This window comes from Xenorhabdus szentirmaii DSM 16338 (assembly GCF_002632585.1).
GTDB classification, from domain to species: Bacteria; Pseudomonadota; Gammaproteobacteria; order Enterobacterales; family Enterobacteriaceae; genus Xenorhabdus; species Xenorhabdus szentirmaii.
In genome coordinates this window covers 992,568-1,050,238 of sequence record NZ_NIBV01000001.1, presented here as the reverse complement: position 1 = coordinate 1,050,238, position 57,671 = coordinate 992,568, and the positions used below count along the sequence as shown (strand labels likewise).

Genomic DNA, 57,671 nt, shown 5'->3' with positions numbered 1-57,671 from the left:
ACGAATAATGAGGGTCGTATCCTTGAAGAACGGATCAAGCATTGCGGTACTTGAGTCTGGCATTAATACCATGTCGGATTCATTGATACCTTTCCAGCCACCAATCGATGAACCGTCAAACATTTTTCCATCTTCGAAGAAATCTTCATCAATTTGATGGGCTGGGATGGTGATGTGTTGTTCTTTACCTTTGGTATCAGTAAAACGTAAGTCAATAAACTTCACCTGATGTTCTTCAATCATGGACAAAACATGTTCAACGGACATACTGATTTCTCCTGGTTCACGTCAGTTCAATAACACGGGTAAAAAAATTAGCTGTTTTATCTGTGGGCGACTGCATCATCTCTGTACGGTCAATTTTTACAAATTACTATTTTTTACAAATTACTATTGTTTTTACAAATTACTATTGCGGAGAGAAATGCTAAAAGCGTGCCAACTTTTTAAAAACCTTTAATATCAGTGTGTGGCGCTTTAATGTACAGAAAAAAAACATGGCAATGGCACAATTCTCATTTTAATTGCACTAATTTAGTGAATTTCGGCAAAATCACACGCACCAATATAGTGCATAAAAATGGGAAATCCGTTGCCTGATGTTTTATCAAAAAATGAAATAATGATAAATTAATCCAGTCCTTTCTCTATCAATTCTCTATCCGTGGATATTTTTAAATAAAAAACGTTATATTTTGACGAATTTTAAAAAAGTCACATAACCCGATAAACTTTTTTATTAATAATGAAGAGATAAAAAAACAATCGCAATTACTTTATTTCATACCCCATGAAAAACAGGTATGAAATAACCTTGAATTGCATCATGATAAATATTCTGTTCTCGCATACAATACTTTTCACGCATGACAAGGCGGAGATAAGGAATGGAACAGAATAGAAGCCAGAGGAATATTATTTTCATTAGTATATTGGCCACCCTGTTTTTAATTTTCATTTCTCAGTATGTGATTGGTAAAAGAGAAATAAAACTTGGCGTTGCCATCATACCCATAATGCCGATGTTATTTGCAGTTATTATCGGAATAACGATTTCATCAGAATTTACCCGCAATAAACTAAAAATTTGGGGGAAAATATTCACTCAAAAAGAAGAAGATTTCTGTGGGAAAATGGTCGGAATTAGCCTATTGGTTTTGGGAACACAATATGCAGGCATGATAGTCCCCAATATCAACATGATCTTGAGCATCGGTATTCCCTTGTTTATACAAGAGATAGGTAACTTATTACCCATCTTTATTGCCATTCCTCTGGCAATAAAGTTTGGCTTTGGCCGTCGTGCCATCGGAGCAGGATCATCGATTAGTCGCGAACCGTCCATTGCCGTCATTCAAGGAAAATTTGGAACAGGCTCGCAGGAATATATCGGCGTACTCGCAATTTATTTATGCGGTTCTGTTATCGGTACAGTGTGGTTCAGTATTCTCGGCAGCGTCGCTCCGTTAACCGGGTTACATCCAATGGCTCTGGCAGCAGGCTCTGGTGTCGGCTCAGGCTCTATGATGAGCGCGGCATCCGGGGCATTGATCCACGGCCTGGATGAAGCAATGACACAGAAAGTTCTGAGTATTGCAGCGGCTTCGAATTTATTATCGTCCGCCCTCGGTGCATTATCGCTCAGCTATCTCGGCCTTCCTCTTTCAGAAAAGATTTACAGTATCTTCAATAAGAATGAAGAGGAAGCCAGATGAAAAATATCATCATTGATATGCAGCTGGTTTTTGTAGCAATCCTACTTGCTATGTTTACCCAGACGCTAACATCAGGGATCATGATTTACCATATGTGGGATAGCTTTATCGCCATGTCCCTCGTCGTATTTCTCGCGCTTGTGACAAAGCATTATTTGCCTTCATCACTCCCCACATTCGCTTACGCTACAATTATTGGCATTGCCATTTGCCTGCCAGACACTACGATAAGAACGTTTTTTCTTCATGCCATTGGTAAAGTTTCATTTTTGTCCTGCTGCGTCCCTTTATTGGCATTTGCTGGGTTATCTGTCGGTGGTCAGCTAAAAGAACTGAAAAAAATGTCTTGGAAAGTTATTGTCATTTTCATGATAGTTTCTACCTGTTGCTTCTTCGGTGCTTCTATTGTTGCTCAACTTGGATTCAGTATAAAAGGAGTAATCTAGTGAAAAAAAATCGACTTAATGTCAATGAAAAACTCTTTGAACTTAGCGAGTTCAGTAAAAAAACACGGCAAGATTTACATCAAATTCCTGAATTATCAGGACAAGAGTTTAAGACATCCCAATACTGCCGTAACCTCATGATGGGCTTTGGCTACATCATTCGCAATTATGAAGGCTATACCGGTTTTATTGCTGATTTAATCATTGATCCAAGTAAGCCTCTGATTGCATTCCGTGCTGATATGGATGCCCTCGCCATGCCGGATATGACCAACAATAAGCATACATCAATTCATGGAGGATGCGCCCATAACTGTGGTCATGATACTCATATGGCCATTGCCCTAACAACTGCCAACTATTTGTCACAACACAGGGATGAAATGAGCGCCAACGTACGTTTTATCTTTCAAATGGCCGAAGAAGACATGCGTGTTCCCGGAGCAGATAAAATGGTTGAGCTGGGTTGTATGGAAGGTGTGAATGAAGTCTATGCCTTACATAATAACGGGGCACAGGAAACCGGCAGCATCAGCATTAATACAGGCGTGATGAGTTCATGGGGATCAACATGGACGTTGGATGTATACGGCATTTCCGCGCATGGCTCAACGCCTCAAAAAGGGTTGGATGCAATCCGTGAGGCTTGCCGCATCATTGACTATATGGATTATGTCATTGTCAAAAAAACAGATCCCTTCAGCCCTGCCGTATTCAGTTGCGGCATGATCCAAGGTGGTACCATCCCCAACGCCGTTGCCGACCATGTTCAGGCTCGGGGAACGATCCGGGCCATGGATAAAGAAACAGATCAAATTCTGAAAAATAGTTTTCAGGAAATTATTGCCCGCAGTGAAGCCGGAGGGTTCAAAACCACAATTGTCTATAGCAGCTATCCCGCCGTGGACAATCATCCTTATGCCTATCAACGTATTCTGGCAGCAGCGGCTCAGTTCCTTCCTGCCGAAAATATCGAATCAAATAGCTCCCCCATGACAGGAAGTGAAGATTTCAGCTACATGATAAACGCGACCAAAGAGGGTGTTGGTGCAATGTTTTTCCTTGGCAGTGGCAATAAAACCAAAGGGATCGATAACTACCTACATTCGAATCCTTATTATATCGACGACGACTGCCTGTTGGTTGGGGCACAAATATTCATCAATCTGGTGACACATTAATCATGATTTGTGTCCAGTCAGTAACATATTGACTGGGCACGATATTATCTTTGAGTCTCACCATCTGCATCAAAGCATTGGTAGATTATCCAGTACAGCCTGACTGCAATCGACCTCTTGCCATTGCTCACAACGCTGAATTGTATTTTTATCTAAATGGGGGGCATATAGCAGAATAAAGTCGTACATATAATTTTTCATATGTGCGCGCTGATTCAGGCAAATATACGTGAAACTTGGCGGGATCAAAGAATCGAGATGAATAATGGAGAGATCTGTTAGATCACGATCATCCAACGCCGCCGTTGCGATCACCCCAACACCAACCCCCAATCGCACATAATGTTTGATGATCTCCGCATCCGTCGCAGTTAATACCACTTTCGGTATAATCCCACTTTGGTAAAAAACCCGATTCAATGCTGAGTGTTCTCTAAAACCAAATACATAAGTAATCAAAGGATAACGGGCCAGATCTTCAATAGACATGCACTCAATATCCTCCAAAGGATGATTTTTTGGCACAATCACACTGTAAGTCCAGCGATAACAAGGCAAGGTCAGTAAATCGGCATAAAAATGCATAAACTCCGTTCCTATCGCAAAATCCACCTCACCGTGCTTGACCATATCCGCTATTTGTGTGGGTTCTCCCTGATGAAAATGTATCGAAACATTCGGATATATCACCCTGAACTTATCCACCACATCAGGCAGTTTATAGCGGATCTGAGTATATGTTGTCGCGATATGTAAATTAACTGCCTGTTCTTCCTTAGTCACCACATCTTTAATCTTCTCGATCTGGCCGACGACATTGCTGGCTATTTGGTATATCTGCTTACCAATCGGACTTAACGCCAATAATGTGTTATTTTTTCTAATAAATAAGGATACATTTAATTCTTCTTCCAAGAACTTAATCTGCTTACTGATTGTAGGTTGAGAGGTATATAATTTCTCCGCCGTGTTAGTAATATTAAAATTGTTTTTCACTATCTCAACAAAACTTCTCAATTGATTGATATTCATGGTTAACCATATCCTGAAATTAGTTTTTATAGTAAAATAAAAAAGTAATTCTCCATATTTTTTAATTATTTATTTCTCACAAACCAGTGGAAAAAAGTCCGCTTTCATATTTACCGAAAAATAAACCATTTAAAAACAATATAAATGTGGAGAAAGGCACAGTAACAACACTTCAAGATTAATAAACCACAGATAATCAGTTTGATTTTAAATTTAAACAGATATTGCGAGCTGCATTGAATTTTAAAAAAATAGCAAACACTTTTTCTTTAATAATTTTTTATGAAAAAATTAATGAACTCATGATTCATGATAACAATCACACCAATGAAAGCCGTTCTCTTTTATGGTGATTTTTTGTTGAAAAATGATATTGTAAAGATTATAGTCGACATGAATAAAAATACATTTAACCTTTGGAACATAAAAATAATGAAATGAATATTAAAAAAAATTTTAAAACATTATTAATTTCCACCATAATATTTCCCACACTCTCTTTTGCAAACAATCATAAAATAGAAATAACTCAAATAATCGGGTTAAGACTCTCCGACAGCAATGACCGATACATCATGGAAGAATGCAAACGCTGGAAGTTAACTGAAGAAGAAATAGATAATATATTTAAAATGAGCAATGAATACGAATACAACCCCTATCACTCTTTTATGCAATCACCCTGTGACATTAAAGGAAAAGCCAAGCTCCATCATGAAATATGGGATTTCTCCATCACTGGAGGAGGGATCATTACATTGACCCACCAAAACAAAGAAATCTACCTCGGCTGTGACATCCTGGTGTGTGAGCCTTTTTTTATCTTGCCGACCTTTAATGCCATGGAACCATAATTCAAATCTATTACTTTATTTATAAATTAAAAACATCGTAACTAATAAGTATTATGAATATAAATGTTTTTTTGATTTCAATCAGGTGACCATAAAATGTGATCTAAAACTCAAACAAAAGATATTTTCATATTAAAAAGTGTGAAATCTGACTAGGATGAATCTGCTATTACTTCAGTCTATTCATTATCTCATTACGAGAATAATCATTCTGTTAATTGCACTGTTAATTTAAAAATCTTGTTATTTATAACTCCTGCCATACCAAGGAGAAAAAGGCATGAAGAAAAAACAAATAAATCAAAAGGATATTGATAAATTAATTACCCTGATTGGTGGGAAAGAAAATATCGCTTCCGTCAGTCATTGCATTACCCGCCTCAGATTCGTTCTCAATACACCAGAAAATGCTGATGCCAAAGCAATTGAAGAATTACCCATGGTGAAAGGATGCTTCACTAATGCAGGGCAATTTCAGGTCGTTATTGGGACGAATGTGGATGTTTATTACAAAGCCCTGCTTGAAACCACTGGAAAAGAATCCGTTAATAAAGAAGAAGTTAAACAAGCTGCTCGCCAAAATATGAAATGGTATGAAAATGCAATTTCACATTTTGCCGAGATCTTTTTCCCACTATTGCCTGCCCTTATCAGTGGGGGTTTAATCCTCGGTTTTCGTAACCTGATTGGAGACATTCCTTTCAGTGATGGTAAATCACTCGCACAACTTCACCCTGTCTGGCAAAGCATCTATGATTTTCTCTGGCTAATCGGTGAAGCGATATTCTTCTACCTTCCTGTTGGGATCTGTTGGTCTGCCGTGAAAAAAATGGGAGGAACGCCAATTCTGGGAATTATTCTGGGAATTACGCTGGTTTCTCCACAATTAATGAATGCTTACCTGCTCGGGCAGCAAACCCCTGACGTCTGGAATTTCGGTTGGTTTATTATTGAGAAGGTCGGCTATCAGGCACAAGTCATTCCTTCTTTATTAGCGGGCCTGACTCTGGGGTGGATTGAAACCCGCCTGAAAAAGTGGGTGCCGGATTACCTCTATCTTGTGATTGTTCCTGTCGTCTCTCTGCTTCTGGCCGTCTTCCTTGCCCATGCCCTGATAGGCCCTGCCGGGCGCGCTATCGGCGACGGTGTAGCCTGGGTTGTCAAGGGATTGATGACAGGTAGTTTTGCTCCTATCGGAGCCGCTCTATTCGGCTTCTTCTACGCTCCGTTGGTCATTACAGGAGTACACCAGACAACGCTGGCCATCGATCTGCAAATGATCCAGAGTACCGGAGGAACGCCAATCTGGCCTATTATTGCGCTTTCCAACATCGCTCAAGGTTCAGCCGTTGCTGGAATTATCTGGGCAAGTAAAAAACAGAAAGAACGTGAAGTTTCTATTCCTGCCGCAATTTCTGCTTATTTGGGGGTTACTGAACCCGCGATGTATGGTATCAACCTGAAATACCGCTACCCAATGTTCTGCGCAATGATTGGCGCGGGTCTGGCGGGCCTGGTTTGTGGTTTCAACCATGTCACTGCGAATGGTATCGGTGTTGGCGGCATCCCGGGCATTCTTTCCATAAAACCGCAGTTCTGGGTGGTTTATCTCATCGCTATGCTGATCGCTATTATTGTTCCATTCTTGCTGACCATTCTGGCATATCGCCGAAATGAGCGTAAGGCAACCTTGGTCAATGAGATAGCGCATTAATTCAGCTGGCATACAATCAAACGGATAGCAGGTACAGGCAGAGTTATGACCGAACAAAAACCATGGTGGATGGATAGTGTCATCTACCAAATTTATCCAAAGAGTTTTCAGGACAGCACCGGAACAGGAACAGGGGATATCAACGGGATCACCCTGCGGCTGGATTATTTACAGCAGCTTGGTATAGATGCCATTTGGATCACCCCGATTTATCCCTCCCCACAAGTTGATAATGGCTACGATGTTGCTGATTACTGCGCCATTAATCCTGATTATGGCTCAATGGAGGACTTTGATAATTTAGTGCAGAATGCCCATCGCCGGGGCATTCGCATCATTTTAGATATGGTTTTCAACCACACATCAACGAAACATCCATGGTTTCAGGCTGCACAGGATCTTCACAGCCCCTATCGCCAATTTTATATCTGGAAAGACGGCTCTGAAGGCACCCTGCCCAATAACTGGAAATCTAAATTTGGCGGCAATGCATGGCAATGGCATGCAGAAAGCCAACAGTATTATCTCCACTTATTTGCAGCAGAACAGGCCGATTTGAATTGGGAGCATGAGCCTGTTCGGGCCGAGCTGAAAAAAATCTGCGAATTCTGGGCCGATCGTGGTGTTGATGGCTTACGGTTGGATGTTGTGAACCTTGTTTCAAAACAACAGGATTATCCTGATGATGATCACGGTGACGGCCGCAGATTTTATACCGATGGCCCTCGTATCCATGAGTTCCTGCAAGAGATGAGCCGTGATGTTTTCCAGCCTAAAAAACTGATGACAGTTGGTGAAATGTCCTCAACGAGCCTTGAGCACTGCCAACGCTACAGTGCCTTGAATGGGCAGGCATTATCCATGACGTTTAATTTCCACCACCTGAAAGTTGACTATCCGAATGGTGAGAAATGGACTCGGGCAAAACCAGATTATGTTGAGCTGAAAAAGATTTTCTCAACGTGGCAACAGGGAATGCATCAAAAAGCATGGAACGCACTCTTTTGGTGTAATCATGATCAACCCCGTATTGTTTCACGATTTGGGGATGAACATCAGCACCACAAAACATCCGCCAAAATGCTGGCTATGGTGCTGCACGGCATGCAGGGGACACCGTATATTTACCAGGGTGAAGAACTGGGTATGACAAATCCGCATTTTGCACGAATCGAAGATTACCGGGATATCGAAAGCCTGAATATGTACCAAGAACATATTGAAAAAGGCCTGTCCCCAGAAGAAATACTGGCAATATTGGCGCAAAAATCCCGTGACAATAGCCGAACGCCCATGCAATGGGATGATTCAGCAAACGCCGGTTTTACCACAGGTACACCATGGATTAATCCTTGCAGCAATTACGCAGAGATCAACGCAAAAACTGCATTGCAGGATAAGGATTCGATCTTCTATTTCTACCACGATTTGATTAGATTGAGAAAACAGCATTTTATCCTGACATACGGTGACTATGTGGATCTGCTCCCTGAACATCCTTCATTATGGTGTTATCTGCGTCGTTGGCAGGATCAGACATTGTTGGTTATCGCTAATCTCAGTGATGAGATTCAATCATGGTCACCGGCACCTTCATTGGCAAATAAAGAATGGCAGGTATTAATCAGTAATTATCCATTTTCCATCAAGCAAGATTATGAAATTAGGCCTTATGAAGCCACATACTTAATTTCCACATCATAATGCTATTGGCTATACAGAAATTTTTAAAAAAAATGATGTTTTTAAAATCATTATATTTTTAAAAAAGTGACATATGAAATAAACACGTATCCCTTTTTAAAAGGGGATACGTGTTTCTTAAAAAGACATTAATACATTAACCAAAAATAAAAACATTAGCATTAATAAAAACATTCCCCCGCTGTAAAAACACACCTTGAAGCAAATTTGACATTTGATAACTTCTGCTATACTTAATTTATAACTAAAAATATATAGTTACTTTTTTTCTTTTACAGGGGGATATCATTATGTCACGGTGGCAAAAGAACATTGTGCTAATGAACAGCACACTTTATGACTGGAAAAAAATCAGCGAACATTTGCCGGCAACAAGGATCACATACCCAGAACAATCAAAATTGATAAGATCAAGAAGTCTATTTCAATTAATTCTCATTCATTATTCAGAACAGGACATCATAAATGATTATTTTGAAATAAAATATCAAATCATGGATTCGAAAAATAGTACTTTCATCATTCGTGGCAAAATTGAGGGAGTCAAAGAACCCGATTTAGAAATTTATCTGGACAATTTAGAAACAGAAAGCCAAACAAAAAATTCTGTCGTAATACTTCCTTTAAGGCAAAAATACAAATACTTATTATTTTTCATTGGGGAAGAAGATCATTATATAGGGCCTAGTATAAAAACTGAATCTTGGATGCAAGATTACCGAAATATATTGGGAAATCATTCAATAGGTGAAATTTGCATTCCCGGCTCCCACGATGCCGGAATGAGCAGCGTTACATGGAAAACCTTGTTGGCTGGCGAATGTAATACATTAACTCAAACAAATAATATCTTAGGTCAGTTAAAATTAGGCATTCGGTATTTTGATATCAGGCCTGTTATTCAAGATAATAAATTTTACACTGGACACTATGCAAAAATAGCTTTTATATGGGAAGGTTCTAATGGAGAATCACTTGATTCTATCATTGATGGTATTAATGAGTTTACAAAAAATAATAATGAAGTGATCATAATAAGGCTCGACCACTCTTTAACTTTAGATGTATGTTTCTTTTGTACATACCGTAAATTTAACCAAAATGAATGGTTCAAATTATTCGATAAATTGTCCAAAGTCAATCATTTGTACCATCATGACAGTTCAGATGACATTACAAAATTAACCGTTAATACACTAACCAATAACGGAACTCGCCCAGCTGTTTTATTTCTTGTTGAAAACAAAAAAACTTCTATTGATCTGGGAAAATATAAAAATGAAGGATTCTTTTATATTAGCGATATAAATATGTTCGATAATTATTCAAAAACAAATGATTTATCCGAAATGGCGGATGATCAAATAAAGAAAATGAAGAAATATTCTCCTTCACAATATTTTTTATTATCCTGGACATTAACTCAAGACGGTGTGCAGGCATCGACATGTGGCGTAATTGATTCCTACAGCATTAAGAATTTAGCAGATCATGCAAATAATGATTTAGCACAAAACCTATATCCTTATATTACAAAAACAATATATCCTAATATCATTCATATTGATAATGTGAAAGATGACATAGTAGCAACCATTTCCCTCGCCATCAATTGGACCGTTTTCTCTTACAAGTAAAAATAGAAAATTTGCATTATCTTTATGGCCAATATACCCAATGAATTTCAAGTTGCATTGTAGCGGCAAGGGAATGCCCTCCGGGAACATAGATAACTGTCTATTTATAAAAGGATAAATGAACACAGCCAACAAAGGGACAGTTTAATAAACGAAAAGGATATATACTTTCATACAATGGCACGCTCCCGAGATCTATGTCATACTTTTTTAACCTCAAGCAAGGAGTATGCCGTTATGTTTTATTCAAAATACTTAATTTATTTTGGTGCAAGCTGTTTACTCTTATCTTCCCTCGCTCAAGCACAAACATCATCTGAACAATTATCCTCAAGCCAGAAAAAATATCTGGAAAAACAAATTAGTGAACAAGTGACAGATAAGTCTGCCCTGAAAGATATAGCAAGTTGGCCTGATAGCAAAAAAGTCGCAGAATTTATTTGTCGCCCTTTTGCTTTGCCTGCCATTAAGAAATATCACAGAAATGCCGATAAGGTTTTTCTTGGTGAGGTATTACCTGATGATATAGAGCTGATATCTTCTTCCGAATTGATGGGGATAGGGACATATCGGACAGGCATTGACTGGCACGATATTCAATTTACCTGCAAATTGGATGCGACAGGTAAAGCACACTCTTTTACGTTCGAAAAATTCGAAAAAATAGCGCCGCCGAAGCTGCAAACCGGGCCTGGGCCTGTTTTTCTGCCTCATAAGGAGAACTGAATGAAATATCTCTGGTTGATGTTACTTCTCCTGTCGCCAGTTGGCTTTGCCGCCAGTTTTGACTGTGCAAAAGCCAAAGCTCCCGATGAAAAGGCGATTTGCTCAAACAAAAAGTTAAATGATCTGGACGTGGAAGTGAGTGTGAAATATCAATTTCTGCGCGGGTTATTTGCCATGGGCGTATCCGGCGAAATCCATGATAGCCAGGCAGCATGGTTGAAGCAGCGCCAAAAATGCAAAGGAGACACCGCTTGCCTGCTGCAAAGTTATCACCAACGAATAAACCAACTTAATACGTTGTATAACTCAATAGATAAGCCGATTTAACAGAACATAATGATTAGAAACTCAAGGACTGGTTTTCTTTCCTTGAGTTTTTTATAAAAAGCACCTCATTGAATGATGGAGATCTCATCATCGAATGGGTTAAGCACAACATAAAATTTGGAAGTAGACTGAACATAAATCCTATTATTTTTTTGCGTTATCTCCATAAAAGGGTTTGATTGTGTTGAATATAAGCACCATTTAATATTCTTGTTTTTATCTATCCTCACGATAAATCCTTCATTCCCCATCTCCCCCTCACCACATATCACGACACTGTTATCACTCAATAAAAGTTGATCGTTGATTTGAATTTCTGACCAAGGATCGTTATATCGTTCAAGTAACCCAGAGAGGGTCGACTTACCTTCATATGAAAGGCAATATTCTTTTTCAAATGCATTTTTCAGTTTATTATTTTGGGTACAGAAAATATCTATATATTTCACAATATCTGTATCGTTAATAATAACATCCAGCCCGATTAACTGATTATTCATCCATCTGACTTGTAATTCTTTATTCATATTTCATCTTGATGTTAATTAGAGCACCTCAATCATTGCCACTCTTTTAGGCCCTTCATATACATTTAAAACAGCGCCCTGAATGAGCAAAAAATCTGGGGCTTCATCAAATAAGAAATAAGCTGTTCCGAAGCCAACTCGACTTCCCCCTTCATTATTGTTACTTGTTATATCTAAGGCTAAACTCCAGGGACAAGCTTTACCCCCTTTTCCTTTCATTGATTCAGTCGTGACATAATATCGTCGGTTGAGTGGTAACCTCACTTTTCCACCTTGTTTTTCATCTACCCAATGAACTTTCACGTTAACTTTTAATTGAGCCATAAAAGCATTTTCCCTTTATAGGATAAGAGGGTTATACCTCATCAGGTTCAGGTTCAGGTTTAGATGTAAATATGGTCACATTAAAGCCGGTTCTGATGCTTTAAATGATGTGATGCTTTAAATGCAGTCAGGCGATGATTGGCGGGACCACAGGAGTACTAAAAACATAGTAACAAATTGATTAATAGCCATTTTAAATTTATAAAATCAACAGAATACCCCCTTAAATACCCCCATAAAGTTTCATCTGAATTTGTATATTCATGGTCGTGACTTAGAGCTATTCAGCCATGAGGAATGAATGATATCGAATGTTGTTGTATCTCACGGCTGGGGAATGAAACTATTTGGCAGTGTTATCGCGAACTTTGCGTTCAACAAGATTGCCGTTCATATCAAAATAACGGCTAGGCCAGATTTCTGAGGGATGAATGCCAAGGTAATTTGCGATAATCCATTCACCTTTCGGCCACGGTCTGCTGAATGCGTTTGCCAGTGTTGAGGAACCAAGCCCGGCTTCACGGGAAACTGCCGCTAAGGTTGTACCACGTTTACGTAATGCGGCGATAATGTCGGCCTGATGCCAGTCATTTCTAACGTTATTCATTCCTGCTACCCCTTCCATTCATTAATATTGATGGTGGTGATTCAAGGCAGGGTTAGCAGACTGGGTTCACACCAGCGAGGCCGAAGCCCCCCTGCCTGAACCACCATTGAATAGGTGTGAGCAGGCACACTGGCAGGAACTTCCTACCAGTGGATCGTTCTAACAGGGGTGCAAATCCCTGACCACTAGATTTTGCTAATGGCGGGAATACTTGAACGGATTGTTTTATCTAACTCAATAACTGAACTGCTAAGTTGAACGGCTATAAACCTACTTCAAACTTATTTGAACTCATGCGCTATCAAACAGAAAGTTAGGCTATTTTGTAGGTAAAGGCGCAGTGAATCCTGCCCTCAGTTATCACACAAACTCAGAGGAGAATACGGACGGCTACATCAATCTTTGTTGTTTATTCTCGTTCGTGATCGCTTTGCTATCCGTATTTCCCCTGTATTTTCAGATCATTTTTTATTTATTTCGAAACATTCCCTGCGTGCCGGTTAGGTTCACCATTCCGTGGTACGTCAGATAATGTGTAGCAGGGCGAGAATTGTGTTGAGTTTTTGCAGGAGTTCGCTACGTGCTCAGCACAGCGATGACATGCTCCCCATTCAGGGCCTGATTCAGTCAGGATGAACGCCTCATTATCGTGACGTGGGTAATTTCTCCTTTTTTCGGTATCAGCCTGTTGTCAGGCAGTGGGTGAAAAGCAAACAAAACAGAACGATTCAGACAGAAAAATACCCGTAACAACGAGTGATTTTGAGTAATACGTGGATCAAATGGGTCGTAAAGGCAGGCCGGGCGTGCACTGGACGTTGGCCGCCTGACGGCATCACTTGGTAATCGCGCAGCTCATACACAAGTGACGCCGCACAGTACTCGGGACGTTATCGTGAGTTAATCAAAATGTGGATTAAGATCGTGCAGGGTTAAATTGTGATGGTAAACGTGGCAGGGGACTGCTCTGCGTGAGTGATAAGCCGGTGAGTCCAGAAACCGGATAACTTTCATCGCCAGACGGTGGGTTATTGTCCAACGATATCTGCTTCCAAAAGTACGCAGACGTACCGCAATACTTGCTTTCCCTTTCAGGCTACGGGAGTTTTAGTTCGCCACCCGAAGGCGATCCTGACAGGCGATGGATCGTTATTGTCAGCAAAGATGTTATCGGTTGAAGTGAAGGGGGTCAAATGATTACTGCGATTGTTTTTTAAGATTTTTCTTGAATCGTAAAAAAAATGAAACCCATCAATTAAATTAACGGATAATTGCGTATCATAGCCAAATTTAGTCCAAATTATTTTTTATTTATAAATATTTCAAATGAAATGCCGATAGATTATTCACTCGGACATCTGCGCAAAAAAGGAGAGACATGAAAAACCATAAAGAATCTCTATACCTGCAAGAGCTGGCTTGGTTGCGCGAAAAAATGAAGTTGACCGCAACGGAAAACTTCTATCTGGCCGAATTTCTGGAGCATCCCAATGATCCGGATATCCTGCGGATTATGGAGGGTTTTGCCCTGCTGTCTTCCGGTGTGTGCAGTAAAATTGATGATACCTGCCCCGAAGTGTCCCATGAAACACTCGCCCGTATCTGGCCGCATACCCTGCGGCCTGTACCTCCAACCACGATTATGCAGTTCACGCCCCACCAGGGCGTGCATCAGGGTGCCGCTCATATTCCCAAGGATACACCGGTAACGGCCGCTGAGGGAGAACAGAATCTACAGTTTCATACCTGCCGTGATTTGCCTGTTGAGCCGTTTGTGGTGTTGGATAAACAGATCCAAAAAACCCGCGAATACAGCGATATTGTGCTGACGCTACAGCAAACGGGAAATACATCTCCTGTCTGGTCAGGCGGAAAACTGCATTTCTTTTTGGGTTCCGACCCAAACCGCGCCGCCCAGTTAAGTTTATGGCTGGATATGCAGATTGAGGAGGTCTATCTGCGGACAACGGAAAGCGAAATCAGGCTCAGACGCAGTGATTTTCTGGGCTGGAGTGAAAACCTCCGGCACACCTTGTTGCCCACCGAAGACCTGCCTTTTGCCCGTCTGCAACAAATGACAGAATATTACTGCCTGCCTCATGTGTTCAGTTTCATGACGCTGGATATCAGGGAGCAACGCGAATTGCAGTTAAATCCGGATAATACTTGTGAGCTGATTATCCGCCTGAACGGGGAACTGCCGCTGGATTCGCTGGGGGATGCTTTTCAACTTGGTTGTGTGCCGGCTGTTCATCTGGAGCCGATGGTCAGTCAGCCCATGTCATTAGAGCCGGGTAATGCCTGTTATCCGCTGACGCTGGCAGATACCGTGCGGCTTTTCCGTACGGAAAACATTCAGACAGCCAAACAGCCCGGCGAAAAAACGGTGCCAGGAAGCGCCTCGCGTGGTAAACCCTGCTGCTTCCTGCCCATTGACCAATTCCAATCCAAAAGCGACTGGCTGCTGAATGAGGGCGATCCTGATAACGTCTACTTTCAGTCATGGGTCACAGACGATTTACTGGGACGTCTGCATAACCAGATCCGCTTTATTGGTATGGATGGCAAAGCGGCGCACAATCTGTCACCCCAGACGGTATGCACCCATGTTTCCGGCTACCATATTCAGGCCATGCAATTGGATGTCGGCGAAATTATGCACACACAGGCCTCGGTGCCCGCCCATTTACACGCCCGTAATATCACGGCGGTGTCGCCCGACTTCCCGCCGATGGTGACAGGCCAGTCAGACTGGTCGCTGATCAATCTCTTAAATTGCCCGCCTTTTTTGCTGTTCAATGCTGAATCGCTGAAAGGATTTTTGCGTCTGTATGATTGTTATGCGGATCATGATCGCATGCTGAGCCGCCGAATACAGCAGCATATTAACGGCATTGTGCGGATTGACGCCCGGTCAGATGCACGTATTGACAACACGAAAGAGGGTCAGGGGCGTTCCATTAATGGCCACTATCTGCATATCACCCTTGATCCAGACTGTTATGACAATGACGGCGTCATGTACCAGTTCTGCCGGGTAATCGACGAACTGCTGACATGTTTTGTTGTGCAGAATAATTTCATCCTGCTCACCATTTACCGGCAGGGTGAGTCACAGGCGTTATGGACATTCCGGCAGCGTACCGGGCGGCGCAGTGAAATGTAGTGCCTTGAGATGTTAATGAAGATAAGGAGATAAAATGCTAAAAAGTGGATTGCATTTTCTTTGCCGGATAGGGGATTTGCCCGAAGAGACATTTGCCGTGGCGGATTTTACCCTGCGGGAAGGGCTGTCTGACCTCTTCACCCTGAACCTGACACTGGTTCAGTCTTTACCTGACAACCCGTTTAAACCCAAGCCGGAAATCGATTTAACTGCGCTGTTGATGCAGGAAGCCGTGTTACAAATCTTCCACGGGGAATCTGAACAACGCAAAATCACCGGGATTATTTCCCACGCTGACTGGTGCGGTACTAACGGTAACAAGACCCTGTATTCCTTCACCGTGCGCCCTTTCCTCTGGCGGCTGACGCTCAATCAGGACAGCCATATTTACCACCGTCAGAATGTGCCGGATATCCTAAGCCTGTTACTGAAAAAACACTATGTTCGCGCCGATTCGCAACTCGAAGATCCCCATCACAACCGGGAATACACCACCCAGAAACGGGAGTCGGACTATGCTTTTTTCTGCCGGCTGGCGGCCGAAGAGGGGATCAGTTTTTGGTTTGAAGATGAAACGCTGTTTTTCAGTGACAGCCATCTGGGGATGACGGCCAATCTACCGCTGCAATACCAGCCCCAGCCTGATACCGCCCACGGGCAGGATGTGATTTATCAGGTACGTCTTGGCGTCGGCATGGCACCCAAGCGCAGTATTCACCGGGATTACAACCCGGACAGGCCACTTTCTCCGGTGTACCAATTGGAGAGCAGCCCGGACTATCAGGCATTAGGCTCACTTACACCCTATACCATTTACGAGAGTTATGGGCGTTTCCAGCAGGAAGCAGAAGGTAAACCGTTCGTGAAGTACCGCCATGAAGTGCTGAAAAACCAGACGCAACGGGGCAGCGGGCAAAGCAATTGCATCAAACTGCGGCCGGGCAAAATCTTCGAAATCGAAAATCACCCACATACCCCGCTCAATACCCGTTGGCAGGTTATTGAAATCAGCCATCATGGGCATTGCCCACAGGCATTGGGAGACAATAGCGGCGAGGGTACCACACTCAGCAACGATTTCAGCTTTATCGACGGTTTTGCCGACTGGCGACCGCCGTTTCATTACAAGCCACTGGCCGACGGTGATGAAAGCGCCACCGTTGTTGGGCCGGAAGGCGAAGAAATCTTCGTCAACAAAGATGGGGCGATTAAAGTGCATTTTCACTGGAACCGTTACGATAAAGCCGACGACAGTGCTTCCTATTGGGTGCGTGTTACTCAGGGCTGGAACGGCAACGGCTTCGGTTTTATGGCTATTCCGCGTATCGGGCAGGAGGTGATTGTTTCCTACCTCAATGGCGATATTGACCGTCCAATCGTCACTGGTTGTGTCTACAATGGCCTGAACCGCCCGCCTCTGGATTTACCCTCCGCCAAAACCCGTACCACCTTTAAAACCAAAACCCATAAGGGCAAAGGCTTCAATGAGCTGCGCTTTGACGATGCCAAAGGCAGTGAAGAAGTGTTTATTCATGCGCAGAAAGACATCAAAGCGCAGGTACTCAATGATGAAACTCACAATGTGGGTCATAACCAGACGCACCACATTAAAAATGATGCCCATTTACGTATCGATAATGAGTACCGCGTACAGGCAGGCAATGATATTTCGCTGTCAACCGGGCAAAAACTGCACATCAAAGCTGACGATGCGCTGTTAACCCAAAGTGGCAATGAAATTCATTTGAGTTCTGGTGCCAAAGTGGTGATTGATGCCGGTTCTGAGCTGACAATTCAAGCTGCGGGGCATTTTCTGAAAATTGATGCAGGTGGGATCAGCAGCAGTGCGGCTATTAACCTGGGCAGTGGAGCGCCGGGTAATGGCTCAGGCTGGGGCGGTAAGTTGCCAGATATGTTGGATAAACTGGCGCCCATTAATGTAGCTCAAGTTGAAAAAATGGTCACTGCACCACCGGAAAAAATTTGCCTGTCCTGCCTGATGGAAGCGGCATCAATGGGGTCAGTGATGGTCATGAGGGGAGAATGATGACAATCACGTTAAAGGAAAAATGGGAAAAATACCGGGAAACCTATCCAGAGATGAAATTATACGCCTTAGTGGATGGTTTACAGTACGAGCGCCATTTTGATGAAGAACTGACGTATATCGCAGGACAGAATAATCCGCTGTTCCGGCAATTCCCGGATGCGGAGATCGCCTTTGCCGGGCCGTGGCTGTTTGATATGTGTCAGGCTCAGGCATGGGAAGCAAAATTCCTGCGGCTGGAAAGCGCTGCACCGGCTGTTTCCTGGCTGTATACTACACAGTCACTGGACAAACTGACCCGTCATCTCGAACCCTATTTAAATATCCGGTTAAAGACAGGGAAAACCGCATTATTACGTTTTTACGATCCCCGCGTTCTTCATCAAATTCCACACCTTTTTACGCCGGAACAGTTGACTCAGTTCACGCAGAATATTGAAGAATGGCGGTATCAGCTTAATAATAACGCCTATATTGTAAAAGGAATTTCATCATGAAGGAAAAAAACAGCCTTACCTCATATCCGATTTGAAAAATGACATAGCCCAAAAAATTGAAAAGGGAAAAAGTAAAATCCCTCACCCGACCAGTGTTCCTAACTGTGCGGGAAAAGTGGGGGATGTGGGCGTGAAATGCAATCAGAAATTCAGTCATCAGCTAAAATTATTGTCGATTGATAATCAGGTTAACATCAGTAACGTGCCTTATGCCTATATATCTATCCCCGCAAGAGGATTTGGTAAAACGAATGGTGAAGGCAAAACCGATCGTATTATAACCCAACAACCCGAAGAAGTGGCCGTACTGGTTGGCAAGCTGGCGAAAAGCTATGAAAGAAGACGTGGCAGTTTTGGTTCACTGAAGGAACTGGAAGAAAGAAAAATCAGCCTGCTCACCAATACGGGTGAACCCACCACCGAGGAACCGTATATCAGCGGTTATGATTATATTACCGTGGTAGGGGCGAGAACAGAACCTGGGGAAGCTAGCTTTGGTTCAGCGAAGAGAACAATTACAACATTGCCAGATATTTTTGATAGTGAAAAAGATTGGCAATTATTTACAGAATCACCGGGAAATCAATACCGTTTTATTAATTGTGGATTACATCAGTTGCAGCTTTTTCCTAAAGCCAGTGAGGGCGATCACGCAGTGCAACGTATTATGGTGGTATTTGAACAGGGATATACCAAAAAAGATATTAAAAGGATTAACGAATACACTACAGGGTTAGGCGGACGTATTGTTTATGTAAAAAACAAGCAAGGACTTATCAATTTTCTTAATCAGAGGAAAGAAAAGAAAAGACTGATTAAAGAGATGTCGTTTTTCTGCCATGGCATTATTGATTATGCCACTTTTCATTATAAAGGAAAGGATGTGGAAGGTGGAAAGTTTGGGCCAGAAGAGATTGAAAAGGTGTATGAGTCCATATTTGATTTTGATGCTAAAATAACAACTTATGCTTGCCGGGCAGGGATTTCAGTTGATAACGGATGGCCTGGTGATTTTACCGGAATACCGGATGTAGGACAGGATAAAAGCCCAGCACAGCGAATGGCGAATGCCTGGGATGTTGAGGTCAAGGCATTTGAGAAACGTTCCTCTTATATAGGAATATATGGAACGGATAAGGAGACTAAAGAATATAGTAAAGTAATTGATAAATATGAGGCAGATTGCAAGGCTTATAAGTATGAAGTAAGTAAAGGGAATAAAAACGCCAAGCCTCCAGAAAAACCCAAAGATTATGAGATAATGAAAAAACGTAATGAGGGTGTAAAGGTAAGAGATTATAACGAAGACAATGGTGGTGGTCCTATAGCACCAAATGGTTCTTGGATATTACCAGGTACAGGTGATACACCACACGGATTAAAAAAAGGTCTACAAAATTATAAACCAATAGAGTGGATTTTATGAATTTACTTAAAAAAAAACGTATTGCTAAAATTTGTATCCTGATGATTTTTATTTTACTTTTCTTAGGTGGTTATTATATGTATATGAAAAAATATCAAATGTATGTCAGGGTAGCTTCATATGATGAAAATTCAGCTGAATTTCCGTCTAAAAGAATTTGGTTTGATGCCAGTGAATGGCTAAACTCTCCACAGTACATCAAAGTTCATGGCACATATTTGATTAATAAAAAATTTATCCCTCTCGAAAATCTAGATACATGGGGAGCTTTGGGAATAACCATGAAATTACAGGACAAAATTGACAATTCAAACACATTCCCTGAACTTAATGCATTAAAAAATATGGAAACGATAAAATTTTTAAATTTAATGAAAGATAAAATGAGTTATGAGTATATATACACGAAATTTGATGAAAAATCATTGAAGCCAGTACTGGACTTCTTTTTGGTTAAATTTCTTTATAAAGAAAAAAGATATGAATTATTAATGATGAGAAGATTATATGAAAATGATTATGTATATGACCATTATGGATTTGTTTACAAAGAAAATGAATGGCATAAGGAAAACGATGACATCATGACCTACCGTGATTACCTTGAAGGTAAGATCGATTCATACAAGTAAAAAATAGAAACTATAGTTGCTGGATTTAAAATAGCATAACGAATAAATTTCACCAGCGACTATAGCTTTAGCCATTATGATCGGAGATATCATAAATATGCCTATAGAATTTAATGAAGAGCAGTACAATAAACTAAAAATCCATGCATTCAATGCATATCTTGATGAATTGTTAGTGAATTGTAATGAATCTTATCCCCATATTGAAATAAAATTAGGTAAAGAGGGATTAAGAACCGCACTGACAGACGCCGTAGAAAAAGCAAAAAACGATGGTTTTGATCAACGCGGTCCCGTGCAGTTTTATATTGATATGTATATTTTATTTGGGACGGAATTTCAGACTGATCCGCAATATACATGGATAAAGACAATCCTTGATAATCACACCCAGCTTGGTCAATTAGAAATCACAACGCTACTTTATCATGAGGTTACTCGATATTTTAATGAAATACAGGGCGAACAGGATGAATACCTTAAAACCAGTGTGTCTAAATTACAAAATATCAATATTGAAGGTTTAAACGTTCAATGGAATACCTATGAAAGTAACGTGGATGCACTTTTAAATTCCCTTTACCCACAAAAATACCAATATATCAAACAGAATGATGTCAAAAAACTTATCCAATTCGGTGTTGAGAAATCGGGTCAGTATGGCATGGGAAATGCTAATGAATCAGCCTTTTTAACCCTGATAATGTTTTTATTAGGCCATCAATTTGATCAGGATATTTTCTTGCCTCATTTAAATAAAAAATTGTTTAATCAATACTATTCTGATACCGATTCATCTGTCATAAAAATAGAAAAAGCAGTTAAAGATTATTTGAAAATATTTTCCAATAACATAGAAATTTAGCCGATTAAGGAGGGAATAAATATGCCAAATAAAGCCGTTATCCGGTTAAACGATAAAACCGATCATGGTGGTAAAGTCATCACTGCGATTGAGGGTTATATCTATCAGGGGATTCCGGTTGCCGGAAAAGGTGATTTAGTTGTTTGCCCGAAATGTGAGGACACATTCCCGATAGTCGAAGGGAGTACATCTTTAAAATATAAGGGTAAACAGATTGCATTGGAAGGCATGAGCACGGCCTGTGGTGCAAAACTGATTACCAGCCAGAAAGGTTTTCTTGTCATGGAATGAAGTATTTTCTTCTATAGTGTTTTACTGACGCGCTGCGCTTGTCTTCTCTGATTTATCTGGCTAATACATTAACCAGATAAATCAGAGATCCTTAAAACACCATACCCGCCAGAAAAACCATTTTTATTTAACCCCCCTCCCTATTAAAGAATTAGGGATAAAACTGTTCACCCTGTTCACCTCTAAATATTTTTATTTATATTCATAGTGTTAAAGGGTGATGACTTGAAATCCAACTCATCACCCCTCTTCACCTAACCCTTCACCCTTAAATCTGAAAAAGGTGAACAGGGGTGAAGACTTGTGAACAGTTTAAAAATAACTGTTCACCCTTCAATATATTGATATATATGGTTTAAATTACAGAGTGAACAGGGGTGAACACTTTTCTATATTTTTCAGAAAATCTTATTAGGGTGAAAAAAATTATTCTTCTGGCAGGCTATCCCTTACCAATTGAGGCATCCATTCGATAGCCGTGTCGATATTCAGGTTCAGATTGCTGCGAATGCCCTGTTTACTTTTCTTACGCAGGTAATGCTGGTTGTATTCAGCCAGTGCGCCGGGCATATCCATACCGAATCGGGTCACAGAAACCGGTTTGTTCAGGTTGTTGCCTTTCATATAGGCAAGGTAGGCGTGATAGAGGTATTTACGGGGATTAAATGGCACGATTTCCGCATTGCCGATTAACAAACCATCAGCTTCATGGGAAGCCACCAGATAGCCGCAAAAATCGACCAGCGGATCTGTACCGCGTTTGATATCCAAAGCCTCTTCGGATTTTTGTTGCTCTGCCAGTAAATGTCTTGCAGTTTGTGGATCAGTAAACCAATGAAGCAATTGCCGGATAATGACAGGCAGTTCTGCCGCGATTTTATCCCGCAGAAGCGGATCACGTTCGTTTTCAGGCACGACTTCGGAAAAGTTGAAAATCACCCGGCGCCGCGACACCCCGCCACTGCGATCACTGAAACTCATGGCGTTATTGTTCACCGCCAGCACCACAGCAGGAATTCGGGTTGAATAAGGCTGTTTGTGCTTCGGGTCAACGGCGACTTCATCCCCACCTGTAATCGCCTTGATGCCGGAACCATCGCCCACATAGCGCGTCTGGTCGGGCAGAATAATCAACGAATACCCAACAATCAGCGCCCTATCCCGCGGGTTTTCCAGTGCGGCCATACTGGCAGAAACGGTATTGCCTTTGCCTGCCAGCATCGCGCAGATTTCAGCAAAGATGCTTTTGCCACTGCCTCCAGCGCCTGTGACTTCCAGAAATAACTGCCAGTCATAACGGTTTGCCAGCACCATAAACAGCGCGGCCAGCACTCTTTCTGCTTTATTTTCACAGTGTGCCGTTGCTCGGCTGAGCCAATGCCAGAATCGGGGGGAATGGCTTTGCAGGGTTTCCCCCGAAACGGGGGAATTGAATTCAACGTCATTCGCAAGCAATAGCCAGTCATGTTTGTGATGCGGTCGGAACTGGCCGATTTTCAGATCAAACACGCCATTACGGAACCCGATTAAATGGCGTTCTGGTGCGTTCATCATGGGAAGTTGTAATTTCAGGGCATCCACGGCAGCACTAATGCCATGCGGCGAGTACGGCATTTTCTCTTCCATAAAGGCCGCCACCATATCCCGCTGTAAATCGCGGTTGCTGACCGGACGCCAGATAACACCATCATAGTGATGTACGGCTTCCGACGCGCCATCCAGAGCCAAATCGCCGTCATAACGTGCCAGTAACACTTCTCCGCGCTGACTGGCTCCCATCTGACATAAGGTCAGTTTTGACGATTCGACATCATTGGGCTGAATCGCAGCTTTTTGTTGCGTTTGTGTCGGTTGATAAAGCCCCTGAACAAAAGCCAGCTTTGCCGTTTCTACACCGTGTTGTTGGCGGTAGTCATCCCAATCAGCTTTAACCGTATCCGGTGGTAACGCCACCCAACCATTAACCGTAAGGGCTGCTTTTTCTGCCGAGATCTTACCAACATTCTTTTTGGGTTTGCCGTTTTTATCCCGTTCGCCCGGTTCGTGCCAGTCATTATCTGCGGCAATAATGATTTTTGTGTCCGGCCAGTACTCCCGAACGGCTTTTGCCACTGGGCATAAATTTCCCTCATCCAGTGCCGCCAGAATCAGGCCATTATATAACTGGCTGACCGTCAGTGCAGTAGCGTAACCCTCGGTAATGATGACTGTGTCGGGATGTTCGCCCGGCTCAGACAGGGCGATAAATGCGCCTTTCTTTTGAGTACCAAACAGGTGTTTTCTTTTTCCATCCGGCCTGATAAGCCGTGCACCGGTGACTTTTTTGTCCAGTGTTGTCAATGGCAGCAATAAAGAGCCATCTTTCAACAATCTCTGGTTAGGGTACTGAAGCCCCTTTGCAGCCAGATAAGGCGATTCTCCGGCGATACTCTGCGCCATCAATGTTGCTACCTTGTCGGCAATCAGCTGTGTCGCACAGTTGTTTTTTCTGGCGGGCTTGGATTCGGGCAAAGGTAATGCCAGCACGCCAGCCACAATTTTCGCCGCCTCAGTAATAGAAATTCCTTTGGTTCTTGCCACCAAATCCAGCCCATCACCATAGTTTGGGGTATCACACTGGCGGCAATGCCAGTTACCATGATGGTGATCATCAATAAAGTGAAAACGGTCAGTGCCGCCGCAGATCGGGCAGGCACCATGTTTGTCTTTTGCCGGGATATTGATGCCACAAGCAGGCAGCAGATTTTCCCAATGATACATGGCAGATTTTTTCACAGATTGGATCAGGTCGAGCGGTTTTTGACGAGCGGTCTTATCTGAAAGTGTAAATTTAGGGTGAGTTTGGGTATGCTGTGTATCAGCCATCATCGTTACTCCTAATAACGGTTGTTGGTCAGACGCCCCGGTTGTGTTCGCGCACTCTGGGGCGTTGTTTTTTTATATTACGTGTCTTATGTCATGTTCTTTTAGGTGTTATGCCGCTCGTGATCCTGCGATCCGCTGCGCTATCCAGTTATCAATTTCTGATTCAATAAATGCGATAGAACGAGAGCCGAGTTTAATTTGTTTCGGGAATTCTCCATCGCTGATCAATTTGTAAATCCACGCCTTGCTATAACCCGTTCTGCGCTGAACTTCCGGCAAACGAATAAGATTTTCTTTCGGTGCTGTCATTGTCATATTTTTTCTCCTGTTACCGAGTCCTTGAGCGCTCATCGTGGACGTTATTGGATGACAGGCGAATTATTTAAAAAGCAAGATTAAATGAACAGCGTTAATTGTTTTTTCCATTTGTAAGATTTATCGTTTTATAGAAAGTATCATCTCCCAAATTGTATTTTGAATGAAAATTAGTCACTGTTGGCACTGCCAACAAAGCCTAAAAAAACACCACACGTATATATATTGTATGAAAAATAGCTCTGTTGGCACTGCCAACACGGAGCAAAAACAATCGTCCTTTTACGCCCTTTTGCCAAATTTTCCGATTAGGACATTTTCACTTCGTTCCAGTATCTCCATATAATCCGCATACCATTGCATCATTTCCCTACGTCCTTCCAGATATTGGGCGTGATTGTAAGTGCCCCGGATGCTGTTTTTATCAACATGGGCAAGCTGCATTTCAATCCATACAGTGTTATAACCTTGTTCATGCAGAATAGTACTCATGGTATGGCGAAACCCGTGCCCTGTTGCCCTGCCTTTATATCCCAAAAGTTCTATTACATGGCTAATGCTTTCTTTGCATATTGGTTTACTGCGATCACTTCTACCAATAAAGACCCACGGATAATCACCCGTTATTAATCTCAATGATTTAAATAAATCAACACATTGATCAGATAAAGGCACAATATGCGGTCGCCTCATTTTCATAATATGTGCAGGAATTTCCCAGATAGCATTATCAAGGTCAATATATTCCCATTTTGCATAACGTAACTCTTTCGTTCTAACACCTGTAAGTAAAATGATCCGAGCGGCTGTTTTTGTTATGACACTGCCTGTATAAGCAGACAAATCTTTTAGAAAAAAAGGTAATTCCTGCTCTGTTAGAAAAGGGTAATGCTGTTTTTTAGGTACAGCCAAAGCGCTGGCTAGATCGGGGGCAGGGTTATATTCAGCTCGGCCTGTGATAATTGCATACTTGAAAACTTCCCCACAACGCTGCCGAACCTTCCGTGTTTTCTCTAATGCACCTCTGGCTTCCAGTTTTTTCAGTACTTCAAGTAATTCCAAAGGTTTTATTTCTGATATGGGGCGATAACCAATATGAGGGAAAATATCCTTTTCAAAGGTATCAATAATTTCATCACGATAACGCAATGACCATCTGTCAGCCTTAGATTTATGCCATTCTCTCGTGATAGCTTCGAATGTATTATTTAGTTTGTGTTGGCTGGCTAATTTCTTTTGCTTTTTATCAATATTTGGGTCTTGTCCCTCTGCAATCAGTTTCTTGGCTTCCTCACGTTTCTTTCTTGCCTCAGCCAAAGAAGTATCGGGATAAACACCCAACGCAAGTAGCTTTTCTTTATGATTAATTCGGTACTTCAATCGCCAATATTTTGAACCACTTTGCTTAACCAACAGATACAAACCACCGCCATCAGACAACTTATAGTCTTTTTCCTTCGACTTACAAGTATCTACTTGACGGGCTGTTAATTTCATTTGGGGGTATCTCTTATAGGGGTACATTTTTATACCCCTATATATACCCCCAATTGATAGTGGATTTCAATAGATTCAGTTAGACCAAAAAAGACTAGCAATCCATTCAATTGACTGTAATTAAATATTTTTATTGAATACAAAAGACGTCACTGGACAATAAATGGCGGAAGACCACAGGAGTTGAACCTGCCGAGGGCCGCTGGCGGCCCCATCTGGATTTGAAGCCCAGCCGCCCCACCGGGGGCGATGATCTTCCATAAAAAAAGATGAAGAGCAGGGATTATAGCGCGCCCCGCAAAATATCTAAATCTCTTCGTCACTTCACAGATCCCTGATATAAAAAGAGCCGGATTATAGGCAGAAAAGTGCGGCATTAGCATTGAACTCACGGTATCTTATCCCCATCTATCGTCAACAACCCTTTGGGATATAAGGCTGATTTCAGCATAAACCCAACCACACATATAAGGCGCTCATTATGACTAATCCGTTACTGACACCGTCTGCATTGCCTAAATTCTCTGCAATTGAACCTAAAGATGTCGTGCCTGCTGTGAAAGAGACGTTAGCCAACTACCGTCAAGTCATTGAGAAGATTTTGTCCGAAAATACGGCTTTTACTTGGGATAATCTGTGCCAGCCCATTTCTGAAGAGAAAGATAAACTTTCCCGTGTCTGGTCACCGGTTTCTCATTTGAATGCTGTCAAAAATAGTCCTGAACTGCGTGAAGCCTACGAACAAAGCCTCTCCCTTCTCTCTGAATTTGATACTTGGATGGGGCAACATAAGGGATTATATCAAGCGTATAAATCACTGAAAGCGAGTGAGGCTTTCAAGACGCTTTCCCAGCCCCAGCATAAGGTGGTTGAAAATACCTTACGTGATTTTGAGCTGACCGGTATTGGTTTGCCGGAAGAGAAACAAAAGCGTTACGGTGAAATTACGGCTCGTTTATCTGAATTAGGTTCAAAGTTTGGCAATAATGTATTGGATGCCACCATGGGATGGACCAAGCTGATTACTGATGAGTGTGATTTGGATGGCCTGCCTGAAAGTGCCAAAGCTGCGGCCAAATCAGCCGCGGAAGCAAAAGGCCTGGATGGCTGGTTGCTGACGCTGAATGCCCCGAGTTATCTACCGGTCATGACTTACGCGGATGACTGTGAACTGCGCGAAGAAATGTATTATGCCTATACCACCCGGGCTTCCGATCAAGGTCCAGACGCCGGCAAGTGGGATAACAGTGAAGTCATGGCTGAAATACTCGCGCTGCGTCATGAGTTTGCTCAATTGCTGGGCTTCAAAAACTATGCTGAAAACTCCCTTGCCACCAAAATGGCACAGACTCCTCAGCAAGTGCTCGATTTCCTGGATGATTTAACCAAACGCGCCCACCAACAAGGTAAGGAAGAGTTGGAAGCCCTCGCCGATTTCGCTGAATCTCACTACTGGGTTGATGAGCTGGAAGCATGGGATCTGGCTTATTATAGCGAAAAGCAAAAACAGCATGATTTCTCCATCAATGATGAAGAACTGCGTCCTTACTTCCCGGAGCAACGTGTACTGGAAGGGCTGTTTGAAGTCGTTCGCCGCATTTATGGCATCACCGCCAAAGAGCGCCACGATGTGGATACATGGCATCCTGACGTCCGTTTCTTTGAATTGCATGATGATAAATCCGTTCTGCTCGGCAGTTTCTATTTGGACCTCTATGCCCGTGAACATAAGCGTGGCGGCGCATGGATGAACAGCTATGTCGAAAGAATGCGCCATGCTTCTGGTGAAGTGCAAAACCCTGTTGCTTATCTGACATGTAACTTCAATAAGCCAGTAGGTGACCAACCTGCTCTGTTTACACACAGTGAAGTCACAACACTGTTCCATGAGTTTGGGCACGGGTTACACCAAATGCTGACCCGGATTGAAGCGCTGGATGTTGCCGGCATCAATGGTGTTCCGTGGGATGCCGTCGAGTGTCCGAGCCAGTTTATGGAGAACTGGTGCTGGGAGCCTGAAGCCCTGGAGTTCATCTCCGGCCACTATCAGACGAAAGAGCCTTTGCCGAAGGAAATGCTGGATAATATGTTGGCAGCCAAAAATTATCAGGCCGCAATGCGTATTCTGCGTCAGCTTGAGTTTGGTCTGTTCGATTTCCGTCTGCATGTGGAATATGATCCCGCCAAAGGCGCACAAATTCTGGAAACGCTGCGTTCAGTGAAAAAATTCGTTTCTGTCGTACCCTCACCTGAATGGGGACGTTTCCCGCATTCCTTTAACCATATCTTTAATGGTGGCTATGCGGCAGGTTACTATAGCTATCTGTGGGCTGATGTTCTGGCGGCGGATGCATATTCTCGCTTCTCCGAAGAGGGAATTTTCAATCGTACCACCGGTCAGTCATTCCTCGACAATATCTTATCCCGTGGCGGTTCAGAGGACCCAATGACGCTGTTTGTACGCTTCCGTGGCCGCGAACCAAAACTGGATGCGATGCTGAAGAGCTACGGCATTGGTGGATAATAATTAGTGAACATTTGTTTGAGTTGTGAAGAAGGCGCTGATAACAGCGCCTTATCGTTGTTGGCGGAGCGTTGGGGACTGATCCATGATGAAGACGCCATCATGGCATTGGTTCTGACTCCTGAACGGCTGGAATTGCGTAAGCGCGATGAACCCAAACTGGGCGGGATTTATGTCGATTTTGTTGCCGGAACAATGGCACACCGCCGCCGCTTTGGTGGTGGTCGTGGCGAAGCCGTCGCTAAGGCTGTCGGTATCAAGAAAGATTATTTACCCACTGTTGTCGATGCCACCGCCGGGTTGGGGCGCGATGCTTTTGTGCTGGCGTCTGTCGGCTGTCATGTCCGAATGCTGGAACGCCACCCTGTTGTGGCTGCATTATTGGATGATGGCCTGCAACGTGGTTATCAGGATCAAGAGATTGGGGGCTGGCTAAAAGAACGCATGACGCTGATCCATACCTCAAGTATTACGGCATTAACGGATATCACACCGCAACCGGATGTGGTTTACCTTGATCCGATGTATCCGCATAAGCAAAAGAGTGCGTTGGTCAAAAAAGAGATGCGCGTTTTCCAATCGCTGGTAGGTGCTGATGAAGATGCAGACAATTTACTGGAACCGGCCCTCGCTCTGGCAAGACGCCGGGTTGTGGTGAAGCGGCCTGATTATGCAGAACCTCTGGCGGGAATTAAAGCTTCCGCGGCCATCACAACCAAAAATCACCGTTTTGATATCTATCCCCGTAGCTAATCCTATTTTTCAACAGATAAGTCCCATCCTCAAATGGGGCTTACAACCTGAATAGACAAAATCCTTACCCGCCGATGTATTATCTTGACACCTTCTGAGTAACGGGACTTTACGGCGTTTTTGGTAAAGTGGATTTATTATCTGAAAAGAAAGTTCATTTAATAGAATTTGGGGAATAGTATGTTTGATATTAATTGGGGACTTTTCCTGTTAGCAAGCCTTACAATCAACTCCATTCCCGGTGCTGATGTTGTCTATGTCACCGGAAAATATCATGTCAAAGGAAAGAAAGGTGCGGCTTTATCAGCGGCAGGTCTGGCCGTAGGTTATTATTTTTATATTTTCCTGACATGGCTGGGCATCACCGCCATACTTTTATCTACGCCTTCTTTATATCTTGTTATTCAATTAATTGGCGCTATCTATCTTATATGGATGGGGAAAAATATCCTCCAATCTCCTCCTGCAACGACGATAGAAAATAAAGAAAAAAATAATCCCAAAAAGACAAAACATTATGATTTTTGGGGCGGATTCGTTATTAGTGTTCTGAATCCCAAAGTAGGCTTGTTTTTTGTTTCATTTTTCCCGCAATTCATCACTTCCAGTAACCCCAGCTACCTCATTCTGATCCTCGGAAGCGTATTTTGCTTAGGTGCAACATTCTTCAATGTGTTTTATTGTTTTATCTTTTCAAGATTAAAGAAACTCTCACCCAATAAATCTCATCTGATTTTAGGGGTAATTCCGGGGGTTATCCTGATTTTCTTGGGATGTTTGATGATTTATGAAACAGTGTCTCGTTTTTATCAATAAATTATCAATATCATCATAAGCCTATAAATGAATGGTATTCAATTATAGGCTGAATTTTATATCAAACTATACAATACCCTGAGATAGCATCGCATCTGCCACTTTGACAAAGCCCGCAATATTGGCGCCCTGTACATAGTTGGTCTGTTTGCCTTCCCCGCCATATTCTACACAGGCATGATGGATATCCAGCATGATGTGATGCAAACGAATATCGACTTTTTCCGCTTTCCAGCTCAGGCGGGCTGCATTCTGAGCCATCTCCAGACCTGATGTTGCCACACCTCCCGCATTGGCCGCCTTACCCGGTGCAAACAAAACGCCGGCTTCAAGAAAAGCATCGGTGGCCGCAATCGTCGCAGGCATATTTGCACCTTCAGCCACGGCTTTCACGCCATTTTTAATCAACAATTTCGCAGCTTCCAGATCCAGTTCATTCTGAGTGGCGCAAGGCAGGGCAATGTCCACCGGAACTGACCACGGATGTTGGCCTTTAAGGAAAGTTAAGCCACGCTCTTTGGCATACTCTTCCACACGTCCGTAACGCTGATTTTTAATCTCTTCAAGGTGGGCCAGTTTTTCCGGTGTAAAACCATCTTCATCCAATACAGTGCCGCCAGAATCTGAAACGGTTAACACTTTCGCCCCCAGTTCCATGCATTTTTCAATGGTGTATTGGGCAACATTGCCTGCACCCGATACAGAAACCCGCATTCCTTCCAGCCCCATGCCGTGACGTTTCAGCATTTCATGGGTGAAATAAACCAGCCCATAGCCCGTAGCTTCAGGGCGGATCAGGCTTCCGCCGAAAGAAAGGCCTTTGCCCGTGAAAACACACGCCGTATTGTTGGACAGTTTTTTCATCATACCTGCCATAAAGCCAACCTCGCGGCTTCCTACCCCGATATCTCCCGCCGGCACATCAGTATCCGGCCCCAGATGGCGATAAAGCTCTGTCATCAAAGCCTGACAGAATCGCATGATTTCACCCTTGCTTTTCCCTTTGGGATCGAAATCAGAACCCCCTTTTCCACCCCCCATCGGCAATGTGGTCAACGCATTTTTTAATGTCTGCTCAAATCCCAAAAATTTCAGGATGGAAAGGTTTACAGAAGGATGAAAGCGCATCCCGCCTTTAAATGGCCCGATCGCAGAACTGAACTGAACTCGCCACGCACGGTTAACCTGTACTTTCCCCAAATCATCCACCCAACATACGCGGAATTGGATGACTCTTTCCGGTTCAACCAGACGTTCCAGTAATCCCTCTTCACAATATTGCGGATTTTGTTCAAGAAAAGGCCACAAAGACGTCAACACTTCCCGTACTGCCTGTAGGTATTCTGGTTGATGTTGATTGTGGGACTGAATCGAGTCGAGAAATGAGACTAAAGATGGTGAAACATTCATTTTAGAGCTTCCTTTTTGCCATTCAGAAGTGATGACACCCAGCCATTTTCCATATTATTTTTTTGTTGAAAATGTGAGGTGATTACGGTTTGCTTTCTGAATATAGCACTATTTTACGCTCAAATTTCAACAACTATTTTTTGTAAATTTCGCCAAAAATATCTTTGACAATTTCCAAAACAGTTTCATTCTCTTTTCTGCGGCCAAAAAAATCGCCTGCATAAGCAGGCGATTTTATAGAATAAAATTTCAACCAAAGATTATTCTTCGTCACGCAAAGGGACAATCAACATATCAACATGAACGGTGTTAATAAGTTGGCGGGCTGAAGACATCAGCTTGCTCCAAAAATCCTGATGATGACCACATACAACCAAATCCATATCGTATTGTTTAATGGCATCAACAAGAACTTGCCCTAAATCACCACTGCCACTCAACGTTTCCTGAACGGGATAACCCGCGCTGGCAGACAGCTCTTTCAGGGAATTGCTGGTTTCATCTGCGATACGCTCTTGCATATCGCCAAGATTAACGTCAATCAGGCCGGTATAAAGATCGGAGTAGTTAACATCAACATGGATCAGGGAAACTTTGGCATTGTACGGTTTCGCCATTGACACAGCTTTATCCACCAAAATCTGACTTTCCGGAGATAGATCAACCGCAACAAGAATATGTTTGTAAGCCATAAGAACTCCTTCCATAACGTCGATTAAATGGATCGGCAGCAATAAATGCCATGATTAGATGTTTATACTATAACCGCTCAATATGTCTTTTGAGTGTTGTTTTGATCACAACTTATTGTTTTGAGTTTTTAACTTACTGAAAACACAGAGCCAACTCGCAAAAATGCTACTCACCTCAATCCCTTCATCCGTCATTTATGTAACATTTCTCTCATTTTCATGCTTTCTTATGCACACTATTCACTGTATTTTCGTCTAAAATTTAATATAGTTATTATTCATATTATAATCGTTTCGGTTGATTTCTTCTTTCTGGCAGAACCTACTGCCATGATAAATAGGGGGGATTATGTTCAATACGAATGCACTCTTTTGGGCTATGAGCCTCATTTGCATTATTAACATGGCTCGCTACTTTTCTTCGCTCCGTGCACTCCTGTCAATCTTACGCCAATCAGATCCAATGCTGTATCAATCCGTTGATGGCAATAGTTTTTTTACAACCGGTGGACAATTTAATAAACAGATTCGGCTAGTGCGCTACATCAATTCGCAAAGCTATATCAACCACCACGATCCCGATGTCATCATGTTATGCGAAAGGTTAAGAAAACAATTTATATTGATGGAAATACTGTGTGGCGTGGCATTGATATGCCTGATAGCAGTCGTTATCTAGACCGAATTTGAGAAAATACCGTGAACAGAAAAAACAGCAATAAAAAAGGCTGGCTTACAACTTAACGTCGTAACCAGCCTTTTTCTAAGGCATCATCAGATGAATTGCAGAGCAATCCAGTACAGTATGCCTGACAATCCAATCGAAATTGGCAGCGTCAACACCCACGCCAGCATGATATTTTTGATGGTCTTACTTTGAACACCACCGCCATCAACCAGCATTGTGCCTGCAACCGCAGAAGAAAGCACTTGTGTCGTAGATACCGGCATACCGGTATAACTGGCAACACCAATGGAAACCGCAGCGGTCACCTGAGCAGAAACGCCTTGGGCATAAGTCATGCCTTTTTTGCCAATCTTCTCACCGATAGTGACAGCAACACGCTTCCAGCCCACCATGGTTCCGAGAGACAGGGCAAATGCCACTGCAATGATGATCCACAACGGCGCATATTCCACTGTATGCAGCAGATCTTTACGCAGGTTTTTCAGCAAAAGTGTACTTTCAAGGTCAGTTTCCGGCAGTTTAGCCACCGCACTTGCCGTGTCTGAAATGCACATCAGCATACGACGCATACTGTTGCGTTGATCTGGTGTCAGTTCGTTGAAATTCTGGATATTACCCAGCATCTCTTCCGTTTTGTTCAGTACATCCTGCGCCCGGGAGCTATCACAATGGAACGCCATATCTAAATGATTTTCCACATTCGGAGCAGACGGAGTCAGCTCAATCGCGTGAACCAGTGCCGAAGCGTTCTGTTCATAATACTGTTTCAGATGGACAACAGCATCACGAGTACGGGCAATATCATAACTGGTTGAGTTCATGTTGACGACGAAGCCCGCAGGCGCAACACCAATCAGAACCAGCATAATCAGACCAATCCCTTTTTGGCCGTCATTTGCGCCGTGGGAAAAACTCACACCCACCGCAGAAAGGATCAGGGCAGTACGAGTCCAGAATGGCGGTTTACGTTTACCATCCTGTTTTTCACGTTCAGCAGGCGTCATGTGGATACGACGACGTTTTTTAGTACCGCTCCAATAACGGCGCAGTATAAATACCATCGCTCCGGCAATGACCAGACCAATAAGAGGAGACAGGATCAAGGACATGAAAATCTGTATCATCTTCGGAATATTCAGTGCATCCACCACCGAAGAACTGGTTACTATCGCATTGGTCAAGCCGATGCCGATAATAGAACCTATCAACGTATGGGAACTCGATGCTGGAATACCGAAATACCATGTGCCTAAATTCCAGATAATTGCCGCCAGCAGCATGGAAAAGACCATCGCTAAGCCGTGGGCTGAACTGACATTCAGCAGAAGATCCGTAGGCAATAGATGAACAATCGCATAAGCGACACTTAATCCGCCAAGGAGAACACCCAAAAAGTTAAAAACCCCTGCCATGACAACGGCAAGTTGCGAGCGCATTGCCCGGGTATAAATAACAGTTGCTACTGCGTTTGCGGTATCATGAAACCCATTGATGGCTTCATAGAAAAGCACAAACAACAGAGCAAGCACTAACATAAGGCCGGTGTAAAATTCCAGGCCAGTAAACAGATGTAGCATAAACGTTAAGCCAGTTAGTAGGACATGAACGCGCGCATTATCAGTGACAAACGTGAGCGGGAAAAGAGAAATATGACCTTTTTTTGATTTAATGACAATCAAATGACACAGGCACTTTAACATTCATTAATTATATCAATAAGTTATTTAACTTTAATATTTTGATATTTTTTTGGTGGAAAATAACTTTTCGCCATAATTCCCCATGAAAAGTTAAACCAAGTGTGCATTTTTCTCCGTTTTTCGTGAACAGTCCCCACACTATGCGGTGAAATTCCTACAAAGTAATTTGGTCAAAAGAGACAGACGAATGGAAAAATTTGATGTAGTTATTATTGGTGCCGGTGCTGCTGGCTTGTTTTGTGCTGCTCAGGCAGGACAAGCCAGGCTGAAAGTTCTGGTGCTGGATAATGGCAAAAAAGCAGGCCGTAAAATTCTGATGTCCGGAGGCGGGCGTTGCAATTTTACCAACATGTATACCGAACCTGCGGCATACCTGTCCTCTAATCCTCATTTTTGTAAGTCAGCACTTGCTCGCTATACACAGTGGGATTTTATTGACCTTGTACAACGTCACGGCATCCCTTATCACGAAAAAACCTTAGGTCAGCTTTTCTGTGATGACTCCGCCCAGCAAATCATCGAATTGCTCTTGAAAGAGTGCCAAGCCGGACAAGTTACCATCCGGTTACGCAGCGAAGTCACACATGTTGAGAAAGAAGAACAGGGCTTTGTCATTAGCGCATCAGGGAACAAAGTCAGCGCTCACTCACTTGTTGTGGCTTCTGGCGGGTTGTCCATGCCCGGTTTAGGTGCATCCCCTTTGGGGTATCGCATCGCTGAACAGTTCGGCCTCAACATCTTGCCGACACGCGCCGCATTAGTGCCTTTCACACTGCATAAACCGCTATTGGAACAACTTCAAATGCTTTCCGGTGTTGCTGTTCCTGCCATTGTAACGGCAAAAGATGGCACTGTGTTCAGAGAAAATATTTTGTTTACTCACCGTGGACTTTCCGGCCCGGCTATTTTGCAAATTTCCAGTTACTGGCAGCCCGGCGAATATGTGAGCATTAACTTACTTCCCGATACCGATTTGGAAGACTTTCTGGCAAAAGAACAGGGATCGCACCCTAATCAGAGTTTGAAAAATACGCTGGCGAAGCTATTGCCCAAACGTTTGGTTGAATGTTTACAGTCGCTCGGACAGCTACCGGAGCTTTCCCTGAAACAACTTAATCCGGCACAGAAAAAAGAATTGATCACCACCCTGCAATGCTGGCAAGTGCAACCAAACGGCACAGAGGGTTATCGAACAGCCGAAGTGACCCTTGGCGGTGTGGATACCAACGAACTTTCTTCAAAAACGATGGAAGCCCATAAAGTCAAAGGACTCTATTTTATCGGTGAAGTGGTCGATGTCACCGGCTGGCTCGGCGGGTATAACTTCCAATGGGCATGGAGTTCAGCATGGGCTTGTGCTCAGGCTATTGCCTGCGCAAGTCACTCATAAACAGCAAACAAAGGTTATCGTTAACCGTGACTTTTTGAACCGCCTCCTTGGGAGGTGGTTACTACAGTTATGATTTATTTAATTGGCTCGCTTTATCGAGTATTTTCTTGAAAAAAATATTTTCAGAGAATGCTTGGCTATTGTGCATTAATGTGTCGATGTTACAACATTTCTTAAAATGATTAGAAATCTCATTGATTCTGCCTTTTTTGTAGGCCTCCGAATTATCTGTTTGCTTTATTCTTTCAATATCAGCCTTTTTATTTTTAGATAAAACTTTAGCTATCATTTTTTTGATGACAGTATCATGCAAGAAATGCCCATTAATAAATATATAAGCTATCTCTGGCTCTATTCCTTTCTTCTTGAGGATTATTTTGAAGTTATCAAATTTATCATTGTCTACAATATGAGATGATAATTCCCCAACATAATCAGCAACCCTTTATTTGACATTGTCTAATTCTATTTTATTAACACATAGCTTTTCGTCTAACAGACAACCTCCGTCAGATAGCTTTATTGCTGACTTAAAATCACTTTCTTTATATCTGTTCCAATTAAAGTTATGTAGATAACCAAAAATGCATAGCGCATCATAGAGGATTGAAGAGTAATCTGATAAAGCCTGACGAAATTCAGAGGGAAGATTTTCCTGATAGTAACACTTGTTTAAAATATGGAGCAATGAATCATAGCTGCAAGTAAAGCTTTCCCGTGAATAACAGAAAGTATGCAATACAAATGGGTTTCCGTTCATTTTCGATGATTTAAAAATATCAGAAAAATCAGCCATTCGACAGTTCCGTAGTAATTTCTTTTATATCAACATAGGCATCCATGTAACCATCCATAATAATGGCCGGGCTATGTGTAACCACCACAATCTGACATTGGTTGTTAATTTCCATAATGTTTTCGATTAACTTTTCCTGCCAGTTAAGGTGCAATGAAATTTCTGGCTCATCCATTAGCAAAAATGTGGGCTGACCTTGTGTATTGGCAACTTTCGTTAAAATATAGATAAGCTGCCGTTCTCCGGAGGAAAGTTCTCCCAGTTCTATTAACTCGTTACTTTTGCTGTCATAAAAGTCAACAGATTCATTGTTTGTGATTTTGACATACTTTCCACTGTCAGTGAATAATGATGAAACGACTTTTTCAAATTTCTCAGCATAAATACTCTCTTTATGTTGAGTTAATTTTTTTAAATCTTCTTCTAATTCCCAATCAAGAATGTTTTTAGTTCGCCCATCACTTTTCGTTATTTCCTGGCGCGAATTAGCTGACATATTTAACGTTGATATGTAACAAATATTCACTTCTCTATTTAGCCGTTCCTTTATATTTTTACTTGAAAACTGAATAGTCCTTTTCTGCATATAAATTTTAATAATCTCTAATTCTGATGGAGTGACTTCCTTTTTATTTAACATGCTGTCTATTATATGATCTAACTCCTCAGATATCGTAGAGTTTTTCTTGTAGTGAATAATCTCGCCCGTATCAAATGTAAGTTCTGCACTTTTACATAAGCTGAGTTCATGACACTTAAGATCATTAGTCAATACTGCATTCAGGATTTTCAAAATCGTAGTTTTCCCCAAGCCATTTTTTCCGACCAGGACGGTCACGTCTTTGAAATCCAGTTCAATATCCTTTTGATTGAAAAGCTTTTCAATTTTGAGTTTTTTTAACCGTAAAGACATAATTAGGTTCTCATTAGTAGGCATTATGACTGTTAGCCATTGATTGCATCTGGTCACTGTATCCGTTCACCCATTGTAATATTATCCATAATGGCTGTATCTACAATGATAAACGATATTATAACTTTCCAATCCCCTTCAGCCATCAAGAAACATTGTGATACCCCTGTCAAAGATAAAGCACACAGCCCCACTAAACAGGGGAGCATAAAATGCGTCAGTTTTGCGATGGCACAGCAAACTCCCCACCAAGCAAGCTATTCAAACCATTGATGACCACATCTCTGGTTTCGTTTTTCCTGATGGCGGCATAAACATCAATATTCAGGCATTGTGCCGCATCATCCGTTAACTCCCGGTAACAAAGCCCCTCTTGATTGAATGTGCACATGGAACGAGGCATGAGCGCCATACCTTTTCCCCGGGCAACAGAAGAAAGCATCATCAATGAATCATCAGGTTCCTTGCGCCTTTGCAATAAGAACGGCAAGCGCTGAAAATACTTTTCACATTTGTCATAAAAAACCGGATTCGCGTTCCTTGAAAACCAAAAGAGGGGGAGATTTGCAACATCGGCAAGAGAAACTTTTTCCTTCAGGCTGCCTGAATGAGATGAGGGAATGACAAGTAAAAGCGGTTCGCGAGAAAGCCAGTGGTATTCGAAATCCTGTTCGCCATGCAAACTTCGCTCTCCAGTAATCACAATATCCATGTGTTCCTTCGAAAGAGAATGCAAAAGTTGGCTGGAGGTCAGGTGCTGTATATCAATTTCGCCTTCAGACATGAGTGTTTTTATCTTATGCCCAAGCTCTGATATGTTGTCGAAATTCAGTGTGCGGGTCATGCCAATCCGTAAGTGTTTTTTTTCGTTTTTTATTTCATGCATGAACAATGTAAATTCATTGATAAGACAGGTTGCTTTTTCAACAAGTTTCAAACCTACCTCTGTCAGATGTACTTCATGAGTATTTCGAGAAAAAAGTTCACACCCCAGCGTTTCCTCAAGGCATTTAATATGTCGCGTCAAAGGAGGCTGTGTCATGCATAGCCTCTCTGCGGCCCTTCTGAAATTGAGCTCCTCAGCAACGGCCAAGAAACATTGCAATTGTTTTATGCTGGGTAACTTATTGTGAATGCTATTCACAGCGTCTCCATTTTTCACTTCAATTTTTTTGTAAAGTTACTGTTCTTTTTCATTAAAAAAAGAACCCCACATTCCTTGATATCAAAAATGAATCACAAAATTAATAATTCTTATAAAAATTCATCCTGATAATTTTGCCAGCGGAATTTATAACTGTTAAGTATTTAAAGGTCGCCGTTTATGGTTTCAAAAATTGAAAATTCTGAAATGACATTCAGGACATGGTTAGCTTTATTTATCCTGTCTATATCCACATTTACTATTGTGACAACAGAATTGGCACCGGTAGGTTTGCTGACACCGATTGCCGAAGGGCTTTCTGCCTCAGAATCCAGTATTGGGATGACGGTATCACTTTACGCCTGGATTGGCGCATTCAGCGCACTTTTTGCATCCGTATTTTTGGGGAGTTTACCCAAAAAGAGACTGTTGTTAACGCTGACTGTCATTCTGTTCATATCAAATCTCTTGTCCGCAACAGTGGATTCATTTGACATACTCCTGATTGCCCGTGTCGTGGGAGCGTTGGCCCATGGCGCTTTTTGGGCGATGATCGGCGCTACCGCAGTGGCAATGGTTCCCACAAACTATCTGGGTACAGCAACGTCAATTGTCTTTGGCGGTGTCTCCGCAGCCAGCGTATTTGGTGTCCCGTTATCTAACTACATAGGACTGAACTTCGGTTGGCGTCAGGCATTCTGGTTGATGGCAGTGCTCAGTGCCGGAGCATTTTTTGGCATTATGCTGATTGTCCCTAAAATTACAGCGAAAAGCACAATAGGCCTTCATGCCCTGAAAGGTGTACTCAAATCAGCCACACTGTGGAAAATTTATTCCGCAACATTACTTGCCATTACTGCACATTTTGCCGCTTTTACTTTCATCGAGCCCTGGCTGAACTCACAACCCACACTGGCTAAAAATTTTATTCCTGCAACCCTGTTCATTTATGGCATTGCGGGCTTAGCCGGTAATTTCCTCACAGGGATGATGATTGATAAATACCTAAAAGCGACAGTCGTACTGTCTGCGTTATTTATCGGCATTGTTCTTTTGGTATTAGGTCATCATTCGGGATCACTATCACACACGAATATTCTGATCGCGCTGGTGATATGGGGAATTTCAATCTCAGGTGTTTTTGTCGGTTTTCAAACATGGGTTCTCCGTTTGGCGGGTGATGAAGCTTTTCCTGCCTCTGCCGTTTATGTCTCATTTTTTAATGGCGCCATCGGCATTGGGGCTTCATTGGGGGCCTGGCTCATCTCAACATTATCACTACAGGCATTATTTGTGGCAGCCAGTGCCACAATCGCATTGTCTATAATTTTCATCGCGATAATTCCCTCAAAAAAATGACATCAAAAAAACCATTCCCATACGGGTGAAGCAAACGCTTCACCCCATTTTTACCCTCATTACAGGTAAAAAATAAAGACACCCCACGCTCCACACCAAACAATCACTTCATAATAAATAATGAAATACCCTCATTAAATAATGACGGCACCAAACCCCTGATTAGACGCAAAACATTAGAAAAATCGTTTGATTGTTACCTTCCGCTTTGGAATAATGCGCCCCGCAAACACGGAGCTGACTTTAACTAAAAAAACAGAAAAAAACGCTATCTAATAGCGTATTATTGAAAACACCATAAATAATGGCCTTCATTTCTGTCAGTTTCCAACACCATCACCCTCCAACAAAGCCCCAAAAATAAACTTAATCTGGCACCTTAATTTATTACATAAAATAATAAATAAAGGCCATTAAGAATTATTAGCACGATATACAAATTCGCAAATTAATTAAGCATTACTTACAAAAACCCAAGAACAAAGGCAGTAAACAGCCTGATCTCTTTATCAGCGGTGTTGCTTTGCTGATCGTCCGATTAAGGCTTCTCTGCCATTGCTACTAAATAATGAGTATAAATATGCAAAATTTACCTCACGTCAAAGCACTGTGTGCTGTCACACACCCTTATCGTGCTTGTGCCGAATATGATGCATTATTTGATTCTGCCATGCGTGAATTGACGCTGTATCACTGTGAACACACCCCCGGTTATAAGCAGTGGTTGAATGATAATGGTCTGGATGAACAAGCGATAATGGCGCTGGACGATTGGTCAAGCCTGCCTCTGTTATTTGCCAATTATTTCAAACGTAATCTGATCTTGAGTGACAGTGCAAAAGATGCGCTGGAACTAACTTCCTCCGGAACCACCGGACAGAAAAGCCGTATGCGCTACGATCCTGAAAGTATTGCCGCAGCACAATATATGGTGGACTGTATTTTTGACTATTATGGCTGGAATACCCCTGATCAGCCGTGTAATTATCTGCTGCTCAGCTATGAGCCTGCCGGTGCGGTTACGTTGGGAACAGCCTATACCGATCAGTTTCTGGCTAAATATGCTCCCGTAAATCGCGCCTATTATGCGTTGCGCCATAATGGAAAAGGCAATGAATTTGATCCATTCGGTACTATTGCAGCTCTCCAGCAATTCGCGGAAGAAGGTCTGCCAGTGCGCATTTTCGGTTTCCCTGCCTTTTTATGGTTTACCCTGCAAAGAATGGAGCAAATGGGGTTACCTGCGCTGAAATTACATCCCGAATCACTGGTTTTTCTCGGCGGTGGCTGGAAGACCCATGCCGATAAATCCATTCCTAAAAAAGAACTCTATCAACGTCTGACTGAACAACTCGGTATTCCTGATATTCGCTGCCGTGATGGTTATGGCTCCGTTGAGCATCCCGTGCCTTATGTTGAATGCTCCCACCATAATTTTCATGTCCCGGTTTATTCCCAGGCCTATGTGCGCCATACCGCTGATTTGTCCTGCCAGCCTTACGGTGAACCCGGCTTTTTGCATTTTACATCGCCTTTTATCACCTCTTGTCCGGCGCACAGTATCGTCACAAGTGATTTGGCTGTACTGCATTCCGGTGATAGCTGCGGCTGTGAATTAGATACCGATTGGTTTGAATTACTCGGTCGGGCCGGAACCAGTAAAGCCCGTAGTTGTGCTATCGCCGCGTCAGAATTGATTAAGAGATCTTAATATGCCTTCCATGAACACTATTTCTGTAAATACCCTGAATAATCCGATTGACCTCGCTCAGTTGGCCGGTCAAAAAATTGCACAATTGCGCGAGCGGTTACCGGAGTTGCTCTCCCGCCCTCATTCTTCCGAGCAAGTGCTGGATTGTGCTCAACGTTTTGCTGATTATCTCGCCAACTTAAGTGAGCACCCCCTGTTTGATGCCAAAGCCAGAGAAGCATTGATTGCTTTCTGTCAGCGCAGCACCCTGCAATCCAAACTGGAGCGGGAACTCGGGCATAATGCCTTTTCCTTGCGCCGGTTCGATTATAATCAGAACCGGTACGAAAGCTGGAAACCACTGGGATTGGTTGTCCACATTACACCTTCTAACGCTGAACTTCTGCCTTTCATGGCCGTCATTGAAAGTTTGCTGGTCGGTAATATCAATTGGTTGCGTCCCAGCAGCAGCGATAAAGGATTCAGTGCCCGGCTCCTGACAGAATTTTTAGCTCACGACATTTCAGGTGATTTAGCGGATCGTGTCGCAGTATTTCCCCTGCCTGTGGATCAGTTGGCTGACCTGATGATTCAAGCTGATGCTGTTTCTGCTTGGGGTAGCAATACCGCACTGGAATCAATCCGCGCCCAACTGCCACCGGGCTGCCGTTGGATAGACTGGGGGCATCGCATCAGTTTTGCCTGGTTAAGCCCCGATGCGGTGGATGATGCCCAACTGGACGCACTGGCTGATGATGTTTGCCGTTATGATCAACAAGCCTGTTCCAGCCCACAATGTTTGCTGGTTGATAGCAATGATCCGGCAGTTTTGCAGCAAGTCGGCCAGCGCATGGCAGCAGCCCTGCAACGCCGCGCTGAACTGCATCCGGCACTGCAACCCGATATTCAGGAAGCCGCTGAAATTACAACGCAAACGGAATTTCAAAATCTCGATTTCGCCTTTACCCAAGTACAGGGTGAAATCTGGCAGGCCGATGGATGGCGCGTCATATGGCGTCATGAAGAGGAACTGGCGGCATCCCCTCTGTTCCGTACATTGCAAATACGTCCTGCTCCGCGCCAGCACTTGTGCTCTATTTTATTGCCTTGGCGCAATCACCTGCAAAGTTGTGCCCTGGTTACCCGTCAGGAACATATTGTCGAAATGAGCCATACCCTGCTTTCAGCCGGCATCAGCCGTATTACTCCTGCCGGTCAGATGCATGGCGGATACAGTGGTGAACCTCACGACGGTGTTTATGCGCTGGCACGTCTTACCAAACGTGTCTCTGTAAATCTCGCATCTGAAGTTATGGCAAGTTGCGCCCATCTTGATCTTACGCCCGCACCACCACTCGGATTAGCCAATCTGCCGGTGATGAACAAAACAGATTTTCAGGCACTGGTGCCCAATGATGCAGCCCGCCTGTTTTTCCGCAGTGGCGGCAGCAGCGGGACACCTAAACTCGCCGCTTACAGCTACCACGACTATCACCGGCAAATGCAGTCCGCCGCTGACGGGGTATTCGCTTCCGGAATTGAACCTGCTACCGATCGGGTTATGAACCTGTTGTATGGCGGTAAATTGTATGGCGGAATGCTGAGCTTTTTCACTATCCTCGATAAATTGGGCGTTGCCCAATACCCGATGGGCGGGCCTGCGGACAACGATTTCAGTGAAATTGCTGATTTTATCGTAAGCCAACGCATTAACACGCTGGTCGGTATGCCAAGCACACTGCATCGTTTATTCCAGAATGAAGAAACCAAACTGCGTGAATACGGCGGCATCCGTAAGCTATTTTTGGGCGGCGAACACATCAATATAACTCAACGGGATTTCATGATGAGTTTTGGCGTTACCCTTATCCGTTCAACCGTGTATGGCTCAGTCGATGCAGGCCCAATGGGACATGCATGTGCAGCCAGCAAAGATGGTGTTTTCCATTTAATGGCCGATACGCAATGGCTGGAAATCCTCAATATGGAAAATGACCAAGCCGTTGCAGAAGGTGAAACCGGCCGTTTGGTATTTACGTCTCTGCGTCGTGAGGCACAATCTGTTCAGCGCTATGATGTAGGCGACCTTGGTCACTGGGTCAATCAACCTTGCTCTTGCGGCCTCTCTTCCCCTCGTTTCCGACTGTTGGGCCGCAGCAACTCCGTGTTACGCATCGGCAGTATTTTTCTCAATCTGACTGATTTATCCGAACAACTGGGATCACCCGTGCAATGGATAATCGATTATGACAGCCGGGGTGTCGATATCATTACCTTACTGGCAGACGATCCCGATCCGGTCAGAGTGCGCCAACGTTTATTGGAAGATACAAAAATCGCCGAAGTCGTTAACGGAAAATTGCTGACCTTAAACGTTGTTTATACTTTATCCACTGATTTCCGTCGAAATGATCACAGTGGAAAAATGCCATTATTCATCGACTTACGTAAATATTAATTGAGTAACATTAAGATGATGCCCCAAATGACATTAATTGATTTGTTCCATCATGCACGCGAACATTCTGCCTATTACAAAACGCTCTATAGCGCTGTTCCGGAAACATGGACACTTAAAGATTTACCGCTCGTCACGCCCAGTCATTTCTGGGCACATTCAAGCGATCTGCAAACATGGCCCGTTCTGACCGAACAACCAGAAGGCGGTCATGTCTATAAAACGGGTGGATCAACCAGCGACGGCCGATTGTCGGTTTTCAGCCAGCAAGAATGGAAGGACTTTATTTGTACCTTTGGTCAGGGCATTGCCCGCCAGTTGAAAGCGGGGGACAGGGTCGCCAACCTGTTTTTTGCCGGTGATCTTTATACCAGTTTTATCTTCATTCATGGTGCATTATCCAATGCACCGCTTCCAATCATCGAATTCCCCTTCACCTGCAAGGTGGAAGATGAATTGCTGATCAATAATATCCGGCTGCATAACATCAATGTACTGGCTGGTGTGCCCGTTCAGTTGATCCGTTTAGCCCATCATCTGAAAGATACCGGACAAATATTGCCGATGGTGGAAACCATCCTGTATGGCGGTGAAAGCCTGTTTGATGCGCAATCCGCCATAATACGGCAAGTTTTCCCCAATGCGCACTTGGGGTCAATCGGCTGTGCCAGTGTTGATGCAGGCTTGATTGGCTTTGCAGATCCGGAGTGTCGCGCAGGAGAACACCGCGTATTTGATGACAGCACGATTGTGGAAATTTTGGATGAAACAACCCATCAACCGGTTACAACGCCAGGTCAGCGTGGTTTGCTGGTTGTCACGAACCTGCAACGTCGGCTAATGCCGGTACTCCGTTACCCTACAGGCGATTTGGCCTGCTGGTGTGAACCAGAACAACCGCACCGTAAATTCGCGTTGCAAGGGCGCGCGACTCAGGGGTATCGCATTCGCTTCGGCACACTTTCATTATTCCCGGATGATTTAGCGGCTGAATTATCACAACATTCAGAGCTTCTGGCCTGGCAGTTAGAATTGAGCCAGAAAACAGGGCAAGACAAGCTCAGGCTATTGGTGTCCAGCCTCCAGACGGTTGATCTCAGCAAGATACGCCATAGCGTGCTGACTGCATTTCCCAATCTGGGCAAAGGCGATATGCATCAGGATATGCTGGAAGTCGTTCAAATCAATGTTGATGGAATGCACACACACCCACGTTCAGGGAAATTGCAACGTGTTGTGGATCTGCGTAGCTATAACTCATAAAGGTTGAAATCGATGACTATCTTCCTTTCCGATATTCAGGTCCGAAGTTATCAGTCAGGTGATGATAAAAAAATCAGCCAATTATTTCGTGAAGTTTACGGCGATTCGTATGTCTATCCTGACATTTACCTGCCCAGGCTTATTGATGCTTATCAAACAACAGGGCAATGGTATTCTGCTCTGGCATTTTATCAGGGGCGGCTCATTGGTCATGCTTCGCTGGTGAAAGATTCCGTACAGCAAAATCATGCCGAACTGGCTCTTATTGCCGTTTGCCCGAATTTTCGCGGCCATGGTGTGGCGAAGTCTCTGGGTCATTATTTATGCCTTTATGCGAAGGAACAAAGTTACAATTTATTGACGATAAAACAAGTGTGCTCACACCCCAAAAGTCAATATATCGCTCGTAACTTAGGCTTTCACTCGACGGCACTGATGCTGGATTATGTCGATTCACCCTTTGGGTTGCCGGAGCCTGAAAGCATCATACAAGGCATCCTGCCACTGAAATCATTGCCCTTGCCTAAGCTGAACTGGCCACAGCCATGGCAAAACTGGGTCGCGCAGATAAGCCAGCATGTGGGTGAATCATCATCAGAATGTCATCACTTTCTGACTGTCGAGCCGTTTACCATCAAAAAAAATGGGCGACGTCTGGAAATCACGCTATACGAAACACATTCTGACTTTTTATCGGAAGTCATCGATTTTCCGACCGGACAGCTGATCTATTTAAAACTGCCTGCCAATGAAAAATCACTGGAATCATGTGCATTGCTGAAAAAAGGTGGCTTCAGGTTCGCTGGATTATGTCCTGATACCCATGATGGGTGGTTTTTACTGTGGTTGCGGGGTTACCAAGTCACACCCTATGAGTTCCATGACTCCGGCACACAACACCTTTATCAAATGGAATTGGGGTTATAGGGCAATACTCACAAAAATGGATTAAAAAAACACTTTACAAATGATATTGAGAACGATTATCATTCCTAACACTTTCAGTGCACCACCTTCAGGGTCCATATGAAAGTACGACATTGCTCACATTGCTTCCAGTGTTTACTTTTAATAAGCCAGCTTAATGTTGGCTTTTTTTTTGAAATCCATTGGGTATAAAATTCATTCTTGGAACTCATTCTTGGTGATATAACCTTGTCTTTTATGACGCTTAGCATGAGGAAAAGCCAATCTCAGTTTCCCTTGTTCAACTAATGGAGATAGCTGTTTCTCACGAACATTTTGCGGTGTACGGTTAACTAACATAGCAATGATATGCAAGGGTATAAAATGTCCTTTACATAACTCCAACACAATTGAGTCCATCATCTCATTAGACAAACGTTTTTTCTCTCTGGCAGGAAAGGAAATCTCCTTTAATTTATTTTGTAACATACTATTTAATACATAAAAATCATCAATATAAGGATGAGCTAGTTTGCCTGTTACAAAACGCCCCTGTTCATCACGGTTTTGGTTACTATCAATTAAACAATCGACGTTATCCGTGATCATTTCTCCGTTATCCGTGATCATTTTTCCATTATCCGTGATGAACGCCTTATCAGAAGGTAACGTATTTGCTTCAAATATGTCATCTGGGGAAAATAATTCCACCCCTGATAATACATAAGATTTATCTCGCTTTTCACCATGTGCAATGAGAAAACCCCTCTCAACTAATTTGGGTAAAGCTAATGTCACTTCTCGGGAATGTAGGCTAGTGAGTTGACAAGCTCGCTTATGGTCTAGCCAACCTTCCATTGCTGCAGTGATCACGATACTTCGCTCCAATTCGTTTAGCTTTTCCACTTTATCACCAAATTTTTGGTACAGTAACGAAGCTGTTTTTTCAGAAATCAAACTTCCGATAGAAAGTTCTAACAAAGTTTGTTCTGGCTCAGTTTTTTCATATAGTTTCGGCATTCGCCAATTAGCCCACTTCCAACCACTATAGATTTTTGGGATACCAGAACCTGAGCGTTCGCCAACCCCAATCATCAAAAACATTTGATGCATCAATCTATTGCGACAATCACTTTCATATCCTTTAATAGCTTGCTCTGGAGGAATGCGCATTAATCCAGAATTACGGAATCCAAACAAATCTGGACGTTTAACAACCAAAATAGATAAACGTCCTGTATAATCAGCGTGAACTAACGTGTTAACCAACGCTTCACGCAATGCGGTATGAATTTGGGTCTCATCTTGACGAATACCATCTTTAAGCTCAAACGGGATCTTCAATTCCGCAATTAGTTTACGATAAGTTCGGCGATAGAAATCAAAAACATTACCAGACCACGTTCCATCAGGGCAGATACGGTCTATCCAGCGGCGTTCCGTCTTAGCTTCAGGGCGTTCCTGATAATCCACAAAATAATTTGGGGCTGCATCTTGAATTGCTTCCCATGTACCAAACATTAAAATACCGGCTAGCGTCATCCCCTCCAAACCTGTCTGTCTATCCTTACGCCAACCGCCAATACTACGCAAAAAGTCAAAGTGATTTAGTTCTAAAGCGGGGGTGTGTTGGTCTGGAAACAGACAGTAATTGGCGATAAGCTTGTAAACTTTCAATATTGATATCATTTAGATCGAAGTTCTGGAGCACTCTGTTATCACGACTGTCTTCCAATTGCTCTACCATCATTCGCTTAACATGCTCTTCTGTACAAACCCGATCTCCTTCATGCAAACGAATATATGTATATTTCATTGGTTGATTTTTAAGGAAAACAGGTTTTTTTTCGCGGAGGGCACGAGGAATTTCAATCACCAATACTTTTTTACCATCTAACTCAATAATACTGACTTGTTGTTCCTTCAATAAATTGACATTTACCAATTGCGGATTATTCAAACCATTAAATAATTCTTGTTTCACTTTTTCGGGATTGTCTAAACCAGATACGGTAAATTTGCCATGCTTTTCACGTACGCCTAATACTACAAACCCACCTCTGCTATTCGCCATTGCACTATAAGTAGGCCAAAAGTCATCGGGTAATTTTCCTTTCCCATCTTTTCCTTGAGCCAATTTAAACTCCAATTCAGCTGACTCGCACAAAGTGTGTAAATCAATCAAATCATTAATACGAAACATTGATGACTCCTAAATATTGTCTAGCATGGAGAAAGCAAAACTAACTTAGCAACAACCAAATTCAATGAAAAGGAAAGTACAGTTTATTTTATAGATCTACTCAATATTGTCTTTCCCCTTTTTCCCATTATTTGTTCAAATTTTTTGAAATTTAAGATTAAATTTCTGATCTTTCATATTTATCCCCTTCAACTAGACTACTCAAAAACATTGAGGGATTTTGAAAATGATCTACTTACGTCAGGCGCTAAAACGGGGTCATGCCAATCACGGCTGGCTGGATAGCTGGCATACATTTTCATTTGCCAACTACTATGATGCAAATTTCATGGGCTTTTCCGCACTCAGAGTCATTAATGAAGATGTGATTGATGCAGGGCAAGGATTCGGCACGCACCCCCACAATGATATGGAAATATTGACCTATGTGTTATCCGGGGCAGTAGAACATCAGGACAGCATGGGGAACAAAGGGCAAATCTCCGCAGGGGAATTCCAGATTATGAGCGCAGGAACCGGCATTCGTCACTCGGAATATAACCCGCACAATGACCGCCAGCTGCATCTTTACCAAATCTGGATCTTGCCGGAAAAAACGGGATTGATGCCACGCTATGAACAACGCCGCTTTGATGCCGTTGAGGGACGCCAGTTGATCCTCTCTCCCGATGCCCGCTCAGGCTCTTTGAAAGTATTTCAAGATATGACGTTATGGCGCTGGGTATTTGACAGTGGCGAAAAAAGTGAATATACCATCGAAAAATCGCGAAATATATGGATTCAGGTAGTTAAAGGCGAAGTTGTGATTAATGGGATTCTGGCTACCGCCAGCGACGGCATCGCCATTTGGGATGAACCCCACCTTCAATTAAGTGCAAAACAAGACAGTGAAATTCTATTATTTGACCTGCCACCAGCTTAACAATAACTTCAATATCTTTCTGGAAATAAAGCGTTGAGTTAATTAAATGAGGAAGTTTGCATTATTATTCGTCCTTATGCCGATATTGGCCTGGGCAAATATAACTCCTGATATTTTATCTAAAAATATTGATAAATCAGGCTCAGAGAACGCAGTAAATCATCTTCAGGAAGATGAATGGAACGTTATATTTAAAGAGATCGCGGCGGGAAATAAAGCCTGGCTGGATTTGATGCCCGCATTGGCGCCATTCACTGATGCCAAACGTTCTGTAAGTTTGGAAGATGCCATCGCAGAAGCATTAACAACAAATACATCAGAGACTTTAAACACATTAAAAGTGCTGGATGCGAATAAGTATCCGTTCGTTCATGATTGGTTCTAATCTTGTTTGTGTCCCGCCCTTTGAAAAAACAAAAGATGAGGTCAGCGCCTTTTACCAGCGAATGCGTTATTCGAAACAATAGAAGGCGCTGACTGTTTGTGGGTACTTGAAGCCTCAATGGCTGAGTGGCTACAGGAACCGGCTAACAAATAAGGATTAGAAATGTAAAAACTCCCTACCTGTTTAGACATAGGCATCTACACATTTTCCGTCATAAATGATATTAATGGTTAGTATGCTGATAACTCCCTTTGTATTGTCGGGCTTGATGCTCGACTCAACCACCGATATTGCCCGCTGGTCAAACAACATATGACACCTGTTTCGCCCCTGTCTTCTGTGATCAAGGATGTTCAGTTGTTGGCCTCGCATCAAATCGGAAATAGCCAGATTGACACCATCCCTGTCCTCGCGGTTGAGAGTTTGGACTGACTTAATCAACAATGAATAATACAGTATTAAACAATCGTTCAAATTAATAAATGGATAAAAATAAGTTATATCTCTGAGATTTTATATTGGCAATTCAAATTAATAATCATGATATTCTCAACCGAGTTCGATTAATAAGTACAATTTTTCAGAACTTCCCGTAATCATCTCTAACAACCATTTGCATAAATGTAATTCTTGGAGGTAATTGTATGTACGATTGGTCTGGTACTGTTTCTGGCAAACTTCCGCAAGGTCAACCCACAGGACTTGTTCTTCGAAAAGGTGATGTAATATCTATTATTGCTTCTGGGTGGGTTCAATTTGCCTCTGACAATCGCCCGAATCCGTGGGCTGCTCCCCAAGGTATTGCAGGCCTTCCACCTCAAGCGGGAGGTAGCCTAGTAGGAAAAATTGGAGATTTTACCTATGAGATTGGTAATGGTGTACTCCACAAAACAGTTCCTACTGATGGCGAATTGACCTTCTTATTTGTTGATAGTCATTATGAAGATAATTCAGGTGATTTTTTTGTTAATGTTAAAATAGAATCACGTTACTCTCCTCTTGTTAGAATATAGTTCACGCCTAGCCAATTTTGCAAAGAATCCGCTACGGCTGTGGTACTAGAAGATGCTATCACCGAAGCGTTAACAACAAATACATCAGAGGCATTAAACACATTGAAAGTGCTGGATGCGAATAAATATCCGTTCATGATTGGTTCTAATCTTGTTTGTGTCCCGCCCTTTGAAAAAACAAAAGATGAGGTCAGCATCTTTTACCAGCGAACGCGTTATGCGTTATTAGAAACAATAGAAGGTGCTGACTGTTTGTGGATACTTGAAGCCTCAATGGCTGAAGCGAAACAGGCTGGTCAATAAATATTATGAACAAGAAACCCCCTATCTATTCCGATAGAGGGTTTTCTGTATTGGGTACATCAGATTCAATGGGTAAGCGTGGTATTACAGCTTAGGACCTGCTTTCACCAATGCTTCGCCCGCAGCGGTATCCGTATATTTATCGAAGTTATCGACAAAACGTTGCGCCAGATCTTTTGCTTTTACATCCCACTCGGCTTGATCCGCATAAGTCTGGCGGGGGTCAAGAATGCCGGTATCCACACCCGGTAATGTTGTCGGGACAGCCAAATCAAAAATCGGCAGTTGGATGGTTTCTGCGTCTTCAATGTCGCCATTCAAAATCGCATCAATAATGGCACGGGTGTCTTTGATGGAAATACGTTTGCCCGTCCCATTCCAGCCGGTGTTAACCAAATAGGCTTTCGCCCCCGATGCCTGCATGCGCTTGACCAGCACTTCCGCATATTGGGTCGGATGCAGTGACAGGAACGCTGCACCAAAGCAGGCAGAGAAGGTTGGTGTGGGTTCAGTGACACCACGTTCTGTGCCCGCCAGTTTTGCGGTAAAGCCAGACAGGAAGTGATATTGAGTCTGTTCCGGTGTCAGTTTGGAAACCGGAGGCAATACACCGAAAGCATCGGCAGTCAGGAAAATCACTTTTGTCGCGTGCCCTGCTTTTGATACCGGTTTAACGATGTTTTCAATGTGGTAGATAGGGTAAGAAACACGGGTATTTTCTGTTTTGGAGCCATCATTGAAATCAACCGAACCATCGGCCAGTACAGTGACGTTTTCCAGCAAGGCATCTCGGCGAATGGCATGATAAATATCCGGCTCAGCTTCTTTGGACAGGTTGATGGTTTTCGCATAGCAACCGCCTTCAAAGTTAAACACGCCGTCATCATCCCAACCATGCTCATCGTCACCGATCAATTTGCGTTTCGGATCTGTCGAGAGCGTTGTTTTCCCTGTGCCAGAAAGACCGAAGAAGACAGCAACATCGCCTTTTTCACCTACGTTGGCAGAACAGTGCATGGACGCGATACCTTTCAGGGGCAGCAGGTAGTTCATCATAGAGAACATCCCTTTTTTCATCTCCCCGCCGTACCATGTCCCACCGATCAGCTGCATGCGTTCTGTCAGGTTAAAAGCAACAAAGTTTTCAGAGTTCAGCCCCTGCTCTTTCCATTGTGGATTCGTGCATTTAGCACCGTTCATTACAATGAAATCAGGGGTGAAACCAACCAGTTCTTCATCCGATGGGCGGATGAACATGTTTTTCACAAAATGAGCCTGCCATGCCACTTCAGTGATAAACCTGACTTTCAGGCGTGTATCCGCGTTGGCGCCACAAAACGCGTCCACCACAAACAAACGTTTGCCTGAAAGTTGTTGAGTCACTAGCCCCTTGAGATGAGACCAAGTTTCCTGGCTGAGCGGTTTATTATCATTCTTACCTTTACCCTGATCAGCCCACCAGACGGTATCGCGAGTCACATCGTCGCGAACGATATATTTGTCTTTTGGTGAACGCCCCGTGAAAATACCGGTATCGACTGAAACAGCACCCAAATTAGTCAGAGTGCCGCGCTCATATCCTTCTAGTGAAGGCTGGGTTTCCTCAGAGAATAACAATTCATAACTTGGGTTATAAACAACTTCATCAACATCACGAATACCATAAACCGCAAGTTCCCGCTCAGTAATGCCTGTAACGCTCATTTATTGCTCCTGGTCAGTTAGACTTCTTCTCTCGGGGGAATAATAAATAATTATGACTAATTAACCGCGATTGTTATCAAAAAATTGAAATCACATTAATTTTTTTGAGTTTATATGAGACACAGGACACGAAATAAAGGTATGTTGATAATAAAAAGGGCGTTTTTCACGCCCCTAAAAAACATTATTCATTCAATAGGTGCAACCCAGCAATGACTGCTTACCGCCAGAGTTCATGCATCAACTCTTTTTCGGTGTTTTTATTTATTTCGATGCCTTTATTTCGTTAATGGCATTCTCATCGAAAATATAATGCACACCGCAGAATTCACACTCCATATCTATTTTTCCATCCTGTTGCAAAATCTCCTGAATATCCGCATCAGGTATTGTTACCAACGTATCAGCGCAGCGTTGTCGGGAGCAGCTGCAACGGAATTCGACACACTGTGGTTCATATAACGTGACATTTTCTTCATGGTAAAGACGACGCAAGATTTCTTTCACATCCAGTGTAAATAGCTCTTCTCCCTTGATGGTTGCAGTAAGTTGCACCAAATGGTCAAACATATTGTCACTGCCTTCCTGCGCCCCCGGCAGAATTTGCAATAACATGCCACCTGCCGCCATTTTTCCATCCTGCATTCCGGTACGGATAAACAGACGGGTCGGCAACTGCTCAGATTGTTTGAAATAAGCATCCAGACACTCTGACAATGTTTCACCTTCCAGCGCCACAACGCCCTGATAACGTTCACCTTCATCGGGTGTTACTGTGATGACCATATAGCCATTGCCTATCATATCCCGCAGGCCGGCTGCGGCATCCACACCACCGTCAATGCGCGCTGTGCCACGCATTTGCTGTTGGTTATTGCCATTAATGACAGCCAGTTTAACCGGCCCATCACCCTGAATCTGAACGGTGATATCCCCATTGAATTTCAGTGTGGCTGTCAGCAGACTCGTTGCGACCAACAATTCACCCAACAGTTGCTGCACAGGTTGAGGGAAGTTATGGTTTTCCAGCATCCGCTGGTACGTTTCGCTGACGGAAACAAGTTCCCCCCTGACAGAATGGCTTTCAAATAAAAAGCGGTGTAATTGGTCATGCTTGGTCATAAATCTCTCTCATCTCACTAAGACGGTGATGCCTTTCAGTTTTCAAATTACCGCCCAACGGGCCATATCTCGAAATTCATTGGGTATCGTCCGACTCATTTAATTTTGAATTCTTGAATTTCATCAGTGTACGCCGTTCTTTTTTATCCGGACGGCGATCGGGGTGTGGCATTGTGAGCGCATTCATTTTACGAGCCAATGCCATTTTTTCCCGATTGGTGATACTTTCAGCGGTTTCCTGATAAAGTTGCTGGGCTTCGGTGGCACTGCGCCGGTGACTGCTTAAGGCCAAAACGGTAACTGTTTTTTCATCCGTTCCCTGACGCAGCTTGATCTCTGCATTTAACTCAACCAGTTTACTCGGTTTACTCCGTTGCCCATTATAATGAACTTTTCCCCCATCAATCATTTCACGTGCGATAGAACGGGTTTTGTAAAAGCGGGCCGCCCACAACCATTTATCAAGGCGAACGGCCTGTTCATTATCTGATTTCTGCATGATTAAATCTCCCTGTATCTCTCATCCCAATATCTGATTTGAGCTGGCAAGAAACGAATTGAGGGTAACACAGGCCATGAGGTCACCGCTAACTCATTGGTGGAGCATGCGACTTGAAGCAGTTATCGTAATGTTGAGTAATGTGCTGAAGACGCCCCTGATTTTTTCTCTTTTTACTTATGACTAATGCGGTATTGATAGTCAATGTCGCCAACAGCAGTGCCAACAACAAACAGCTTCCCAAATAACGAATAAATGCTACTGAATCCGGTTCGCTGTGCAACATGATATTCAATGTCCCATTTGCATCTTCAAACAACTCTGTCACTATCCCTTCAATGTCAAACGGAGTATGCATTAACATCTCAACAATATCCTTTAACTCATTCCATTGTTCCATTAACGTATACTCATACCTACTTGAATCCGGCACCATCGGAAATTCAGTCAATGGCATATGTTCCGCACTAAATAGCAATACACCTCCCGGCGCTGGGCTATTTATTAAATTGGCAGCGTCATAAAGTTCCTTATTGAAAAATATTGCTGTAGTCTCTTCAACTATTTTTTCCAGCTCATCTGCGCTGCCAGAACGCAATAACACTCTGCCTTCCCGCAGTTTTCCACTTCTTGCCTCCTGCAATAAAAAGTCCCAATCCGACACGTTTCCCAGATTAAGCAATACATTTTTAAGGCGAATACAATCTACTGAGTCATGACACATGTTTTGTGCCTGTACAACAATCTTGGGAAAGTCCTCAAGTAAAATCAGACTTGGTTTAACAATGGCTGCATGTGCGTTAAGGCGAAATCTCTCCCGACTTTCAAACGGGTGTAATTGTTCAGCGATCGTTGTGAGAAACGCAGAGATATGTTCGATAGCTTCCGATTCTATCACCGGTAATGGCAATTCATTATTCCAATAGACACCTATGCAATTAAACGGCTGAAATATCATCATATTATCTTCCATACCATTAGGCGGCTCGTAGCACATTCCTTCTCCTTTGACTTTCAATACATCCCCTTCCTTCAGCGACATATTTTTCAGTTCCGAAACGCTGGTTATCACTTTGGTGTCACTGCCATACAGCCAGGCAAAACTCAATCGCATGGATAAACTGACTGGCGGGAAACAATACAGCACTAACATAACGAGCAGGGAGAAAGTCACCAGTATGAGATTTTTCTTGTAACGCCGATAAGGATAGTGCTTTTCTTCTTCATGCAATGATAGATGCCGTCCCTGCCGCACAACCTGACCGTTAATGTACATATCTATATCAGTGGTCTGATCAATATCATGCATGATATAAGGTTCCCAATGTATTGGATAAATGAGATCAATGCCGCCTAAAGAGATATTTTTTAATCGCTCCGGCTCAAATTCACTGAAAATTCCCCAACGCTTTGGAATGCCATTGAAACAATGGATATTTAATAATTTTCGTCTGGAGGGAAGCCTGAATTGCAGCCAAAAACTTCCCAGAATAAACAAAAGGGATACCAACATTAACCACGGCAGCATAGGAATAGGCACGAAAAGCGCAATAAACCACAGTGCCAAACCAATGCACATGAACAGGCTTTCCTGAATATCTGTTGAATATCGGAGATGGCGCTCTTCCACGGTTTCCTTGCGGACATACAGCAAGTTTGCGTTCGAATTACCGTTTTTCTGGATTGAGGCCTGTGCGATTTTTGTCACTGCCTGTGGAACCAAGAGGTCTTGCTGGTAATCTGTCAAAAAATAGCCATTCACGCCAATGACAAGTGGCATTGATGTCGTCTGAATAATATCAATCGTATTTTTTTGTTTAATGAATGACTCAAGCTGAGCAGGCAAGTGTACTTCTGTTTCATCAATGTAATAACGCCAATGATGGGAGTTATCCGAAACAGCAGAAAAACGGGTAATAGTGTGGTTAATAGTATAAACATCCATATTGTGAACAGATAACCTCGGATGATCAGCGCGATTATCTCTGTGCTGTTTCATTTGAGGATGTATATTTCTCAAATAGGATTCAATAAGCTGGTGTTCATCAGCACTCAACTTATGGTGGTCTGTTTTAGCCACCGATGGTAAAGGTAAATGACGTGCGTTATTAAGCTGCCTCCATCTGAAAGTCAGAAAGGAAGCCATTATAATCAGGCTAATAACAAAAATAGCCAATATAATGACCAATGAGCTCATTTTTTCTCCCGCCTATAACAGCCGTACAGAGACTGGCAGAATAACAATCTTTTGAAATGCTCAGTATCAGGCTATTCCTATTCGTGCCTTCCATTTTTAATTTTATTAACAAAACGTTATATAAATTTTCTCACACCTTTCCATAAAATAAAGCCTTTTTTGCAAGGGTAAGATATCAGCAAAAATTCATTCAAGCGATAATCGCTATCATTTACTAGCATAATCAGCCATATTAACGCAAAACTTGGGAAGCGCTCAATTTAACCACACATCCTAAATCAACCCATATAATTGATGTGAATTGGCAAGTGGTTATTTTCAACCGGCCAGTTTATGACAACCATAAAGGACAACCACAAAGGACAAACATGATTGAACTAAAAAAACCTAAAATATTGAATGTAAATGATATTGCTCACTCTCATT

Annotated in this window: 49 protein-coding genes, 1 tRNA gene and 1 pseudogene (2 of these 51 cut by a window edge); 31 read left to right on the top strand and 20 right to left on the bottom strand. The window is 42.9% G+C overall.

Annotation, left to right across the window (positions count from 1 at the left end; genetic code table 11):
• Positions 1-267: the beginning of a glutamate--ammonia ligase gene (glnA, locus tag Xsze_RS04900; protein ID WP_038240883.1), read on the bottom strand. It extends 1,143 nt beyond the left edge of the window; 267 of the gene's 1,410 nt are visible here — the first part of the coding sequence; its start codon is at positions 265-267; the stop codon falls past the left edge of the window.
• 620 nt (positions 268-887) lie between these two features.
• On the opposite strand from glnA, the gene Xsze_RS04895 reads away from it, so the two are divergent.
• Genes Xsze_RS04895 through Xsze_RS04885 form a run of 3 tightly spaced genes read left to right on the top strand, consistent with a single transcriptional unit; the run spans position 888 to position 3,342 of the window.
• Positions 888-1,715: a DUF3100 domain-containing protein gene (locus Xsze_RS04895; RefSeq protein WP_038240881.1), complete on the top strand. Its 828-nt coding sequence runs from the start codon at positions 888-890 to the stop codon at positions 1,713-1,715.
• Entirely contained in the window at positions 1,712-2,161 is a 450-nt protein-coding gene (locus Xsze_RS04890) for a hypothetical protein (RefSeq protein WP_038240879.1), read from the top strand. The genes Xsze_RS04895 and Xsze_RS04890 overlap by 4 nt, the downstream gene beginning before the upstream one ends.
• The gene (locus Xsze_RS04885) at positions 2,161-3,342 is read left to right on the top strand and encodes a M20 metallopeptidase family protein (RefSeq protein ID WP_038240877.1); all 1,182 of its coding nucleotides are present in this window, start codon (positions 2,161-2,163) and stop codon (positions 3,340-3,342) included. Before Xsze_RS04890 ends, Xsze_RS04885 begins: the two co-directional genes overlap by 1 nt.
• A gap of 69 nt (positions 3,343-3,411) precedes the next feature.
• On the opposite strand, the gene Xsze_RS04880 is transcribed toward Xsze_RS04885, so the two are convergent.
• A complete protein-coding gene (locus Xsze_RS04880) occupies positions 3,412-4,374 on the bottom strand; it encodes a LysR substrate-binding domain-containing protein (RefSeq protein ID WP_038240875.1) in 963 nt (320 codons plus the stop codon).
• A gap of 437 nt (positions 4,375-4,811) precedes the next feature.
• Between Xsze_RS04880 and Xsze_RS04875 the strand changes: the two genes are divergently transcribed.
• The 6 genes from Xsze_RS04875 (at position 4,812) to Xsze_RS04850 (ending at position 11,336) form a co-directional block, all read left to right on the top strand.
• Positions 4,812-5,228 carry a hypothetical protein gene (locus Xsze_RS04875; protein ID WP_051462538.1) on the top strand — a complete coding sequence of 139 codons (417 nt, stop codon included), beginning with the start codon at positions 4,812-4,814 and terminating at the stop codon, positions 5,226-5,228.
• A 280-nt stretch (positions 5,229-5,508) separates the two neighbouring features.
• Entirely contained in the window at positions 5,509-6,942 is a 1,434-nt protein-coding gene (treB, locus tag Xsze_RS04870) for a PTS trehalose transporter subunit IIBC (protein ID WP_038240873.1), read from the top strand.
• Positions 6,943-6,987: 45 nt separating this feature from the next.
• Complete coding sequence (gene treC / locus Xsze_RS04865; protein WP_038240870.1) at positions 6,988-8,646, top strand: alpha,alpha-phosphotrehalase; 1,659 nt, start codon at positions 6,988-6,990, stop codon at positions 8,644-8,646.
• A gap of 290 nt (positions 8,647-8,936) precedes the next feature.
• A complete protein-coding gene (locus tag Xsze_RS04860) occupies positions 8,937-10,283 on the top strand; it encodes a PI-PLC domain-containing protein (protein ID WP_038240868.1) in 1,347 nt (448 codons plus the stop codon).
• A gap of 237 nt (positions 10,284-10,520) precedes the next feature.
• Positions 10,521-11,009 (top strand): hypothetical protein, encoded by a 489-nt coding sequence (locus tag Xsze_RS04855; RefSeq protein ID WP_038240866.1) that lies wholly within the window; start codon positions 10,521-10,523, stop codon positions 11,007-11,009.
• A complete protein-coding gene (locus tag Xsze_RS04850; protein WP_038240864.1) occupies positions 11,010-11,336 on the top strand; it encodes a lysozyme inhibitor LprI family protein in 327 nt (108 codons plus the stop codon).
• Positions 11,337-11,401: 65 nt separating this feature from the next.
• On the opposite strand, the gene Xsze_RS04845 is transcribed toward Xsze_RS04850, so the two are convergent.
• The 3 genes from Xsze_RS04845 to Xsze_RS04835 all read right to left on the bottom strand — a co-directional run bounded on the left by Xsze_RS04845 (position 11,402) and on the right by Xsze_RS04835 (position 12,794).
• Positions 11,402-11,863: a hypothetical protein gene (locus Xsze_RS04845; protein WP_038240862.1), complete on the bottom strand. Its 462-nt coding sequence runs from the start codon at positions 11,861-11,863 to the stop codon at positions 11,402-11,404.
• An 18-nt stretch (positions 11,864-11,881) separates the two neighbouring features.
• A complete protein-coding gene (locus Xsze_RS04840; protein WP_051462537.1) occupies positions 11,882-12,187 on the bottom strand; it encodes a hypothetical protein in 306 nt (101 codons plus the stop codon).
• 343 nt (positions 12,188-12,530) lie between these two features.
• Positions 12,531-12,794: a helix-turn-helix domain-containing protein gene (locus Xsze_RS04835; RefSeq protein WP_038241120.1), complete on the bottom strand. Its 264-nt coding sequence runs from the start codon at positions 12,792-12,794 to the stop codon at positions 12,531-12,533.
• A gap of 1,378 nt (positions 12,795-14,172) precedes the next feature.
• On the opposite strand from Xsze_RS04835, the gene Xsze_RS04830 reads away from it, so the two are divergent.
• The 7 genes from Xsze_RS04830 (at position 14,173) to Xsze_RS04795 (ending at position 21,718) form a co-directional block, all read left to right on the top strand.
• Positions 14,173-15,960, top strand: coding sequence for a type VI secretion system baseplate subunit TssF (locus tag Xsze_RS04830; RefSeq protein ID WP_099138647.1), 1,788 nt, complete (start codon positions 14,173-14,175; stop codon positions 15,958-15,960).
• 34 nt (positions 15,961-15,994) lie between these two features.
• Positions 15,995-18,007, top strand: coding sequence for a type VI secretion system Vgr family protein (locus Xsze_RS04825; RefSeq protein WP_038237551.1), 2,013 nt, complete (start codon positions 15,995-15,997; stop codon positions 18,005-18,007).
• Entirely contained in the window at positions 18,007-18,504 is a 498-nt protein-coding gene (locus Xsze_RS04820; RefSeq protein WP_038237546.1) for a DUF4123 domain-containing protein, read from the top strand. Before Xsze_RS04825 ends, Xsze_RS04820 begins: the two co-directional genes overlap by 1 nt.
• 31 nt (positions 18,505-18,535) lie before the next feature.
• Complete coding sequence (locus Xsze_RS22610; protein WP_244431789.1) at positions 18,536-19,930, top strand: hypothetical protein; 1,395 nt, start codon at positions 18,536-18,538, stop codon at positions 19,928-19,930.
• Between the two features lie 77 nt (positions 19,931-20,007).
• Positions 20,008-20,562 carry a hypothetical protein gene (locus Xsze_RS04805; RefSeq protein WP_038237567.1) on the top strand — a complete coding sequence of 185 codons (555 nt, stop codon included), beginning with the start codon at positions 20,008-20,010 and terminating at the stop codon, positions 20,560-20,562.
• A 97-nt stretch (positions 20,563-20,659) separates the two neighbouring features.
• Positions 20,660-21,427: a hypothetical protein gene (locus Xsze_RS22605; protein ID WP_244431788.1), complete on the top strand. Its 768-nt coding sequence runs from the start codon at positions 20,660-20,662 to the stop codon at positions 21,425-21,427.
• A gap of 21 nt (positions 21,428-21,448) precedes the next feature.
• Positions 21,449-21,718, top strand: coding sequence for a PAAR domain-containing protein (locus Xsze_RS04795; protein ID WP_038237543.1), 270 nt, complete (start codon positions 21,449-21,451; stop codon positions 21,716-21,718).
• A gap of 426 nt (positions 21,719-22,144) precedes the next feature.
• On the opposite strand, the gene Xsze_RS04790 is transcribed toward Xsze_RS04795, so the two are convergent.
• From Xsze_RS04790 to Xsze_RS22075, 4 genes are all read right to left on the bottom strand, one after another.
• Positions 22,145-24,583: a DUF5906 domain-containing protein gene (locus Xsze_RS04790; protein WP_084616220.1), complete on the bottom strand. Its 2,439-nt coding sequence runs from the start codon at positions 24,581-24,583 to the stop codon at positions 22,145-22,147.
• A 108-nt stretch (positions 24,584-24,691) separates the two neighbouring features.
• On the bottom strand, positions 24,692-24,898 hold the full coding sequence (locus tag Xsze_RS04785) for a helix-turn-helix transcriptional regulator (protein WP_012987855.1): 207 nt from the start codon (positions 24,896-24,898) through the stop codon (positions 24,692-24,694).
• 282 nt (positions 24,899-25,180) lie between these two features.
• On the bottom strand, positions 25,181-26,395 hold the full coding sequence (locus tag Xsze_RS04780; protein WP_038237540.1) for a tyrosine-type recombinase/integrase: 1,215 nt from the start codon (positions 26,393-26,395) through the stop codon (positions 25,181-25,183).
• Positions 26,396-26,559: 164 nt separating this feature from the next.
• Positions 26,560-26,654, bottom strand: a tRNA-Sec gene (locus Xsze_RS22075).
• Between the two features lie 222 nt (positions 26,655-26,876).
• Here Xsze_RS22075 and prlC point away from each other — a divergent pair.
• The 3 genes from prlC to Xsze_RS04760 all read left to right on the top strand — a co-directional run bounded on the left by prlC (position 26,877) and on the right by Xsze_RS04760 (position 30,488).
• Entirely contained in the window at positions 26,877-28,919 is a 2,043-nt protein-coding gene (gene prlC / locus Xsze_RS04770; protein WP_038237538.1) for an oligopeptidase A, read from the top strand.
• Positions 28,920-28,925: 6 nt separating this feature from the next.
• On the top strand, positions 28,926-29,672 hold the full coding sequence (gene rsmJ / locus Xsze_RS04765; RefSeq protein ID WP_038237536.1) for a 16S rRNA (guanine(1516)-N(2))-methyltransferase RsmJ: 747 nt from the start codon (positions 28,926-28,928) through the stop codon (positions 29,670-29,672).
• A gap of 180 nt (positions 29,673-29,852) precedes the next feature.
• Positions 29,853-30,488, top strand: coding sequence for a LysE family translocator (locus Xsze_RS04760; RefSeq protein ID WP_051462373.1), 636 nt, complete (start codon positions 29,853-29,855; stop codon positions 30,486-30,488).
• Between the two features lie 66 nt (positions 30,489-30,554).
• On the opposite strand, the gene gdhA is transcribed toward Xsze_RS04760, so the two are convergent.
• Together gdhA and uspA are read right to left on the bottom strand one after the other, a co-directional pair.
• The gene (gene gdhA / locus Xsze_RS04755) at positions 30,555-31,898 is read right to left on the bottom strand and encodes an NADP-specific glutamate dehydrogenase (RefSeq protein WP_038237533.1); all 1,344 of its coding nucleotides are present in this window, start codon (positions 31,896-31,898) and stop codon (positions 30,555-30,557) included.
• Between the two features lie 260 nt (positions 31,899-32,158).
• Complete coding sequence (gene uspA, locus Xsze_RS04750) at positions 32,159-32,590, bottom strand: universal stress protein UspA (protein WP_038237531.1); 432 nt, start codon at positions 32,588-32,590, stop codon at positions 32,159-32,161.
• A gap of 349 nt (positions 32,591-32,939) precedes the next feature.
• Here uspA and uspB point away from each other — a divergent pair, with 349 nt between their 5' ends.
• Positions 32,940-33,269, top strand: coding sequence for a universal stress protein UspB (gene uspB, locus Xsze_RS04745; protein ID WP_038237527.1), 330 nt, complete (start codon positions 32,940-32,942; stop codon positions 33,267-33,269).
• A gap of 95 nt (positions 33,270-33,364) precedes the next feature.
• Here uspB and pitA read toward each other — a convergent pair whose 3' ends face one another.
• Positions 33,365-34,855, bottom strand: coding sequence for an inorganic phosphate transporter PitA (gene pitA / locus Xsze_RS04740; protein WP_038237524.1), 1,491 nt, complete (start codon positions 34,853-34,855; stop codon positions 33,365-33,367).
• 310 nt (positions 34,856-35,165) lie between these two features.
• On the opposite strand from pitA, the gene Xsze_RS04735 reads away from it, so the two are divergent.
• A complete protein-coding gene (locus Xsze_RS04735) occupies positions 35,166-36,368 on the top strand; it encodes a BaiN/RdsA family NAD(P)/FAD-dependent oxidoreductase (protein WP_038237522.1) in 1,203 nt (400 codons plus the stop codon).
• 445 nt (positions 36,369-36,813) lie between these two features.
• Here Xsze_RS04735 and Xsze_RS04725 read toward each other — a convergent pair whose 3' ends face one another.
• The 3 genes from Xsze_RS04725 to Xsze_RS04715 form a co-directional block, all read right to left on the bottom strand.
• A complete protein-coding gene (locus Xsze_RS04725) occupies positions 36,814-37,164 on the bottom strand; it encodes a hypothetical protein (protein ID WP_038237516.1) in 351 nt (116 codons plus the stop codon).
• A complete protein-coding gene (locus Xsze_RS04720) occupies positions 37,157-38,077 on the bottom strand; it encodes an AAA family ATPase (RefSeq protein WP_038237513.1) in 921 nt (306 codons plus the stop codon). Before Xsze_RS04720 ends, Xsze_RS04725 begins: the two co-directional genes overlap by 8 nt.
• A gap of 217 nt (positions 38,078-38,294) precedes the next feature.
• Positions 38,295-39,221, bottom strand: a complete 927-nt coding sequence (locus Xsze_RS04715) for a LysR family transcriptional regulator (protein ID WP_038237511.1) — start codon at positions 39,219-39,221, stop codon at positions 38,295-38,297.
• Positions 39,222-39,401: 180 nt separating this feature from the next.
• Here Xsze_RS04715 and Xsze_RS04710 point away from each other — a divergent pair, with 180 nt between their 5' ends.
• The 5 genes from Xsze_RS04710 to Xsze_RS04690 all read left to right on the top strand — a co-directional run bounded on the left by Xsze_RS04710 (position 39,402) and on the right by Xsze_RS04690 (position 46,918).
• Entirely contained in the window at positions 39,402-40,580 is a 1,179-nt protein-coding gene (locus Xsze_RS04710; protein WP_051462372.1) for an MFS transporter, read from the top strand.
• Between the two features lie 580 nt (positions 40,581-41,160).
• On the top strand, positions 41,161-42,291 hold the full coding sequence (locus Xsze_RS04705; RefSeq protein ID WP_038237510.1) for a LuxE/PaaK family acyltransferase: 1,131 nt from the start codon (positions 41,161-41,163) through the stop codon (positions 42,289-42,291).
• A 1-nt stretch (position 42,292) separates the two neighbouring features.
• Positions 42,293-44,728, top strand: a complete 2,436-nt coding sequence (locus tag Xsze_RS04700) for an acyl-CoA reductase (protein WP_038237508.1) — start codon at positions 42,293-42,295, stop codon at positions 44,726-44,728.
• 27 nt (positions 44,729-44,755) lie between these two features.
• Positions 44,756-45,991, top strand: coding sequence for a phenylacetate--CoA ligase family protein (locus tag Xsze_RS04695; protein ID WP_244431787.1), 1,236 nt, complete (start codon positions 44,756-44,758; stop codon positions 45,989-45,991).
• A gap of 12 nt (positions 45,992-46,003) precedes the next feature.
• Positions 46,004-46,918 (top strand): GNAT family N-acetyltransferase, encoded by a 915-nt coding sequence (locus Xsze_RS04690; RefSeq protein ID WP_038237505.1) that lies wholly within the window; start codon positions 46,004-46,006, stop codon positions 46,916-46,918.
• 195 nt (positions 46,919-47,113) lie between these two features.
• On the opposite strand, the pseudogene Xsze_RS04685 reads toward Xsze_RS04690, so the two are convergent.
• Positions 47,114-49,100, bottom strand: a pseudogene (locus Xsze_RS04685) (RNA-binding domain-containing protein).
• 226 nt (positions 49,101-49,326) lie between these two features.
• On the opposite strand from Xsze_RS04685, the gene Xsze_RS04680 reads away from it, so the two are divergent.
• The 4 genes from Xsze_RS04680 to Xsze_RS04665 all read left to right on the top strand — a co-directional run bounded on the left by Xsze_RS04680 (position 49,327) and on the right by Xsze_RS04665 (position 51,723).
• Positions 49,327-50,022, top strand: coding sequence for a pirin family protein (locus tag Xsze_RS04680; RefSeq protein ID WP_038237502.1), 696 nt, complete (start codon positions 49,327-49,329; stop codon positions 50,020-50,022).
• 46 nt (positions 50,023-50,068) lie between these two features.
• A complete protein-coding gene (locus Xsze_RS04675; protein WP_141557231.1) occupies positions 50,069-50,407 on the top strand; it encodes a hypothetical protein in 339 nt (112 codons plus the stop codon).
• A 644-nt stretch (positions 50,408-51,051) separates the two neighbouring features.
• Positions 51,052-51,420: a LecA/PA-IL family lectin gene (locus Xsze_RS04670; RefSeq protein ID WP_038237499.1), complete on the top strand. Its 369-nt coding sequence runs from the start codon at positions 51,052-51,054 to the stop codon at positions 51,418-51,420.
• A gap of 39 nt (positions 51,421-51,459) precedes the next feature.
• A complete protein-coding gene (locus tag Xsze_RS04665; RefSeq protein WP_051462370.1) occupies positions 51,460-51,723 on the top strand; it encodes a hypothetical protein in 264 nt (87 codons plus the stop codon).
• A gap of 84 nt (positions 51,724-51,807) precedes the next feature.
• On the opposite strand, the gene pckA is transcribed toward Xsze_RS04665, so the two are convergent.
• The 4 genes from pckA to Xsze_RS04645 form a co-directional block, all read right to left on the bottom strand.
• Positions 51,808-53,427 carry a phosphoenolpyruvate carboxykinase (ATP) gene (gene pckA / locus Xsze_RS04660; RefSeq protein ID WP_038237496.1) on the bottom strand — a complete coding sequence of 540 codons (1,620 nt, stop codon included), beginning with the start codon at positions 53,425-53,427 and terminating at the stop codon, positions 51,808-51,810.
• 264 nt (positions 53,428-53,691) lie between these two features.
• Positions 53,692-54,549 (bottom strand): Hsp33 family molecular chaperone HslO, encoded by an 858-nt coding sequence (hslO, locus tag Xsze_RS04655; RefSeq protein WP_038237495.1) that lies wholly within the window; start codon positions 54,547-54,549, stop codon positions 53,692-53,694.
• A 76-nt stretch (positions 54,550-54,625) separates the two neighbouring features.
• Positions 54,626-55,048, bottom strand: coding sequence for a ribosome-associated heat shock protein Hsp15 (hslR, locus tag Xsze_RS04650; RefSeq protein WP_038237494.1), 423 nt, complete (start codon positions 55,046-55,048; stop codon positions 54,626-54,628).
• Between the two features lie 88 nt (positions 55,049-55,136).
• Positions 55,137-57,245 (bottom strand): IgaA/UmoB family intracellular growth attenuator, encoded by a 2,109-nt coding sequence (locus Xsze_RS04645; protein WP_038237493.1) that lies wholly within the window; start codon positions 57,243-57,245, stop codon positions 55,137-55,139.
• 368 nt (positions 57,246-57,613) lie between these two features.
• On the opposite strand from Xsze_RS04645, the gene nudE reads away from it, so the two are divergent.
• Positions 57,614-57,671: the start of an ADP compounds hydrolase NudE gene (nudE, locus tag Xsze_RS04640; protein ID WP_038237490.1), read on the top strand. It continues 506 nt past the right edge of the window; 58 of the gene's 564 nt are visible here — the first part of the coding sequence; it begins with the start codon at positions 57,614-57,616; the stop codon falls past the right edge of the window.

Bases quoted from the DNA above. Each gene is read 5' to 3' on its own strand.
- Xsze_RS04795 (WP_038237543.1), top strand. From the start codon at position 21,449: ATGCCAAATAAAGCCGTTATCCGGTTAAACGATAAAACCGATCATGGT.
- Xsze_RS22605 (WP_244431788.1), top strand. From the start codon at position 20,660: ATGCCTATAGAATTTAATGAAGAGCAGTACAATAAACTAAAAATCCAT.
- Xsze_RS04890 (WP_038240879.1), top strand. From the start codon at position 1,712: ATGAAAAATATCATCATTGATATGCAGCTGGTTTTTGTAGCAATCCTA.
- treC (WP_038240870.1), top strand. From the start codon at position 6,988: ATGACCGAACAAAAACCATGGTGGATGGATAGTGTCATCTACCAAATT.
- Xsze_RS04825 (WP_038237551.1), top strand. From the start codon at position 15,995: ATGCTAAAAAGTGGATTGCATTTTCTTTGCCGGATAGGGGATTTGCCC.
- Xsze_RS04880 (WP_038240875.1), bottom strand. From the start codon at position 4,374: ATGAATATCAATCAATTGAGAAGTTTTGTTGAGATAGTGAAAAACAAT.
- Xsze_RS04690 (WP_038237505.1), top strand. From the start codon at position 46,004: ATGACTATCTTCCTTTCCGATATTCAGGTCCGAAGTTATCAGTCAGGT.
- gdhA (WP_038237533.1), bottom strand. From the start codon at position 31,898: ATGAATGTTTCACCATCTTTAGTCTCATTTCTCGACTCGATTCAGTCC.
- Xsze_RS04670 (WP_038237499.1), top strand. From the start codon at position 51,052: ATGTACGATTGGTCTGGTACTGTTTCTGGCAAACTTCCGCAAGGTCAA.
- Xsze_RS04700 (WP_038237508.1), top strand. From the start codon at position 42,293: ATGCCTTCCATGAACACTATTTCTGTAAATACCCTGAATAATCCGATT.
- Xsze_RS04840 (WP_051462537.1), bottom strand. From the start codon at position 12,187: ATGGCTCAATTAAAAGTTAACGTGAAAGTTCATTGGGTAGATGAAAAA.
- Xsze_RS04850 (WP_038240864.1), top strand. From the start codon at position 11,010: ATGAAATATCTCTGGTTGATGTTACTTCTCCTGTCGCCAGTTGGCTTT.
- Xsze_RS04720 (WP_038237513.1), bottom strand. From the start codon at position 38,077: ATGTCTTTACGGTTAAAAAAACTCAAAATTGAAAAGCTTTTCAATCAA.
- Xsze_RS04705 (WP_038237510.1), top strand. From the start codon at position 41,161: ATGCAAAATTTACCTCACGTCAAAGCACTGTGTGCTGTCACACACCCT.
- hslO (WP_038237495.1), bottom strand. From the start codon at position 54,549: ATGACCAAGCATGACCAATTACACCGCTTTTTATTTGAAAGCCATTCT.
- pitA (WP_038237524.1), bottom strand. From the start codon at position 34,855: ATGCTACATCTGTTTACTGGCCTGGAATTTTACACCGGCCTTATGTTA.
- prlC (WP_038237538.1), top strand. From the start codon at position 26,877: ATGACTAATCCGTTACTGACACCGTCTGCATTGCCTAAATTCTCTGCA.
- Xsze_RS04790 (WP_084616220.1), bottom strand. From the start codon at position 24,583: ATGGCTGATACACAGCATACCCAAACTCACCCTAAATTTACACTTTCA.
- Xsze_RS04680 (WP_038237502.1), top strand. From the start codon at position 49,327: ATGATCTACTTACGTCAGGCGCTAAAACGGGGTCATGCCAATCACGGC.
- treB (WP_038240873.1), top strand. From the start codon at position 5,509: ATGAAGAAAAAACAAATAAATCAAAAGGATATTGATAAATTAATTACC.
- Xsze_RS04855 (WP_038240866.1), top strand. From the start codon at position 10,521: ATGTTTTATTCAAAATACTTAATTTATTTTGGTGCAAGCTGTTTACTC.
- Xsze_RS04780 (WP_038237540.1), bottom strand. From the start codon at position 26,395: ATGAAATTAACAGCCCGTCAAGTAGATACTTGTAAGTCGAAGGAAAAA.
- Xsze_RS04725 (WP_038237516.1), bottom strand. From the start codon at position 37,164: ATGGCTGATTTTTCTGATATTTTTAAATCATCGAAAATGAACGGAAAC.
- Xsze_RS04875 (WP_051462538.1), top strand. From the start codon at position 4,812: ATGAATATTAAAAAAAATTTTAAAACATTATTAATTTCCACCATAATA.
- uspA (WP_038237531.1), bottom strand. From the start codon at position 32,590: ATGGCTTACAAACATATTCTTGTTGCGGTTGATCTATCTCCGGAAAGT.
- Xsze_RS04835 (WP_038241120.1), bottom strand. From the start codon at position 12,794: ATGAATAACGTTAGAAATGACTGGCATCAGGCCGACATTATCGCCGCA.
- Xsze_RS04820 (WP_038237546.1), top strand. From the start codon at position 18,007: ATGACAATCACGTTAAAGGAAAAATGGGAAAAATACCGGGAAACCTAT.
- uspB (WP_038237527.1), top strand. From the start codon at position 32,940: ATGTTCAATACGAATGCACTCTTTTGGGCTATGAGCCTCATTTGCATT.
- Xsze_RS04895 (WP_038240881.1), top strand. From the start codon at position 888: ATGGAACAGAATAGAAGCCAGAGGAATATTATTTTCATTAGTATATTG.
- Xsze_RS04860 (WP_038240868.1), top strand. From the start codon at position 8,937: ATGTCACGGTGGCAAAAGAACATTGTGCTAATGAACAGCACACTTTAT.
- pckA (WP_038237496.1), bottom strand. From the start codon at position 53,427: ATGAGCGTTACAGGCATTACTGAGCGGGAACTTGCGGTTTATGGTATT.
- hslR (WP_038237494.1), bottom strand. From the start codon at position 55,048: ATGCAGAAATCAGATAATGAACAGGCCGTTCGCCTTGATAAATGGTTG.
- Xsze_RS04830 (WP_099138647.1), top strand. From the start codon at position 14,173: ATGAAAAACCATAAAGAATCTCTATACCTGCAAGAGCTGGCTTGGTTG.
- Xsze_RS04785 (WP_012987855.1), bottom strand. From the start codon at position 24,898: ATGACAATGACAGCACCGAAAGAAAATCTTATTCGTTTGCCGGAAGTT.
- Xsze_RS04645 (WP_038237493.1), bottom strand. From the start codon at position 57,245: ATGAGCTCATTGGTCATTATATTGGCTATTTTTGTTATTAGCCTGATT.
- Xsze_RS04710 (WP_051462372.1), top strand. From the start codon at position 39,402: ATGGTTTCAAAAATTGAAAATTCTGAAATGACATTCAGGACATGGTTA.
- Xsze_RS04845 (WP_038240862.1), bottom strand. From the start codon at position 11,863: ATGAATAAAGAATTACAAGTCAGATGGATGAATAATCAGTTAATCGGG.
- Xsze_RS04675 (WP_141557231.1), top strand. From the start codon at position 50,069: ATGAGGAAGTTTGCATTATTATTCGTCCTTATGCCGATATTGGCCTGG.
- Xsze_RS04760 (WP_051462373.1), top strand. From the start codon at position 29,853: ATGTTTGATATTAATTGGGGACTTTTCCTGTTAGCAAGCCTTACAATC.
- Xsze_RS04805 (WP_038237567.1), top strand. From the start codon at position 20,008: ATGTATATGAAAAAATATCAAATGTATGTCAGGGTAGCTTCATATGAT.
- Xsze_RS04735 (WP_038237522.1), top strand. From the start codon at position 35,166: ATGGAAAAATTTGATGTAGTTATTATTGGTGCCGGTGCTGCTGGCTTG.
- Xsze_RS04695 (WP_244431787.1), top strand. From the start codon at position 44,756: ATGACATTAATTGATTTGTTCCATCATGCACGCGAACATTCTGCCTAT.